Source organism: Streptomyces tamarix (assembly GCF_032423885.1).
In the GTDB taxonomy this organism is placed as follows: domain Bacteria; phylum Actinomycetota; class Actinomycetes; order Streptomycetales; family Streptomycetaceae; genus Streptomyces; species Streptomyces tamarix.
In genome coordinates, this window is record NZ_JAWCTQ010000016.1 from 1 (window position 1) to 54340 (window position 54340).

The 54340-nt window shown below is 35.2% G+C and carries 84 protein-coding genes and 1 tRNA gene; 31 read left to right on the top strand and 54 right to left on the bottom strand.

From position 1 onward, the window contains the following. The first annotated feature begins 271 nt into the window (after positions 1–271). From RND61_RS14630 to RND61_RS14665, 8 genes are all read left to right on the top strand, one after another. On the top strand, positions 272–577 hold the full coding sequence (locus RND61_RS14630) for a hypothetical protein (RefSeq protein ID WP_315878372.1): 306 nt from the start codon (positions 272–274) through the stop codon (positions 575–577). Between the two features lie 63 nt (positions 578–640). Next, positions 641–1297, top strand: coding sequence for a hypothetical protein (locus RND61_RS14635; protein ID WP_315878373.1), 657 nt, complete (start codon positions 641–643; stop codon positions 1295–1297). A gap of 105 nt (positions 1298–1402) precedes the next feature. Beyond that, complete coding sequence (locus RND61_RS14640; RefSeq protein ID WP_315878374.1) at positions 1403–1903, top strand: hypothetical protein; 501 nt, start codon at positions 1403–1405, stop codon at positions 1901–1903. After that, positions 1903–2178: a hypothetical protein gene (locus RND61_RS14645; protein WP_315878375.1), complete on the top strand. Its 276-nt coding sequence runs from the start codon at positions 1903–1905 to the stop codon at positions 2176–2178. The genes RND61_RS14640 and RND61_RS14645 overlap by 1 nt, the downstream gene beginning before the upstream one ends. 4 nt (positions 2179–2182) lie before the next feature. Continuing rightward, positions 2183–2464 carry a hypothetical protein gene (locus tag RND61_RS14650; RefSeq protein ID WP_315878376.1) on the top strand — a complete coding sequence of 94 codons (282 nt, stop codon included), beginning with the start codon at positions 2183–2185 and terminating at the stop codon, positions 2462–2464. Position 2465: 1 nt separating this feature from the next. Then, positions 2466–2609: a hypothetical protein gene (locus RND61_RS14655; protein WP_315878377.1), complete on the top strand. Its 144-nt coding sequence runs from the start codon at positions 2466–2468 to the stop codon at positions 2607–2609. Then, on the top strand, positions 2596–2841 hold the full coding sequence (locus tag RND61_RS14660; RefSeq protein ID WP_315878378.1) for a hypothetical protein: 246 nt from the start codon (positions 2596–2598) through the stop codon (positions 2839–2841). The genes RND61_RS14655 and RND61_RS14660 overlap by 14 nt, the downstream gene beginning before the upstream one ends. A gap of 6 nt (positions 2842–2847) precedes the next feature. Continuing rightward, positions 2848–3033, top strand: coding sequence for a hypothetical protein (locus RND61_RS14665; protein ID WP_315878379.1), 186 nt, complete (start codon positions 2848–2850; stop codon positions 3031–3033). 571 nt (positions 3034–3604) lie between these two features. Here RND61_RS14665 and RND61_RS14670 read toward each other — a convergent pair. Continuing rightward, the gene (locus RND61_RS14670; RefSeq protein WP_315878380.1) at positions 3605–3946 is read right to left on the bottom strand and encodes a hypothetical protein; all 342 of its coding nucleotides are present in this window, start codon (positions 3944–3946) and stop codon (positions 3605–3607) included. 322 nt (positions 3947–4268) lie between these two features. Between RND61_RS14670 and RND61_RS14675 the strand changes: the two genes are divergently transcribed. The 9 genes from RND61_RS14675 (at position 4269) to RND61_RS14715 (ending at position 8030) form a co-directional block, all read left to right on the top strand. Further along, positions 4269–4583: a hypothetical protein gene (locus tag RND61_RS14675; protein WP_315878381.1), complete on the top strand. Its 315-nt coding sequence runs from the start codon at positions 4269–4271 to the stop codon at positions 4581–4583. Between the two features lie 350 nt (positions 4584–4933). Continuing rightward, positions 4934–5131 (top strand): hypothetical protein, encoded by a 198-nt coding sequence (locus RND61_RS14680; RefSeq protein ID WP_315878382.1) that lies wholly within the window; start codon positions 4934–4936, stop codon positions 5129–5131. Then, positions 5097–5399, top strand: a complete 303-nt coding sequence (locus RND61_RS14685) for a hypothetical protein (protein WP_315878383.1) — start codon at positions 5097–5099, stop codon at positions 5397–5399. The genes RND61_RS14680 and RND61_RS14685 overlap by 35 nt, the downstream gene beginning before the upstream one ends. A gap of 467 nt (positions 5400–5866) precedes the next feature. Beyond that, entirely contained in the window at positions 5867–6226 is a 360-nt protein-coding gene (locus RND61_RS14690; RefSeq protein WP_315878384.1) for a hypothetical protein, read from the top strand. A 45-nt stretch (positions 6227–6271) separates the two neighbouring features. Further along, positions 6272–6544: a hypothetical protein gene (locus tag RND61_RS14695; protein WP_315878385.1), complete on the top strand. Its 273-nt coding sequence runs from the start codon at positions 6272–6274 to the stop codon at positions 6542–6544. Between the two features lie 40 nt (positions 6545–6584). Beyond that, positions 6585–7124, top strand: a complete 540-nt coding sequence (locus RND61_RS14700; RefSeq protein WP_315878386.1) for a hypothetical protein — start codon at positions 6585–6587, stop codon at positions 7122–7124. A gap of 64 nt (positions 7125–7188) precedes the next feature. Continuing rightward, a complete protein-coding gene (locus RND61_RS14705; RefSeq protein WP_315878387.1) occupies positions 7189–7437 on the top strand; it encodes a hypothetical protein in 249 nt (82 codons plus the stop codon). Between the two features lie 14 nt (positions 7438–7451). Then, complete coding sequence (locus RND61_RS14710) at positions 7452–7736, top strand: hypothetical protein (RefSeq protein WP_315878388.1); 285 nt, start codon at positions 7452–7454, stop codon at positions 7734–7736. Between the two features lie 69 nt (positions 7737–7805). After that, complete coding sequence (locus RND61_RS14715; RefSeq protein WP_315878389.1) at positions 7806–8030, top strand: hypothetical protein; 225 nt, start codon at positions 7806–7808, stop codon at positions 8028–8030. Between the two features lie 300 nt (positions 8031–8330). On the opposite strand, the gene RND61_RS14720 is transcribed toward RND61_RS14715, so the two are convergent. The 52 genes from RND61_RS14720 to RND61_RS14975 form a co-directional block, all read right to left on the bottom strand. Then, the gene (locus RND61_RS14720; protein WP_315878390.1) at positions 8331–8642 is read right to left on the bottom strand and encodes a hypothetical protein; all 312 of its coding nucleotides are present in this window, start codon (positions 8640–8642) and stop codon (positions 8331–8333) included. Between the two features lie 5 nt (positions 8643–8647). Further along, the gene (locus tag RND61_RS14725; RefSeq protein WP_315878391.1) at positions 8648–9286 is read right to left on the bottom strand and encodes a hypothetical protein; all 639 of its coding nucleotides are present in this window, start codon (positions 9284–9286) and stop codon (positions 8648–8650) included. Between the two features lie 5 nt (positions 9287–9291). After that, entirely contained in the window at positions 9292–9654 is a 363-nt protein-coding gene (locus RND61_RS14730; protein WP_315878392.1) for a hypothetical protein, read from the bottom strand. Between the two features lie 14 nt (positions 9655–9668). Next, positions 9669–10169, bottom strand: coding sequence for a hypothetical protein (locus tag RND61_RS14735; RefSeq protein ID WP_315878393.1), 501 nt, complete (start codon positions 10167–10169; stop codon positions 9669–9671). A 5-nt stretch (positions 10170–10174) separates the two neighbouring features. Then, positions 10175–10684, bottom strand: a complete 510-nt coding sequence (locus RND61_RS14740; RefSeq protein ID WP_315878394.1) for a hypothetical protein — start codon at positions 10682–10684, stop codon at positions 10175–10177. Beyond that, entirely contained in the window at positions 10674–11273 is a 600-nt protein-coding gene (locus RND61_RS14745) for a hypothetical protein (RefSeq protein ID WP_315878395.1), read from the bottom strand. The genes RND61_RS14740 and RND61_RS14745 overlap by 11 nt, the downstream gene beginning before the upstream one ends. A 66-nt stretch (positions 11274–11339) precedes the next feature. Then, a complete protein-coding gene (locus RND61_RS14750; RefSeq protein ID WP_315878396.1) occupies positions 11340–11693 on the bottom strand; it encodes a hypothetical protein in 354 nt (117 codons plus the stop codon). A gap of 9 nt (positions 11694–11702) precedes the next feature. Then, positions 11703–11957 (bottom strand): hypothetical protein, encoded by a 255-nt coding sequence (locus RND61_RS14755; RefSeq protein WP_315878397.1) that lies wholly within the window; start codon positions 11955–11957, stop codon positions 11703–11705. After that, the gene (locus RND61_RS14760) at positions 11944–12405 is read right to left on the bottom strand and encodes a hypothetical protein (RefSeq protein ID WP_315878398.1); all 462 of its coding nucleotides are present in this window, start codon (positions 12403–12405) and stop codon (positions 11944–11946) included. Before RND61_RS14760 ends, RND61_RS14755 begins: the two co-directional genes overlap by 14 nt. Before the next feature lie 11 nt (positions 12406–12416). Next, a complete protein-coding gene (locus RND61_RS14765) occupies positions 12417–13136 on the bottom strand; it encodes a hypothetical protein (protein ID WP_315878399.1) in 720 nt (239 codons plus the stop codon). Then, positions 13133–13357 (bottom strand): hypothetical protein, encoded by a 225-nt coding sequence (locus RND61_RS14770; RefSeq protein ID WP_315878400.1) that lies wholly within the window; start codon positions 13355–13357, stop codon positions 13133–13135. Before RND61_RS14770 ends, RND61_RS14765 begins: the two co-directional genes overlap by 4 nt. Positions 13358–13723: 366 nt before the next feature. Then, positions 13724–13963, bottom strand: a complete 240-nt coding sequence (locus tag RND61_RS14775) for a hypothetical protein (RefSeq protein ID WP_315878401.1) — start codon at positions 13961–13963, stop codon at positions 13724–13726. Further along, complete coding sequence (locus RND61_RS14780) at positions 13950–14366, bottom strand: hypothetical protein (protein WP_315878402.1); 417 nt, start codon at positions 14364–14366, stop codon at positions 13950–13952. The genes RND61_RS14775 and RND61_RS14780 overlap by 14 nt, the downstream gene beginning before the upstream one ends. Before the next feature lie 5 nt (positions 14367–14371). After that, the gene (locus RND61_RS14785) at positions 14372–14815 is read right to left on the bottom strand and encodes a hypothetical protein (protein ID WP_315878403.1); all 444 of its coding nucleotides are present in this window, start codon (positions 14813–14815) and stop codon (positions 14372–14374) included. 67 nt (positions 14816–14882) lie between these two features. Continuing rightward, entirely contained in the window at positions 14883–15254 is a 372-nt protein-coding gene (locus tag RND61_RS14790) for a hypothetical protein (RefSeq protein ID WP_315878404.1), read from the bottom strand. A gap of 1 nt (position 15255) precedes the next feature. After that, positions 15256–16248, bottom strand: coding sequence for a hypothetical protein (locus tag RND61_RS14795; RefSeq protein ID WP_315878405.1), 993 nt, complete (start codon positions 16246–16248; stop codon positions 15256–15258). 14 nt (positions 16249–16262) lie between these two features. Beyond that, entirely contained in the window at positions 16263–16475 is a 213-nt protein-coding gene (locus RND61_RS14800; RefSeq protein ID WP_315878406.1) for a hypothetical protein, read from the bottom strand. Between the two features lie 174 nt (positions 16476–16649). Beyond that, positions 16650–17792, bottom strand: a complete 1143-nt coding sequence (locus RND61_RS14805) for a nicotinamide-nucleotide adenylyltransferase (RefSeq protein WP_315878407.1) — start codon at positions 17790–17792, stop codon at positions 16650–16652. Continuing rightward, the gene (pnuC, locus tag RND61_RS14810) at positions 17767–18531 is read right to left on the bottom strand and encodes a nicotinamide riboside transporter PnuC (protein ID WP_315878408.1); all 765 of its coding nucleotides are present in this window, start codon (positions 18529–18531) and stop codon (positions 17767–17769) included. The genes RND61_RS14805 and pnuC (RND61_RS14810) overlap by 26 nt, the downstream gene beginning before the upstream one ends. After that, the gene (locus tag RND61_RS14815; protein ID WP_315878409.1) at positions 18521–19153 is read right to left on the bottom strand and encodes an NUDIX hydrolase; all 633 of its coding nucleotides are present in this window, start codon (positions 19151–19153) and stop codon (positions 18521–18523) included. The genes pnuC (RND61_RS14810) and RND61_RS14815 overlap by 11 nt, the downstream gene beginning before the upstream one ends. Then, positions 19150–19506, bottom strand: a complete 357-nt coding sequence (locus RND61_RS14820) for a hypothetical protein (protein ID WP_315878410.1) — start codon at positions 19504–19506, stop codon at positions 19150–19152. Before RND61_RS14820 ends, RND61_RS14815 begins: the two co-directional genes overlap by 4 nt. 174 nt (positions 19507–19680) lie before the next feature. Next, entirely contained in the window at positions 19681–19914 is a 234-nt protein-coding gene (locus RND61_RS14825) for a hypothetical protein (RefSeq protein ID WP_315878411.1), read from the bottom strand. An 11-nt stretch (positions 19915–19925) separates the two neighbouring features. Then, positions 19926–20222 (bottom strand): hypothetical protein, encoded by a 297-nt coding sequence (locus RND61_RS14830; protein ID WP_315878412.1) that lies wholly within the window; start codon positions 20220–20222, stop codon positions 19926–19928. Between the two features lie 9 nt (positions 20223–20231). Continuing rightward, on the bottom strand, positions 20232–20543 hold the full coding sequence (locus RND61_RS14835) for a DUF3850 domain-containing protein (RefSeq protein ID WP_315878413.1): 312 nt from the start codon (positions 20541–20543) through the stop codon (positions 20232–20234). Then, the gene (locus tag RND61_RS14840) at positions 20530–20796 is read right to left on the bottom strand and encodes a DUF6275 family protein (RefSeq protein WP_315878414.1); all 267 of its coding nucleotides are present in this window, start codon (positions 20794–20796) and stop codon (positions 20530–20532) included. The genes RND61_RS14835 and RND61_RS14840 overlap by 14 nt, the downstream gene beginning before the upstream one ends. Positions 20797–20800: 4 nt before the next feature. After that, positions 20801–21007: a hypothetical protein gene (locus RND61_RS14845; protein ID WP_315878415.1), complete on the bottom strand. Its 207-nt coding sequence runs from the start codon at positions 21005–21007 to the stop codon at positions 20801–20803. A 61-nt stretch (positions 21008–21068) separates the two neighbouring features. After that, entirely contained in the window at positions 21069–23330 is a 2262-nt protein-coding gene (locus tag RND61_RS14850) for an RNA ligase (protein WP_315878416.1), read from the bottom strand. Positions 23331–23335: 5 nt separating this feature from the next. After that, positions 23336–23689 (bottom strand): cyclic-phosphate processing receiver domain-containing protein, encoded by a 354-nt coding sequence (locus RND61_RS14855; RefSeq protein ID WP_315878417.1) that lies wholly within the window; start codon positions 23687–23689, stop codon positions 23336–23338. Next, positions 23682–24212, bottom strand: a complete 531-nt coding sequence (locus tag RND61_RS14860) for a hypothetical protein (RefSeq protein ID WP_315878418.1) — start codon at positions 24210–24212, stop codon at positions 23682–23684. The genes RND61_RS14855 and RND61_RS14860 overlap by 8 nt, the downstream gene beginning before the upstream one ends. 28 nt (positions 24213–24240) lie before the next feature. After that, complete coding sequence (locus tag RND61_RS14865) at positions 24241–24363, bottom strand: hypothetical protein (RefSeq protein ID WP_315878419.1); 123 nt, start codon at positions 24361–24363, stop codon at positions 24241–24243. Continuing rightward, a complete protein-coding gene (locus tag RND61_RS14870; RefSeq protein WP_315878420.1) occupies positions 24363–24908 on the bottom strand; it encodes a hypothetical protein in 546 nt (181 codons plus the stop codon). Before RND61_RS14870 ends, RND61_RS14865 begins: the two co-directional genes overlap by 1 nt. Positions 24909–24922: 14 nt before the next feature. Continuing rightward, positions 24923–25576: a hypothetical protein gene (locus tag RND61_RS14875; RefSeq protein ID WP_315878421.1), complete on the bottom strand. Its 654-nt coding sequence runs from the start codon at positions 25574–25576 to the stop codon at positions 24923–24925. Between the two features lie 11 nt (positions 25577–25587). Continuing rightward, positions 25588–27255, bottom strand: coding sequence for a PcfJ domain-containing protein (locus tag RND61_RS14880; protein ID WP_315878422.1), 1668 nt, complete (start codon positions 27253–27255; stop codon positions 25588–25590). A 64-nt stretch (positions 27256–27319) separates the two neighbouring features. Beyond that, positions 27320–28810 (bottom strand): glycosyltransferase, encoded by a 1491-nt coding sequence (locus RND61_RS14885; RefSeq protein ID WP_315878423.1) that lies wholly within the window; start codon positions 28808–28810, stop codon positions 27320–27322. A gap of 67 nt (positions 28811–28877) precedes the next feature. Further along, complete coding sequence (locus RND61_RS14890; RefSeq protein ID WP_315878424.1) at positions 28878–29471, bottom strand: thymidine kinase; 594 nt, start codon at positions 29469–29471, stop codon at positions 28878–28880. 11 nt (positions 29472–29482) lie between these two features. Beyond that, the gene (locus RND61_RS14895) at positions 29483–30067 is read right to left on the bottom strand and encodes a nucleoside 2-deoxyribosyltransferase (protein ID WP_315878425.1); all 585 of its coding nucleotides are present in this window, start codon (positions 30065–30067) and stop codon (positions 29483–29485) included. A 39-nt stretch (positions 30068–30106) separates the two neighbouring features. Next, positions 30107–30700, bottom strand: coding sequence for a nicotinamide riboside transporter PnuC (pnuC, locus tag RND61_RS14900; RefSeq protein ID WP_315878426.1), 594 nt, complete (start codon positions 30698–30700; stop codon positions 30107–30109). A 121-nt stretch (positions 30701–30821) separates the two neighbouring features. Then, positions 30822–31664, bottom strand: a complete 843-nt coding sequence (gene pnuC / locus RND61_RS14905; protein ID WP_315878427.1) for a nicotinamide riboside transporter PnuC — start codon at positions 31662–31664, stop codon at positions 30822–30824. A 98-nt stretch (positions 31665–31762) separates the two neighbouring features. Beyond that, on the bottom strand, positions 31763–32536 hold the full coding sequence (locus RND61_RS14910; RefSeq protein ID WP_315878428.1) for a hypothetical protein: 774 nt from the start codon (positions 32534–32536) through the stop codon (positions 31763–31765). 91 nt (positions 32537–32627) lie between these two features. Further along, positions 32628–33155: a hypothetical protein gene (locus RND61_RS14915; RefSeq protein WP_315878429.1), complete on the bottom strand. Its 528-nt coding sequence runs from the start codon at positions 33153–33155 to the stop codon at positions 32628–32630. A gap of 29 nt (positions 33156–33184) precedes the next feature. Continuing rightward, positions 33185–33257, bottom strand: a tRNA-Arg gene (locus RND61_RS14920). Positions 33258–33268: 11 nt separating this feature from the next. Next, positions 33269–33550 carry a hypothetical protein gene (locus tag RND61_RS14925; protein WP_315878430.1) on the bottom strand — a complete coding sequence of 94 codons (282 nt, stop codon included), beginning with the start codon at positions 33548–33550 and terminating at the stop codon, positions 33269–33271. 55 nt (positions 33551–33605) lie between these two features. Then, positions 33606–33803 (bottom strand): hypothetical protein, encoded by a 198-nt coding sequence (locus RND61_RS14930; protein ID WP_315878431.1) that lies wholly within the window; start codon positions 33801–33803, stop codon positions 33606–33608. 92 nt (positions 33804–33895) lie between these two features. Next, a complete protein-coding gene (locus tag RND61_RS14935; RefSeq protein ID WP_315878432.1) occupies positions 33896–35362 on the bottom strand; it encodes a LysM peptidoglycan-binding domain-containing protein in 1467 nt (488 codons plus the stop codon). A gap of 66 nt (positions 35363–35428) precedes the next feature. Next, on the bottom strand, positions 35429–35617 hold the full coding sequence (locus RND61_RS14940) for a hypothetical protein (protein WP_315878433.1): 189 nt from the start codon (positions 35615–35617) through the stop codon (positions 35429–35431). A 1-nt stretch (position 35618) separates the two neighbouring features. Beyond that, a complete protein-coding gene (locus RND61_RS14945) occupies positions 35619–35828 on the bottom strand; it encodes a hypothetical protein (protein WP_315878434.1) in 210 nt (69 codons plus the stop codon). After that, positions 35829–36326: a phosphatidylglycerophosphatase A family protein gene (locus RND61_RS14950; protein ID WP_315878435.1), complete on the bottom strand. Its 498-nt coding sequence runs from the start codon at positions 36324–36326 to the stop codon at positions 35829–35831. Beyond that, a complete protein-coding gene (locus tag RND61_RS14955; protein ID WP_315878436.1) occupies positions 36308–36862 on the bottom strand; it encodes a hypothetical protein in 555 nt (184 codons plus the stop codon). Before RND61_RS14955 ends, RND61_RS14950 begins: the two co-directional genes overlap by 19 nt. A 49-nt stretch (positions 36863–36911) precedes the next feature. Continuing rightward, positions 36912–37679, bottom strand: coding sequence for a hypothetical protein (locus tag RND61_RS14960; protein WP_315878437.1), 768 nt, complete (start codon positions 37677–37679; stop codon positions 36912–36914). A 74-nt stretch (positions 37680–37753) separates the two neighbouring features. Then, positions 37754–39589: a phage terminase large subunit family protein gene (locus RND61_RS14965; protein ID WP_315878438.1), complete on the bottom strand. Its 1836-nt coding sequence runs from the start codon at positions 39587–39589 to the stop codon at positions 37754–37756. Between the two features lie 133 nt (positions 39590–39722). Next, positions 39723–40148, bottom strand: coding sequence for a hypothetical protein (locus tag RND61_RS14970; RefSeq protein WP_315878439.1), 426 nt, complete (start codon positions 40146–40148; stop codon positions 39723–39725). A gap of 283 nt (positions 40149–40431) precedes the next feature. Next, the gene (locus RND61_RS14975) at positions 40432–40707 is read right to left on the bottom strand and encodes a hypothetical protein (protein WP_315878440.1); all 276 of its coding nucleotides are present in this window, start codon (positions 40705–40707) and stop codon (positions 40432–40434) included. Positions 40708–41301: 594 nt separating this feature from the next. Between RND61_RS14975 and RND61_RS14980 the strand changes: the two genes are divergently transcribed. Together RND61_RS14980 and RND61_RS14985 are read left to right on the top strand one after the other, a co-directional pair. Further along, on the top strand, positions 41302–41691 hold the full coding sequence (locus tag RND61_RS14980) for a hypothetical protein (RefSeq protein WP_315878441.1): 390 nt from the start codon (positions 41302–41304) through the stop codon (positions 41689–41691). A 6-nt stretch (positions 41692–41697) separates the two neighbouring features. Beyond that, positions 41698–41919, top strand: coding sequence for a hypothetical protein (locus tag RND61_RS14985; protein WP_315878442.1), 222 nt, complete (start codon positions 41698–41700; stop codon positions 41917–41919). Positions 41920–41954: 35 nt separating this feature from the next. Here RND61_RS14985 and RND61_RS14990 read toward each other — a convergent pair whose 3' ends face one another. After that, on the bottom strand, positions 41955–42620 hold the full coding sequence (locus tag RND61_RS14990; protein WP_315878443.1) for a LysM peptidoglycan-binding domain-containing protein: 666 nt from the start codon (positions 42618–42620) through the stop codon (positions 41955–41957). Positions 42621–42773: 153 nt separating this feature from the next. Here RND61_RS14990 and RND61_RS14995 point away from each other — a divergent pair, with 153 nt between their 5' ends. From RND61_RS14995 to RND61_RS15050, 12 genes are all read left to right on the top strand, one after another. Beyond that, positions 42774–43148 (top strand): hypothetical protein, encoded by a 375-nt coding sequence (locus tag RND61_RS14995; RefSeq protein ID WP_315878444.1) that lies wholly within the window; start codon positions 42774–42776, stop codon positions 43146–43148. Then, positions 43145–44827, top strand: a complete 1683-nt coding sequence (locus tag RND61_RS15000) for a phage portal protein (RefSeq protein WP_315878445.1) — start codon at positions 43145–43147, stop codon at positions 44825–44827. Before RND61_RS14995 ends, RND61_RS15000 begins: the two co-directional genes overlap by 4 nt. A gap of 68 nt (positions 44828–44895) precedes the next feature. Continuing rightward, positions 44896–45636, top strand: coding sequence for a hypothetical protein (locus RND61_RS15005; protein WP_315878446.1), 741 nt, complete (start codon positions 44896–44898; stop codon positions 45634–45636). Positions 45637–45692: 56 nt separating this feature from the next. Continuing rightward, entirely contained in the window at positions 45693–46580 is an 888-nt protein-coding gene (locus RND61_RS15010; protein ID WP_315878447.1) for a hypothetical protein, read from the top strand. Positions 46581–46788: 208 nt separating this feature from the next. Continuing rightward, on the top strand, positions 46789–48165 hold the full coding sequence (locus RND61_RS15015; protein WP_315878448.1) for a capsid protein: 1377 nt from the start codon (positions 46789–46791) through the stop codon (positions 48163–48165). 147 nt (positions 48166–48312) lie between these two features. After that, a complete protein-coding gene (locus RND61_RS15020; protein ID WP_315878449.1) occupies positions 48313–48570 on the top strand; it encodes a DUF7349 domain-containing protein in 258 nt (85 codons plus the stop codon). Positions 48571–48584: 14 nt separating this feature from the next. Further along, positions 48585–49484, top strand: a complete 900-nt coding sequence (locus RND61_RS15025; protein WP_315878450.1) for a hypothetical protein — start codon at positions 48585–48587, stop codon at positions 49482–49484. Positions 49485–49495: 11 nt separating this feature from the next. Further along, positions 49496–50290 carry a hypothetical protein gene (locus tag RND61_RS15030; RefSeq protein WP_315878451.1) on the top strand — a complete coding sequence of 265 codons (795 nt, stop codon included), beginning with the start codon at positions 49496–49498 and terminating at the stop codon, positions 50288–50290. 71 nt (positions 50291–50361) lie between these two features. Continuing rightward, positions 50362–50934 (top strand): hypothetical protein, encoded by a 573-nt coding sequence (locus RND61_RS15035; protein WP_315878452.1) that lies wholly within the window; start codon positions 50362–50364, stop codon positions 50932–50934. Between the two features lie 10 nt (positions 50935–50944). Further along, positions 50945–51820 carry a hypothetical protein gene (locus RND61_RS15040; protein WP_449343278.1) on the top strand — a complete coding sequence of 292 codons (876 nt, stop codon included), beginning with the start codon at positions 50945–50947 and terminating at the stop codon, positions 51818–51820. Between the two features lie 302 nt (positions 51821–52122). Beyond that, positions 52123–53811, top strand: a complete 1689-nt coding sequence (locus tag RND61_RS15045; protein ID WP_315878454.1) for a hypothetical protein — start codon at positions 52123–52125, stop codon at positions 53809–53811. Positions 53812–53826: 15 nt separating this feature from the next. Beyond that, positions 53827–54255 carry a hypothetical protein gene (locus tag RND61_RS15050; RefSeq protein WP_315878455.1) on the top strand — a complete coding sequence of 143 codons (429 nt, stop codon included), beginning with the start codon at positions 53827–53829 and terminating at the stop codon, positions 54253–54255. The last annotated feature ends 85 nt before the right edge of the window (positions 54256–54340 follow it).

The following is a 54340-nucleotide window of genomic DNA, read 5'->3' on the forward strand; positions in this document are numbered from 1 at the left end:
TACACTGTATGGACGAGTGTGGATACACTAGTGTCAAGATATGTAGGGTATTACTCAATATTTACTAATCGGACATTCTCTCAATGGTACTCATCACAGAAGAAACATTGGGAATTGCACAAAGATGACCCTACTGATATTGATATTTTGGTAGGAAACTTGGAGACAATGTATGAGAGTGGAATGCCTCTCAAAGATTGTAACTTAATTGACCACTATGTAACTGACATGTTTATGCAACGTTATTAAAATCAGGAAAGAGGAAAGCAACATGACACTAAATATTGTAAGGTTAAGTGCAGGGCAATGGAAGACAATGGAGCTTTCGGAAAAGGACTACAAAAAGACTCCCAAGCAATTCAGGTTTAGCCGAGTTGATGGTTATTTCGACCATGTAGACAAAGATTTAGAGAATAGCTTTATGAATAATGAAGGGTATGTGTTCTCTCGTACCCTAAGTGTGGAGGAATTAAAGTCTGGGTATCTTCATGCTCACATTCAATTTTATCAGCTGAGGGTCAATGAAGCCAATTCAGATAAGCAGTACTTCGAAGAGTTATTAGAGAAGTTAGAATAAAGGGTTGACAAGCCCGTACATAAGTGATACAATAAGTACATACATTAGGAAAGAGGAAATAACATGACTACATTAGTACAATTCGACCAAGTAAAGACAAACAACCTGATTCAGGTTAATCGTCTTAAGGGCACATCATACGCTGTAATGGACTTTGAATACGGGGATGACTTCCACATCACAAACTTTAGTATTGTCATCTACTCTAAGAATGGTAAGGTGCTAAAGCGGTTTAATGAATGGGCTTTAGATGGTAGGCAGAGCAAAGCTGCACAAGAGACTACACTTCATAAGACAGGCAAATGGTTAACTCCAAACAGCAAAGGTTACACAGAAGTACTATTCAAGTTCAATAACTTTATCTTAGAAAATGGTATTGGAACCCGCATCCCCTTAATGGGTTGGGGTGTTAGCCGAGATGTTACCTCATATGCTACTGTAATGGCAAACTTTATGTATTCTAAAGCACCATTAAAGGAATCTGATGTTATGAAAATCCCTCTATATGACTTACAAGAAATGCTAAGTAGTGATTTATATGTAACTCCTTTGAGCCTAGAGGTAGCATGTGGATTCTTCAATCTGGAATATCCAGGAGAGCATGTAGGAGCTACTGATGTAGAAGCAATTAGCAAGGTCTACTGGCGACTACAAGAGTTCCTTATTAGCACAGGTCGGACACAGAAGTATGACCTGTACCAATTTTCTGACGAAGAATAATTAGTTTCGTTCCACACTGGGACATTTTGGTACAATAAATTACAAATGCCTTTATATAGGCGTTCTGTAAAATAGGTAAAATGGTTGCTAGGAGGTATACCAATTATGAAACACATGCAAGATACGCCTTTATGGGTGACAACAATTAAATACTGGATTCCAGTGTTGGCAGTCTTCTTAGGAGTTGCTGTCTTTATGACCCTTACAACTCATGGAGATACTGTGAAGCACTCAAAGACTACTAATGTACAGAACATTAAACTTGCTAGTAGCTCTTCAAGTTCAGATAAGCAAGAGTTGCCTCCTTTGGAGACTTCGGTAGAGAACTACATTCGTACTTTCTCTTCAGGGGATGTACGTGCCCTTCGGTACACGTATACAGCAAATGGTAACTCTTTGAACATTACATATACAGATGCTTTGACTACGATTGACCCTGAGGAGCGCCTAAACATTATTGGTAACTTCTTTACTTCTCTAAAGGGACATCCCCACGGAACAGAGATTAAGCTCACTGTATATGTAGATGGTACGGATTCGCCAGTAGCATATATGGACTTTAACAAATATGAAGATTATGTCACAGGACAGAAAGTAGGTTGGTAATGGAAATTAAGAGTCGTTATGTAGATGTACATGTTAAGACACTTAAGAAAGCTAAGAAGTTATCGAAACACTTAGGTAAATCTGGATTCTTCAGGATTAAAGATGAATATTTAGAAGATGTTGATTACAGTGTTCCACACTATTTCAGTGTATGGCGAGATGGAGATGTATTTCTTATGATTGCCCATAGGGATGATGAACCTTCTCTAAAGTACAAGCAAGCGCTAAAGTTGCACAGAGATAGCTTAAATGATATTATGCATGTGGAGGAATAAAGCAATGAAAAGTAATTACGTTGATGTACGTATCAAGACACGTGAAAAAGCAGATAAGTTATTAAAGCACCTAGAAAGTGTTGGCTTTAAGACAGAAGTGGAAGACTATGAATTAGAGGAAGCTTTTGAAGAGAGTAAGAATGTATACCTGACTATCTGGTCAAAAGATGGTACCAGTGATGTCACTATTGAACTGAATCATATTAACGAGGAGCCAACTATGAAATATAGACAAGCACGTAGTTTAATTACTGTTCCAGATGCATTCTGTTATGGGGATGATTAAAATGACAAAGAATGAAGCGAAGTATAAAGCACGAATGTTATCATATAGTGACGAAGACGGATTTGAAACGGTTTATCTATCAGACGTTCTGAAAATTATTGATGAAATACAAGAAAATGTGGAGACAGATGATGACAAAGAATGAAGCTACTATTGCACAAATCAATGATTCATTAAAACGTGCAGGTAATGAGAGTTACGTTGAAATTGAAGATGGTTATATCAATATTGTGGACTACTATGGAGATAGGCATGGTGTTTCTGGTAGCCTATTCAAGACCATGATGCAGTTCTTTGGCTATAAGACTACCAAGGAGCTCTTAGAAGCAGATACAAATATACGTGATGCAATTGTACTATCAAGAAAGGTATTGTAAAGTACTATGGATGAAGAAGAAATCAATAAGCAGTTAGATACACTACAAGAGGGTCAACTAAAGGTATTAGACAGTATGAGCCGTGAGGAACTTGTAAAAGCTCTCCTAGATATGCAACGTGAAAACACTAAGATGGTCATTCAATACACGGAAGAGATTCATACACTCTTAGGATTATTAGGCAAAAAATAGGATAGGATACAGGATAGGATAGGTCGGCAAATATTTGACTTAGGATGCACTTTGTTTTTAGATAGGTTTCTACTGGAAATAGGTTAGGTTACATAGTAGCTTTCTGGGTTCTGGTTAGGACATCCCCGACTGTAGATACTGATACATCCCTTTGGGATAACAATATAATAATAAGATAAAAGTAAACCCACGATAACTAGGTATATGCTAGGAAGCATATTATAGTAGCTGTCTGGGTTTTTAGTTTGCTCTTAATGCAGATACACTAAGGATAGATACAAAGCCTTATAGGAGCTTCTAGGGCTATATAGGACAATAGGATACATAGTAGCTTTCTGGGTTCGCTTCGGGGATGAGCCAAGTCCACAATAAAAGCTACCACATAGGATAAGACAGTTCCTACATAGTAGCTATTCAGGTTCAGATGTATTCAATTAGGGGATGCTAAGTATTGCATAGTAGCTATTCAGGTTTACATAGTAGCTTTCTGGGTATAGTAGCTCTCCATAGTAGCTTTCTGGGTTCGCTTCGGGGAAATGAGGACAAGCCCAAAGGGCTATGCCCCTCCTGCTTATCCCTGGATTGCCGCCAAGATTCGTTCATACATATAAATGTATTCGGGGATGTTGTAGCTTTCGTATGAGTCAGCTCCGGCTTCCTTAATAAACTTAGCGAACATGTTAAGTTCACTGATTCCGATTTCATCAATTTCAGTATCTGTTTTAAACCATGCTACAACTGTAATTGATTCAGGACTTAAAATGTCGCTTGCTTCCCATCCTAGCTGCTCCGCTACGGTTACACCCTTGACAGATTGGATAGCCTTTGAGATGGTTGCTTCCATCCCGTCAGTGCTTAGTACCTTGTTTGTGAGTGTTGCTTGTTCGTTGCCTAGTTCCTTAATTGTAGTCATCTTTGTGACCTCCTCTAATTGATACATTCATTGTACCATGTGCAAAAATAAAATGCAAGCACTTTATAAAACTTTTTTTGCTTCCTTTATATACGCATGTACGCACGCACACGTATAGCACACATTTTAATTATTGTCAATAGGTTTTATATAATCTTTATATTTGATTTAGTTGTTGACATTCTAAAAATAGCGTGGTACAATTGTCTTATCGATTAGGAAGGGAGCACAAGCAGTCGAAAAAGAATTTTAAAAAAGCTGTTGACAACTAAAAACAACAATGGTAAAATTGTATCATACCAATAAGGAAAGAGGAAAAAACATGACCGATTCAAAATATAGCACATTCAAGAGTTTCACAAGCAGAAGCAAAATGAAAGATAATTATTTCTATGATTTCGATGGTACTAATTTATCACGTGAAGAGATTGTTAAAAAAGTCGTTCGATTCACTCCCACTTATGACGGGGATGGAAATGTTAATTTAACGGGTATCGCATTCTCAGTCATAGCAACTTCACATGGTATATATGGAGTTAACGGGGCAATTGTGAAAGCAGTTAACAAGAATGATTTAAGCGCTGTTGCAGTGTTCGCAATTCTGAAGCGTAACACAACGCTGCTAGAATTTGTATAGCATAAGGGGATTTCATCCCCGTACATAGCCCCTAGAGGGCAATAAATGAAAGAGGGTATATAGAATGAGAAGTATAAAAGGTGATAACATGAAAATGTGGAAGGCTTACAGGGTTTACATTAACGGGCGCTTGATGGTTGAAGGATTAGCACCAACCACATTACAAGATGGAACTAACACAAGATTCCAACGATTAAGTGGGATTATCAAAGCACCTAACATATATGGTACGCTATCACACGTAAGCAAGGAAAACAGCAAGTTATCATTATACATGGTACAATAGTATAAGGGGATTTCATCCCCGTACATAGCCCCTAGGGGCAATTAAAATGAAAGAGGTATGATATATGTATGATTTGATTGATTTGAACAATAACAAACGGGTGGCAACCTATGCGAACATTGAGGAAGCACAAACATTTCGGGGGCTAGTTGCCTTTGAGTGGTCGGAGAAGTACCACACCACAGAGAAGCAAGCACTTAATAGATTGAAGCTAGTACCAACTGGATATGAAGAGATTGGGGGCGCTTATGAATTCGATTGATAATCTGATAGCCTTGCTTTATTCTCTAGGTGTAACGGATGTTAACGATGAAAGCATTGCACTACTTACACATGAAAACTTTTATGATGAAGCACAAGAACGAACTTTCTTCAATAACAGTGTTATGCAAACCATCAATACACTTACAGGGCTGCAACTTGATTCGATTGTGATTGAGGACAACTTTATAACCATTGTATTCAAGGATGGAAAAGTTATGCATAAGAATGTGGAGAACTTGAGGAGTAAAAAGTCAAAAGAATTTTAAAAAAGTTGTTGACAACTAAAAACAACAATGATACAATTGTATCAAGGTTAAAGGAGGAGCACAAATGAAAGTATTAAAACGGTTGTTCTGGTTGGTTGTGATTGGCTTACTGATTGTATGGTTTAGAGATTGGGCAATGATACACCCGATTCGGGCGGTTAGCCTTGTAGTGATTGGATTCATAGCAACCCAAACATTTGGAAAAAAGTTTTATAAAAGTTGTTGACAACGATTTGAAAGCGTGGTACAATTGTATCATACCAATAAGGAAAGAGGAAAAAACATGAGTGTAACAAAAAGTAAGTATAGTGTATCAAAGGCAACCAAGGGTAACAAAGTTTACTACCTATCATCAAGAGATGAAGCAAATGGAACGGATATTCGATTAGATATGAAAGGGTATACAGTGGAAGCACTTTAATCTAAGGGCTATAAAGCCCGTACATAGCCCCTAGGGGCAATAAAAAATGAAAGAGGTATATAGGATTATGGCATATTTACAAGTGATGGGAACATTTAAACAACGTGGGGATGAAAGTGTTAAGAACATCCCCAGTATTGCAGAATTTGCACAAAACCATTTTTTGACTAGTATCATTAGGGTTGGAAGTGCTGGAACTGATTGGATTAGTGTTGTGACTTACACTGATAAAGACAATAACACCCGTCAGCAAATGGTAAAGCATGGAACATATGAACTTATGGACTTTACAAGCGATTGGGATTACAACGCTTACAAGAATATGGATAATCAAGTAAGACAATATTTGGGCGCTTATTCAAACGCTTATAAAGTTGGTTCTGGATTCGATAATTACAAGGATTAACACAAGGGGATTTCATCCCCGTACATAGCCCCTAGAGGGCAATAAATGAAAGAGGTGTATAGAATGAAAGTAATGGTTACTAATACATATCATGAGACAAGTGAAATAATTGAGGCGGATTCCATAGCGGAAGCAAAAGCAAGCACTGAAGCGGGGTTACAAGTAACAGCGGATAACCTAGCACCTAATGAGATTGAACCTGATTGGAGGGAGTACTATACAAGCTATGAAGGGGCTTTACAAGCAACCTATGAGAGTATACTTTCACAATTAAAAAGTGAATTTGTTTATAAAGTTGTTGACACTACAAACGATTAGTGTTACAATTAACTTATCAAATAAAGAAAGAGGAAACAACATGAAAATCGATTACATTTATAACCTTTACACACAAAAGGTAAAGCAGTATCTAGATGAGGGGATGACCCTTGCACGTAGTAACGTTTCAATTGGTGGATTGGAAGCACATACCAAGCTAACGGATGGTAAAGCGTTTTATTCTGTACGGATTGAGAATGAATATTTGAACTCAATTACTAGCAATGAGTTTGGAGAGTTTAACAACCGTATCACACTTAAGGTTATCAGATTCACATCCCCTAGTGAAGACTTTGAAGACAACGGGGAAGTATTAGACACGCAAGACTTTTACTACCTAGGCAACCTATTGTATACCACTATGGAAGCCCTACAGCTTAATAAGCAGATTCGGGCAAAACGTATGGAGAGATACGAGGCACAAACAGGGGCAATATATGCCACTACCTTCACAACTGGAGCACTTGATTTGCGTGGATTCAAACGAGGAGAGAATACCATTAAAACATGGATTACTAACACGGGATTGAAGCGCCGTAAAGTCTCAAATTCAAACACAAGAAAAAGTATGACCATCTAACATAAGGGCTATAAAGCCCGTACATAGCCCCTAGGGGCAATTAAAATGAAAGAGGACTAATACAATGACCACAGCAGAAAACACCATCAAGGCGCTTATACAAGCCCTAGACAAGCACACAACGAACTACAACCTAACAGAGGACACTGAAGGTATTTACACGCTTGAGGCTACCTATTCAGAACGGGGCTATTCAGTTGGGACTTTGAAGTTTAAGCTAGAGGATTCTAGAATTATAGAGTTAGATGACGATGAGGAGCCCACCGGATACACGTATAACGTTGATGGATTCGTAGCTTACATATTCAGCTAAAGGAGCATAAGACAATGAGTAAGACAATTACAGTACCATTAACCATGATGGAACAACTAGCACACATGATAACGAAGCCCCTACAATTCGGGGATGATATGACTATTAAGCCCCTTGATGGTGGATTCATTATCATTGATACATACGGGGGATATGAGACCACTGTTAAGCAGTTTGAAGGGGCTTATAGGGTTAGTAATAATGATAGCGCCGGCGCTTATGAATGGAGTAGTGAGGGATTCATTCAAGTGTATCAGGAGGAGGGAGACAACTTCTACAATTTCATTTTCACACTGTAACATAACTGTAATGTCACTGTAGTTTATAGGTGCTATAATAGAATTATCAAATGAAAGAGGTACGAAAGAATGAACACATTAGTTGAAGCAACAAAGAGAGCACTAGATGGAGAAGCCTACGACCTAGCAAGCACAAAGAAGTTTGTTGATAAGGTAGATAGTGATATGTATGTGGATGATATGACACTACCAGAGTTTAACTACTTCACACGGCTTATCGATACTAAAGAAGTGTACACTGTAGCACAGTATAAGTATATTGTTGATAAGGCTATCACGCTAGCAACATTGTAACATAACTGTAACTTGACAAATTGCAACGGAAGTGATACGCTCCCCCGTTGTTTTTGGCTATACCTGGGGGTGTCTGTCCCTGGCGCACCTACTCCCTATCCAGGGACATTTTACACAGCAAAATCTGGAGCAAAATAAATACACATCTTGGAAATGGAACTACCCTACTCTACCTACCCCTACCCCGTTGTTTATAAATGACTAAAAAATGCCCATACAAAAATATGAGCAAACTACCTAAAATATTACATAAAAATTTTTATAATAAAGCCCTTAGGTCATTAAACGCCTAGGGGCTTTTCATTTTCTTGATAGTATATTTAATTCCCCATCAATATAAATATAACCAAGATTGCGAGGGTTAGGTGATAAGAAAATGTTTAGAGTTTCATGCTCTAGAGTAATTAACCCTATTGGAGTATCTTTCTTAACCTGACCGCCTGATATGGAACTATCACCCCAATGCCAATATAACATACCATCATCTGCTTCGATGAAATCACCATAGTCCTTTACGGGCTTATAGCTAATCTCTTGTGGTTCATCTGTAACAGTCTGTAACTTTTCACCTCCTATGAAGAGGTCTAACTGTTTACCTACTTTATACACCATTGTTATTAGCCTACCTTTTCAATACTCCACGCAGGGTTGTCCCACATCTTAATTTCTTCAAGTGGTGCTGTGAAAGCCCCAGATTTGAAGTTAGTCCAGTCTGGTGTGCCTGAATCATTTATCTTCATGTAAACGGTATCATTAGCTAAGTCAACTCGCCATAGTCGATACAGGGGCTCTTTAACCTTAAACTCAACAGAATCATCTCCACCTAAGTAGCGTAGGAGTGCACTAGCGAATTCTTTAGATAAACGGATAGCTAGAGGTGAAAAGTATCCGTCTGAATTGAGAGCTAAATAATCAATTGGGAACGACTTGCTTTTTAATTCCTTAATTAAACTTAACTGTTCTTCTGTTACATAATATGTTTTCATTTTTCCTGCTCCTGTTTGTTGTAACATGAACGCATCATACTCCACTAAATAGTCTTTCTTATTCAGGTAGTCACAGGTGTAGTCAGACCAAAAGGAAATACACTCATCATCATTTATATTTAGACCAAGGTGCCTACCATCCATAGTTATAAACTTTCCTTCATCGTATTCATCAGCTTTACCAGAAGCCCAATGATATCCTTGGTTAAACCAAATATTTAACACTGACTTCCACTGTTCTAAAGTTGTGACATGTACAATTAATTTCATGGTATTTAAACCTCCTCAATTTCCCAATCAGGCGTTGCCCACTTTTTGATTTCATTAAGAGGCAACTCCATAGCAGCTAGTTGGTTTTTAGTGGCTGGTGATGTCACACCATAATTATTTGTAAAGTAGACCTTGCATCCCCAACCATCAACCCCAACTAGGTGATAAAGCTTCTCTTTTACCTTAAAGATAACAGAATCATCCCCACCAAGGTAACGTAAAAGTGCTTTATCTTTATCTTCATTCAGTTTATTAACAAAATTAGTAAGCTTATTAGCGTTATATAGAATTGAGTCGAATGGGTAATCTTTTTGGTAAATTCTATCAATCAGGTCAAACTGTTCTTGTGTTACATAGTATACTTCCATTACTATTCTCCTTATTATTCTGGTGCATCAGTATAGCTATAGATAAACCTTAAACTATCTGGATTATCTAATTCTGATATGAGGTTCTTATAAGTACCATGGTCATAATACATAAAGGCAAAAGACCTTTCATCTAACAGCTCTACTGTCTTATAGTCACTAATAGGTTCATAGCCTACTTTAATTGAAGTTGTGCCTAAAATATAGGGTTTCATCTCTGAGAAATCACTAGGTGTACTTGATTTAGCATAGATAACTCTAAATATGTCTGAAACAGATTCTTTGTTTTCCATGTCCTTAAGTAGTATATCTGACAGTAGTTTAATAACTGAATCCCTACTTTGCTTTAAGGCAATAATCGGATACATTGAGGATAGTTGCGGTAAGCCGATACTTACTGTTAAAGAAACTCCTAATCTCTTTTCTATGTTATCTACAGCTTGTTTTGCAAAGTAATTCGCTGTCTTTTTAGCTGATTCTCCGTAGATTGAGCGCCCTTCTAAATTATATGTCATTATCTTTATCCTTTCCTACTAAACAATCTTCGTAGTTTTGAACGAGCTGTATTCTTTACTTGTGAATGAGTTAAGCCTTGGGTTTGTGAGTAAAAATTATACTTATTCTTTTCTTCTTCTTGAATGTACCCTGAATCTGTTTTACGACCATCGATGTATGATACTAAAGTTTGCATTTCGGACACATATTCCCCATCTCGATAGTCATATTTAGAGTAGGTAGAGTTCACTAGATGAATAGTAAGCCCTTCTGCATGAATAGAAAACTTGTAACCATTTGCTGTTTCGAAACCAATAAAAGCTTTATACCCATAACCAATCCATAAGTGTACCGAGGTGATATGAGGTATTGTAAGTGTGGCTTTAGAAGACTCATCGTAGTTTGTTAGTTTAGTGTGCTGACCTTTATCATTTAACAGACCAAAATCCATGATAGAATCTCTATAATTATTCTGTTCATTGATAAATTCTTTAATAGTGCCATCTATTTTTAACTCTAAAACATTATAGGTCATACCTATCTATCCTTTCTGATGTTTCATGTTGTTCTGACTCTGGAATGGCGATACCCGCCATCATAGAGATAACAAGGCTATAATCACGTAAATAATCTGTGGTATGACCTAAGTATTTCTTTTGTAGCTTCTCTTTTTTATACTGAGGTAATGATGAATATTTACCAGTCATTTTAGTATAATTAGCAGCATCCTTATAGTTAGTATTAGCCCAATATGGAATCCCGTAGTACTCTGTATACATATTACCAGAATTTAGCTTCCTAGTCAAGTAGTTACTACGATAAAATTTACGATATAATAGCCAATTTTCTTTGTAGTCCGGTGACTTAAAGTAGGGTCTATCACCCTCGAACAACCTTTCTAGAAATACGCCGATGGGCACTATCGGAGATACAATCCAGTAAAAAGCTCTACCCATATATTTTAGAGGTTTAACCGTGTCGATTGCATATGAATAATAGTACTTTTGAGAGTCTTTTACGAGATACATTGTGATTGATGTGATGCCTCTACTACCATGATACGTAGCTATTTTAGTAACATTATCCTGTTTTTCATATTCTTTCATGGATTTATATTTAGCCATTGATACTCCTTTCTGCGTGTCATAGATTAATCGTAAGAGTTCCGCTTGTGCTTTTATTCACCATTATTAATCAAAGTAATCATCAGGAACAAATCCCTCAGATAGTTTGCTAACTTTTTGTTTTTGTCCTAAAGGCATAGGGATTGAGTAACCTCTAGTGCTAAATGTATACTCCATCCACTCCCAATGTTCCATAGCTTCTAAGACATCATATTTATCCTTGTAACCATATGCCTTCATAATAGCACGCCAGCGCTTGTTATGACTCCGCTCTAGGATTAAGTTCTTCCAATACTCTTCTCCTTGGTCATACTCATCTAAGCGTTCTATATCCCATTTCCTAACTTGCTTAAAGGCATGTCGCTTCTTCATCTTTCGCTCTGGAAATGGGCTTCCTAATTGACCATCTGTATACTTCATAAACATCTCCTATTCTAAATGTAGTGTTGCAATATGCTCACCAGAGCTAGACTTTGAGAACTTAACATCATAGCCTAATGCTGATAACTCAGCCCTATGCCTAAAGATAAAATTATAAAAATCAAGGAATACTGGACTATATTCACCAACGTCAAATGTCTTAAAGCCTAATTCCTGTGATGATTCTATGCTAGTCGCTAGTTCTTTTTCAATCTCATCGTCTGTTCGGTTAACTGACTTTTTTAATGGTTTAATGTACTTCATGTGTCATATCTCCTACTAGGGATTCAGAATCCTCTAGACTGTCGATAAAATTCTGAGAATTTTGAATCGTAACAGATGTATCATAAGGGTCAATCATGTCAATATCGTTCTTAATCTTACGAATCATTCTCTTAGCAGTCTTAATATCATCTGCTACTTTATTAAGGCGAATATCCTCTTTATAATCAGCCCATTCATACTCACTCTTAAACCCTTGAAGCTCATAGTTGAAGTTTTTAGCATGCATTGGTTTTGTCTTTCTATAATGGAAGGAGATATTACCCCCTATAATATCTGTTGCAGATACTGTTATAACTGTCTTGCCTACCTTTACAACTTTACCTGTATGGTAACTCTCAGTATAACCTGAAATATAGCTAAGAGTATATTTAACGATGAATATACTATCGCCCTCTTTGAATGTTGAATTATCTAGTTTAAACGTCATAAGAATCCTCCTTAACGATTCTTTATATAGATTACTAAGCTATATGGTGCTTTTTTAATTTGCTCTTTGATATCTTCTTCTGAGATAGCTTTCATCTCTTTTTGATTGATGTAGGGTGCTAATTCACTAACCTCATCCCTAGTATAATAGTCAAATGAAGTGTCATAATTATCTTCTAACCAGTCATAAATACCAAGATATTCGTGTATACCACTATACTTTCCAAGTGTTAGCTGTGGTCTATCCTTAACAAAGAAAGCATATTTAGTACCATCTGATATATCTTCTGAGTGGTCTACCCTGTCTCTGGGAACCATTGTTGCAGTGATGTTGTATCCATCAGACCTATCAGAACGATTTATGATAATTTTTTCAACGTCATTAAGATACTTTTTATTTAGAATCGTTTCTGATTTTTCTAGATACTTTTTAGGTACAGTTGGCTTATTTAGTGCATCATAACCAGGTACAGAGAAATAACCTGTAACAACAGTAGGGTTATCGTCTAAAATCATCACAGGATTCTCTGGAGTTCCCTTAGGATAAGTTTCGTACTCACTATGGACAGGATGTCCTAAAACTGTTTCAAACGAGTAAGGGTCAACTGAGTAGTTATCAGGGAAATCTCTACCATTTTTATAATCGGATACATTATTAACCACACCTGTTAGCGCATTGTAGGTAATCCATCTACGTTTACCTAAATCATTATTATAAAAATATTTTGTCATAGACCTTCTTCTTTCATAAATTCCTCTACGTTTACTTGAGAATTGTTGCCATTACTTGCATAGGTAACTTTCTCAGCATATTTAACGAGTAGCCTTTTAACATTATCCCTATCATAATAATTACCCACAGGAATTGTACGTGCTGGTAACTTGCTGACTTTACCATTGACCACCCTATATCCGTTTAATTCCATTACTGGATAAATACCTAAATTTGTCATAGCTCACCTTTCTTATATTCTGACAACATTTTAAATTCTCGATATGCAACTAAGAATGAAATACTGCTTAGTATAAACAAGGAAAATATAATTATTCCTCCAGTACTAAACAATAGGTAGAACATTAATAGGAAGAACATAATTGAGTAGTAGAAATAGATTTTTGCATACTGAGACCAAGCTAAGAATACCTTATAATGTCGTTTGTCTATTTCTGACTGATTTGATTCATTTATATATTCTAATTTTGTCAGATACTTATGAAGGGAGTATCTATAAAACCACCATTTAACAATGGAACCTATTAGCATTCCAGAGAAAAACCCCATAACCGCTGAAATTAGCATAGATATAATTAATTTCATACTATTCCACTTCCTTATAATTATTCGCATAAAATTTTAGAGCATTTAAAATTTCAGCATCTGGTAAAATTCCCGAGTAAGTATCATAGTATCTATTAAGGTAAATTGTTAGAATGGGAGTGTTTTCTACTTGAATTAGTGTGGCGAGTGTAGCTGACCCTGTTAGGTAAACAAGTTGCCTCTTTACCTTTGTAACAAGCTCTAAACGGTCAATATCTTGTTCTGATTCAATTTGTCTCATTAGATTTCTCCTTATACTTTAGCGCAATTTTGTCTAATAATTCGTAAGTAAACTTGATATCTTCAGGAAGTCCTTCGTAATCCTTAATGTCATCCAAGGTTGTCATTCCTTTGTATTCATTAAGATACCCTTCCTCGCCATTGGGTAAAGTCCATAATTCAATCACAAACCCATTATTCAGATACCAAAGGTCTCTAAAACGACTATCATTTTCAAACTTTTCCTCAAGACCATCTAATGACTTAGCTCTTAGTACTTTCATATTAATCCATGTTGAGTCACCCTCACCGAGCACGATATATTTCGCTTTGTTACGAGTTTCTGCAAATACAACCTGGATTTCACTATCAGTTCCAAAATAATCACTAGGGAATTCTACAGTCCATGCTTTTTTACTTTTCATACATGTCACCCTTTCAGTATATAATTATCTGATAATGAACATTCAAAAACGTATTCGTTTTCTTCTACAATACTGCTTACAATGCCATTATCCAATAAAAATGTTAAGTAATCATTGTAGTGAACTCCAGACTTCTTATAGACTAATACTTCTGGGATATCATCTCTTCCTTTATACCCTTTGGCTAAGATATGTTTAATATTAAGGAGAGATATTGTACCATTACATACTGACAGAAAAATATACAATGTCCCATTAATAGCTCTATAGTTGAACTTATAATACTCATGTTTTCCATTCAGAGTAATCGCAACATCGTCACCAGACTTTAAAACATCCAACTCTTCTTGTTGTTCTAAATAACCCTTCATATACTTATCATTGTTAGGGTATCTACGTTTAGTTTTATTGGCTGAATCTGCATATCCTAAATTCTCATAGTCTAACATTAATAGTTCTCCTTTACTTGATAGGTATATCATATCACATACAAAATAAAAAAGCAACCCTTAAGGGCTACTTATTTATCTTCAAATAATAATCATTACCTACTCTCAGCACTTTCTTGCCTTGTATTTCTTGTTCATGGTTTGTTCCATTAATAGAAACGACTTTTTCACCAAAAGCATACGTTTTATATCTAACCCAATATGTGTAGGGCTCATCAGGTACTTTTTCAAACCTAGTTACTTGCTTACCAAATATTACGGTTCCAAACACGAAAATAACCAAAGTTTGTATAAAAGCAATAATAACTAAATCTCCTAAATAGCTAAAACTTCTACTAATAGGCGTTCTATCTCTGTTAATTTCATTTTCTCGCTCAGCTTTTACAGCAACAAAAATCATTATAATACTAGTTACAATTAAAACAGTCCATGTAATCATATTAAATATCCTCGTCAAAGAGCTTTGAGATAATCTGACCTACGTAATCATTAAGGTCTTCTTCTTTGCCACCCTTTGTTTTGTTAAACAGTTCGCTGACAAACCATACCATATAAGTACTGTCAACACCAATTAGTTGTTTACGCAAGACTCTGATATCTGTTAAATCCATTTGATTTAATTGGAAAACCATTTTAAGAATCTGACCAGCATTAATAGTATAACCACGGTCTAAAAACTTACGCATTCTAAAGATTGAGCACAATGGAAATTCGGAGCCAACGTAGACTAGTTCTTTTGTTAGTAATGAAGAAAGAGCCTTTTTATTTAATTCTAGTTTTCTTTCAGAAGGCACTAGGTAATTGGTTGTATGAGCATAATCAAAACGTTTGATAATATCATCAGGTTCTCCTGAGAATCGTGTAATAATTTGGATATTATCTGCCAAGGAGATTGCATTATCAGTAATAAATACTGGTCGATATTTAGGTAATTGTAATTCCTCAATCTGCTCTTCTGTCATCTTTTTTTCTTCAACAATACCAGAACTACGGATAAACATATAAACACCAGACTCGTCAATCGTAATGTACTCTAAGAAGTCATACTGTTCATTAGCTTGCTCAATAGCTTCTTCTTTTGTAATATCTTCTTCATCTTCATCAGCAGAGTCCATAATATCATCAACTTCTTGATTAATGAGTCTCTCCTTATACTTCTGAAGACTAGACTCGTCTCGAATATAGGTCACTGTTGAGTTATGATTATCATTCCAATACTTAGTATAGTAGTCAACGACTTCCACTAGTACACTCTTACTATCAAAATAAATATCTAAATCATTGTACTCTTCACCTTGCAATAAGGATGCAATACTACCACCTGCAATGATTGCATGTTCTCTTACTTCTTCTCGTAAAGATACATCTGTAATACTTTTTAAGTAGTCATTGAACTTACCCATAATAACTGCTTTTGTATGCTTAACTGTCATGATAAAACCTCCTGTTATTTCGTTTCTGCTACAGCCCAACCCGCTACACTAGTATTATTAAATACTGCATCACGGACTACTCCTGTAGCTTTTCCTGTATATGTGAATGTGAATCCAGTTGTTGTTGGACGTAGGTTTGAAATATTGTGGAAAATATATGTTTGACCATTATTTGTAAACACAACAATTTCTTTTTCTGGTACTTCTGTAGTTCCTTTAACTGTCACGGCTATTATCTCCTATTATTCTTGTACTTTTTCTTACGGTCTATCCTTTTAGTTTTATCTAAATGAATATGACCGCCACGCTTATTCTTTAGATGGTTTTGTAGTTCTTCTTGACCCATCTTGCCAAGTCGTTTCTTATTCATAAACACATCATAACATATAGCTTTGTCTTTGTCAAGAAAGTGTTTCGAACTTTACACCTGTATACTTAGTGATTGCCTGTGTGGCTTGAACGTAACGAACGTAGAAACCTTGTGGGTCATCTTCCGTGCTAGGTGAATCTAATAGAACAACCTTATCCATTAAACCAAACTCTTCAAATTGTGCCATTAAGTTATCGTGGAATTCATCCCTGGAATCTTCCCATTCCATAGCTCTAAAACCATCATCAACATACTTAGCTACAGGAGGAACAACTAGAATAAGGTCAAACTCCTGTTTACTAATTGTATCTTGGAAGAAGGGTTCTAGCTTATTAGCATCTTCCTTAGGTAGGTATAGATTAGCATAGGTACGTGTTGTAATAGCATCTGTGTCGAATACAACGATACCATTATTACTTGCTGATTTGATTTCCGCTGAGTTAGCATTATACTGTCCTGCAATGAATTGGAAATAGTCGTTGACTGTTAATTCGTTGTCATCGACATTGGAGTCCTCTTCATAGGTTCGGGCATATTCTTCTGAGAAGGGTGCTCCCATTGAACGGGCTAAACGCCTTACTAATGTGCTCTTCCCTCCTGAAGCAGCGCCCGTGATGAGTACCTTTTTAGTAAAAGCTCTACGGAAGACCCTATCGATATAGTCCCAATACTTAGTAGGATTTTCGCGAATTTCGGTAGCCGAAATATTAATGGTGGAGCGGTCAGCAACGGAGACATTCCATGAAGGTTCATAAATAGATAATTTAGTTTTATATACAGCCTCGCCTACATAAACGTTAATTTCGTGATTAGTCATATCGTCTTGAATGAGAGTGCTCATAACACTTTCTAACTTATTAACCCATCCAGACCAACCATTAGGATAACGAGGGATATCTGTTTCATCTAACATGCCGATATGAATAGTTGGTTCATCATTAAATGTTTCTCTTAGATACCTAAATCTTTTTTCTAGTGGTAATCCAATACCATCTCCACGTTTTTCACCTTTATATCCTGATACCACTACAATTACTTCATCATTTAACATAGCAGCTTTATATATTTGCTGTTTGTGACCTGAGTGTAATGGCGAGAATCCACCAAATACAACACCAATTTTTTTGCTACTACTTGAAATAGGTCGCTTAGTTGTGTTCTGAATTTGTGACATTTCCTAACCCTTCTTTACGATTCCATAGGTAAGCACCATATAGCGCATTTACTAACATTGTGATATTTAATACTAGCATACTTAATGATGCAGGAGATAACGTTTTTGTTTGGTTATACCAAATAATGATAGCAATCACATCTACTGCAATCCATGCAATCCACTGTGTTCGATAACCGTAAGACATTAACATTTGACCGATAATATTTAACGGTAGTAGTGAGGCATCTAACAGTGCTTGATTACCATGGAAGTGAGTTGTTACATACACAAGCACAAGATACAACAGCAGTGAGCCTAGAGTAACTAATGCAGCTTGTTTTGCAGTTAACTTCTTTGCTTCTACTGCATTAGATTGCGCTTTACGAATCTGTGCGCCCCACATATAAATACCCACAAACTGCATAAAGAAGAAGAATCCTTGTGTTGCGATATCTGAAAGTAACCAGTTATGAAGTGAGACGGCAAACCATGCGCCTGCTGATACAAATCCCCAAGCATAGTTTGTAATAAATCCTCGGTCGATTAAAACTAGATTAATTACTGTTGCTACTCCTGTAACAATGCCTAGCCAACCCGTGCCACTAAAGTCTTTTCCAGCGATAAAAGCCCAAAATTGTGCCAGTAACATAATAACTAACAACCATGATTGTCCTTTTGTTAGTGACTTAAAATCTTTTAATTGCTGCTTAGGGCTAAAGCTTGCTTTAAAATCCTCAATAAATTCATTACCCAACATAGAAATCTCCTTCTTCGTCTTCATCTTCTCTATCAACTAGTTCTGCTCGCTCTTGGTCTGATTCTAACATATTTATCTTTTGGGAATCTACAAATTTAGACAATGCGATAAACGTTGGAGCGCTAAATGTCACATTGGCTTCTAGCATCTCCTCTGGGTACTTTGAAAATGCACCAACCATATACTCATCTTTATCTAAATCCTTTTCTTCTGGGATTTTATTTGTGAAATTTCCTCTAACAATATAAACGTATACTAATTCATCAGTGAAACCTTCAGATGAATTGACTGCGGTTACAAATTCAAAATCAAAGTCATCTGTAGTAATATCATATCCCGTTTCTTCCTTAACTTCACGAGATAATGCACTAATAGGCGCTTCCCCATCGTTAATCTTTCCTGCAGGAATAGAATATGTTTCTCGATTAATTCCCGCTCGAAATTCTTTTTCTATATAAATTAGTCCTGTTGGAATATCGTAAAGTAAAACAGCTATGGCATTGTTATACATCTGTACTACTGAGCGCTCAAATGTACCCTGTTCTTTTGATGAATATGTTCTATTCACTAAGTCAAAAATTGGTGTTTTGGCTACTAATTTTTGTTCTAATAATTCTGTCATTTATTATTCTCCATGTTCATAAAAACGTCTATGCCTTCCCAATAACTATCATCAACTTCTCCAGATAAGTATCGAGCGAATAGATAAGCTCTTTCTTCACTGTCTCCCTTGTCTTGGGCTGTATTGAATCCTTGTGTGAACCAATAAAATTTTTTGATAATTTCATAGACATCTTTTCGTCTAAACAGCTCTTGGTTCGGCTCCACAATCACATTATGGGTGACAGGACTGACTGTTGATGCCACTTTACCATCAGTATGAGTAACAGGTTTTACCCCTGCAATACTTTTCTTATTTGTATCCATATTTAATCCAATCACTTTCTGACATTTCATAATCATCAAAAGTCTCATAATTATATTGACCTACATGATTAGCTTTCATAATTTGCCTAATTCTAGGTGTAGAGGGTATATGAGCTAAGAATACTTCTTTATCCATAACCTTTTTGTACTTTTGGTTAGATACACAGCGTTGGCGCTTTAACTTTCTGTTACTGCTAATTTTCATACGCTAGTTACCTCAATTTATAGAATATCTTTGATTTCTTCTTCTTGAGGTATATTGAATTCATCATCTAAGTCACTTATGATATTCTCATAAGTCATTACAACCCCTTCAAATCTTCCCTCTTCTCTATAGCCCCATTTTGACAACGTATCATTATGCATCTCTTTATTATAGGATTCTTCTCGTTTACGGGCTCTTAGTAACTGCCTAACTAGTTTATGTCTATAATCTAGATACCCATTCTTATCCATAAGTTGCCTCCTTAATCTCCATCAACAGTCTCTTTACCATAACTGATTAAAACCTCAATTACCTGTTTCTCTGTTTCTGATAATAATAGACCTCCTGTATTATATAAATTTGCAATCTCTCTCAAAGTATAATCTTCCCCTAATAATTGACGTGTCCCTAATTCAGCTACGGTTGAATATGCTACTGGCTTTTTCCTCCCTGTTACATAATAGACTGCTCCTCGTTGCGTATCGGTAACAAAGTCACTTTTCTTATACTTCAGAGGCTTATCAAATTTGGTTTTTATTTTATTAGTAGGTGAAATCATAAACATATTTTAAAATTGTCCTTTTATGTTTTCTACCTGACTACTAGGTATAATAGACATTACTACATACCCTTCTTTTTGTTCATAGTCAGTAATATACGTAATATCATAAAACATAGTAGGTGCTTCAGATTGACTCACATAATCATGACCGTTAACAGTAGGAGATGCATAACTAGAAAATGTTCCACTATACATTGTTAAGGCAATTACATCACCTACTTTAAACTTTCTATCATTTTTACGAATCTCAAATGTTTTTATGCCTGACCTAACATCATTCCAAAACTTAGAGTCTAGTTTTAATTCATGAATTTTCATTATCAGTCACCTTTACATTAAGCTTCTTGTAATAGTAGTCGTAGTATGTTTCTTTTTTATCACCATTATAGGTAACTTCAATGTAATCTCCGATACTAGGGTCTTCCGCCTGACCTTTGAATGAGACTAATGCTTTATGATTTTGCAATTCCTTAGCATACCAAACTACGAACATCCTACTGGTAGAAACACCAGTTTTCTTGCTAATTTCACTAAACGCTGCGTTTATAAATTCTTCTGTTGTCTTATTCATAAGTCTACTCTCCTTGGGAATCAATATAATCTTGAACTGTGTTACCAGTTGTATGATGGGGATTATCAATCCGTAAGGTTGATAAATCAATTTCGAATGTATCACCTAACCAATCTGTGTAACCTTCTAGTAAATAAGGTATTTCTTCTAAGTCCATCACTTTATTCACATCTACACCACCTAATGATGATAACTCACTAATTTCTTTCATTACTGTTCTCCTTCTTAAGCTATGTGTATATCATATCACATACAAAATAAAAAAGCAACCCTTATAGGTTACTTTCATCTTCTTTATATAATTCTATTGCTAACTCTGGTGAAAAATCGAGAATGTCTCGGCTAGTTGCACGATTAAACCAATCCTGTGCACCGTAATACCATTTGCTATCTTTTCCATATCCTGATTCATAAAACTTTTTAGCACCTTTTTCCTTATAAAGGTCTAATCTTCCACGTAATTCTTTCGCTTTCAGATAGTAAGGTGTCTTTAATTTTAATTGCTTGTTTTTACCTCTAAGAACAAAACCTTCATTATCATATCCGCCAGAATTATTCTTCAAGAAATCATCTAGTTCTTCTTTATTATTAACTACCTTTAGGGGATTGATGTTAAACATATACTCTCCTGTTGGAACAAATTTTCCAGTATAGTTATCTATGACAGCTAAAGGTTTTGCAAAATTTTTCGTGTACTTAATAATGTGTGGGTCTTTTGTAGATATAATTTCTAGCGCTACTGAGCAATGGTCGTGAGTCTTTAAATAACCATATAGTGCATCATATAGAGAACCATTGGTATCCTCTGAATATGGTGTATTTTTAGCTATTTCTATAGGCAAATTATCCTCATCTACATTAGGTATTGATGTCCCTCCAGATTTTGTTACAATTCGGAGCTTTTTAGCTTCAGTATCATAAAAGGCAATTCCCAAAAAACCATTCCATTTCTTGAATACTTTTACGGGGTAAACTAGTGAATCCAGTGTTGAATCTGGTGTTTCACCAATGTTAAAGAACTTAGTGAACCCTCTTCCAATAATATCTTCACCTCTTGTAAAGAACCCACGGGCTTGCAACGACTGAGGAGTCCAACGTTTCCCTCCTGCAGAAAAGAATACTTCTTTAGTAAAGTTGTGAGCTATAATATCAGTCCCCTCAACCTGCTTTTGCCTAACCCCATCATCTTCAATCATTCTTTCAACAAGAGTTGGTGAGTCAATTCTCTCTTCTGAATAGTATGACAGTTCTCCATTAGGTTTAATAATAATGAACCTAAAATCATTATCATCTGTTAAATTGATAGAATAAGAAATATCTTTGGTTATAACTGGCGTATTAAAAGCATTTCTATGTCCGTGTATGTTTGTAGGCAATAGAGTTGGCAGTACATCTTTTTTGGTTTTATCGCTGTTGTACTTGTATGGAGAGGCATACCTTTTATCAACATCAATATCATATGGACTATGTTCTTTCGAAGACAGCCCCATAACAAGCTCTGATTCGTCTGTCATAATGTTTATTGTGTTTACACGTTGAGCCTCAACTCCTGCATGTGTAACAATATACAACTTACCACCGAATTCGAACTTAATAACGTCAACAAGGCGACTCTGAAATGAAGCTAAATCCTTTTTAGTAATTCCCGCTTTCATAAGCTCAGCTAATGTTTTATGACCAAATTGACCTTTTGAGCGACCTTCGGTTATAAACTTTTCAGCATTAAGCTCATGGTTTCCTCTAATAAAGAATATATTATTTGCCTTAAGGGTCATTAAGAACTTAAACGTTTCGGCATTTTTTGTCCCTCTATCTAGATAATCACCTACAAATATATAGGCATCTCCTCGTTCGTGGTCACTAAATACTTTTTTTAAAGAAGATAAGTCGCCATGAACATCCCCGATGACTTTTATCCGATTAAACCTGTTCATATCTTGATATGGTGATTCTGTGTATTTATTCATGTCAACCACACCATCACTAATCAGGTTATAGAACTCTTTTGGCTTAATGACTTGAATGTTATTGAACTTTCTATCTCTTAGTTCTTCATACCTTTTTGTGTAGCGTTCCAGTACATCTCGATTATCTATCTTATCTCCACGAGAATGGTCGTATTCCATTAACTTATCTACAATACCATCAATGTCTGTTATAGATTTATCAGCTTGTTTTGCGACATCCTCCATCATGTCAATAGCTGTGACATGATAATTATACTTCTTTGCTAATTCAAGTTCTTTACCAAAGGCACCCTTATACAGATGGGTAGAGTCCATAATAATAGTTTCACCCTGTGACATTCTGCGCTCTAATATATCATAAATTACTTTCCATGTAAACGCCTCATCTTGGTAATTTATAACTTTTTTTACTTTATATGGGTTATCTTCAATTAACTGTGAAGTGGGATTAGATACGATTTCTCTAATACCATCAGCCTCAACTGTATAATTCTCTAATCCTAAATTTCTAACTAGTGTAGATTTACCTGAAGCAGGCGCTCCAACAAGCATAAATAGATTTCTCATACTAACTATTCCTTTCCGAATTCTTTTAATAATTCTAGTGCACTTAACTCTGAAACTTTAGCATTGGTTAAGCCATGATTATTATAGGAAATGACACTACTAATGATATGATTCCTAGCCACGGAGTTTGCAGTATGGGCGTTTATAACTTCAACGTTCCATCCTTCTTTTGCAAATTCCTTAACAGCCTCATACCCTTCCATTAATCCTAAACCTAAATCATTATCTAATGAAAGTATATGGACTGAAGGTGAATTATCTTTCATATATTTTATTAGTGTCTCAAGATTTACAAATCTGATAAATCCCTTAGGTGTTACTCTATTCTCTAAATCATCATCTAAAAATATATTAACCATTTTCCACCACTGATATTGTTATATCAATATCTTTTTCGCCATCTACCACATAAGGAATAACCTTAAGGTTTCTATTTTTGAAATATGGGTCTGAAGCCATTAATACAATTAAGTCATTACTCGTCATAGTTGACATGACATGACTGATGCCCTTATAAGAAACTTTGTCACTCGTCCAAGAGAGTAACCTACATACACCCATATTATCAAAAGATAGTTCAAACATGAATCCATCATTATTTGGAATGTATTTCTTTACATCTCTAATCACATCGTCAAATATGTTATAGATATTTTTAAGAGAACCATCTGGTGCTTTGAAATAGGCATTATGAATTTCTCTATTATAGAATATATTGTAGAAATATCTCAGTCTATGAACAACGTCAACATTAATCAAACCACTACTATATACCAAGTTAGTATTATTTAGATAATTATTAACTTCATCAAATTGACTACCTGAAAATTCTTCTATATCGCTTGGAATAACACCATTAATGAGAACATAAATAGTTATCATAGATAGCTTATAAAACAAAATAATTTTTTCATTTAGTGTTCTCATTTGTGTCCTCAGTAAATAAGTTTAATTCCATCTGTGTGACTTCTTTTACCTCACCATCTATAATGGCTTCAAACTTTCTTCCATCTACTAATTCCTCGTCACTCATTAAAACGCCTCCTTTTTGTTTCTTAAATTATGTTCCCATTGATACCTATCTTTAGTAGAATACTTCCAACCACTAGAGTGTCTTTTTGAGTGATTATGTGGGTCATGAGATAATTCATAACCATCCCAACCCTCACCAAATCTTAATTGATATGGTACGCCCTGCTCAATACTATTATACCATCTAGCTCTATCCTGCTTAGCTCCCCTTACAGCAGAATCATACTGACTTCTACGACTATGATGTTTATGACTCCTTGTTAATATCTTTCTACGGTACTTTCTATCTTCTCTAGTAGAATAGAACCAAGAAGTCACTTGTTTATAATTCTTTAGTCTAAGCAAAGATTCAATCATGGGAATAGTACATACATTAACAACACCTTTTGAATAAATATAGACTATATAGTAATATTTATTTTCTTCTGGCACATTATTAATGTCTGTTATAATAGAATCCTTGAAGTATTCATATACTACTGATAGGTCTATTCCTGTTATATAGTGACCATAACTAATGCCATATCTAGATACTAATACTTCCATGGAAAACCTCTACATTATTTTACATTTAAAACAGTAAGCTTTGCATCTTCTTTCATAAGAGTTGGGGTAATGAATGCAAAGTCTGAGCTGTATAATAATTCATTAACAGCTTCTTTTGCCTGCTCTTTAGATTCATATGAATCTGCTAATTCGACATCAAAACTTGTGGCAATGCTATCGTACAATCCATCAGCTTCTTGAGAATTTGATACTACAAAACCATAAAAATCTTTTTTATTGAGCAAAGAGCGAACCATGATTACCCATTTACCCTCAGATTTAGAAACTTCATGAATTGTCTGCTCTGTTGTCCCGTTCACCAAAGACTTTACAGTTACTTTCTTAGATTCTACATCCTCGAATCCTTGGTATAGTGCAACTGGTGCAGCATTACCATCAATTACTAGTAAACTATTACTCTTAAACTTAAGACTATCTTCATAAAAATCTCTAACATTTTCATTGTTTACTAGAGCATATTCATCCTTTTCAGGGTCATATCCGAGACCATAATTGTTTAAACTATATGCGCTTCGTTGTAAAATTTTTACCAGTTTTAGATATTCAGTCATTCCTTTAGGTAGTACAATAATTGTACCTTCATTTGAGGGCACAAATGTATAGACATCAAAGCCATTTTCTTTTAGTTCTTTTACATATTGTTTCATGATTATTCTCCTTATAATCTAGCTAAATAACTATTCACTTCAATTTGCTTTTTACTATTTTTATCAGATAATAAACTACTAATATTACTGTGGACTTCTTTTGTATCTAGAAAACTCTTAGAAACTACTTCATATCTATCGATGTCATTTAGTCCGTCAAAACCAATTATATTATCAGGAACATTAATATCATGTTTACTAAATATCCCCTTAAGTACTGATACAATTTTATCACTAATTCTAGAGTTGTAAGTTGCATATGATTGTCTTAACTCTAGTTTACCTTCTGCTTTGCGTTTCAACTCTATTGAGATATAAGACTGGTGCAAACTAAGCTTTTTATCATTCTTATAATCTTCTGGGTTCTTAAGAGATAAAATTAAATCTTCCCCTTTAGCTACATTCTTGATATACCCAGCTAAACAATTTGATTGCGAGGTAGCTTCTTTCTGTATCTCTTTACCAGAGCGTAATAGAACTAATGGGTAGTCTACTAATTTTCCTTCTTCTCTAACCTTGTACACACCTTCCAAGTCTTTAAACTCTTCTGTAATATTTGCAATATCACTATCATGTGCATCTGACGATTTCATAGCCTTAGACGCAATATCATGCGCAACTGATAAGTATTTGGGGTACATTACGAACCCCTTTATGTTTCCAACTAATTGAATGTAGTCCCTATACATAGAGAATGCATTAGACATTGTTTGAATTCCTTGGTGTTGATACACATCAATATAGAGATATTTTATAAGCTTATCAAGATTAATGTTACTGGTATGCAAAGATAATGTTTGACATGCGGATTTAAAGTATTCAATTCCTCTATTTAGGGTTAATTGGTCATATAAATCGTTGAAATCATCAATATACCCATACTCTCTTGAATATTTTTGCATAATATCAATTACTTCTTTTAATGCTCTCGGTGATTTGTACCAATCTTTATGTTGAGTTACTTTATTAACTGAATAATCAAACTCAACATTTCCTTCCTCGCCAAAGTCTTTACTAATATCAGATGTAAAGAAGGAAACTGATTTTAAGTCATCATTTGACATATCAGCTTTTGTAAATCCCATGTACTTTAAGATATTTTTGTAAGTAACTTTTACTCCATGATTTTCCATAACAGTAATGTAATACATAATTCTGTCAACTGCTGTTTCAACATCACCGAAACCACGACCATCAGACATTGAACTAGCAATAGAGAAAACAAGTTCGCTGTGAGGTGTTACAAGGCTTTCTAAAATACCATCTGATATTGTAGTTAGGCTATTGTCATAAAAACCCTTTTTACGATAAACAAATTGCATAAAAACATTACCAATATCTCTTAAATAAATAAGATTATCATCCCCTATCTCACTAATGATTTGCTTATTTCTAAACACACGGTTTAAGTTTTGTGAATTATGTGTTAGGGGTTGCTTTTTGGCATTCCAGATATTATAAGTACCTTCTGGGTAACTTATCCTAAAGAAAGTTATTAATGATTTCTTTCTGCCTGAAGTTTTTGTTTCAACAACACCTGCAAATACTCCTTTTGTAGATTGTGTGATTACTGCTCGCTCTGATACGTTTCCCATATAATCTGAATCATACACAGTGAAGAACTCTTTTGTTTTTAGCTCTTCTAGGTATTTATCCTTATCAAAATCAAATTCTGTCATATTATCTTCCTTTCTGTATACAGATACTATATCATAGATTATCTTTAATGTCAATAGAGTAAAATCAAGCTTTAAAATTACCTCGAATTCTAAATAACTTAAACATCATTAGCACAGAAGTGAATAAAGTCATATAGGTCAGGATTTGGAAACCGCTTGCAATGTAAGGCTTAATAGCAATAATTGCTGAATCTAGGCTAATCACATTAAAGTAAATACCTGAAATAATCAGTAACACAACTACTATGAAAGAGATTAACCCAGAGCTATGACTTTTAGATACCCCACTTTCAGCCGCATACTGCATAGCCCAAGTATCAGAACGTTCAGATTTAGATAATTCTTTCCAAGACTTTAGATGAACATATAAATCAAACCAGATTGAAAATTCGGCTGATATAGTTGTAATTGATAATAAAACATCAATAAATCGATGACGGGGAACTTTTATTGATATGATAGTATTTAAAATTGCACTAAATACTAGAGGAATAGCCCAAATCCAAGACCATTTGAAATCACCTAATGCCACTGATGTGGGTACTAGTATTAAGAGCATTACTCTAATTGCCCCATTCATAAATAAAGTTAACTCTTCTATCCAATTTTTTCTTGCATAGTTTGTTGACACACCTGCCTTAGTTGTGTAGTCAAGCTTTCCAACTGACCATTTCAGTTGCTGAGATACATAAGACTTCATATCTTTCATAGAATCAACATAGCATCTTGCAGATACACTAATGACAGGTTTCCAACCTAGTTCACGTAGCTCTTGTGTTAGTAACAGGTCTTCAGTATCAGTAGTATTATCATAAACACCATTCAACTTAAAATGGTTATATATTTCTCTCAATGCTTGGGGTCTAAATAAGGTACACTGACCGCCGAGAATAGAAGCAGAAAATCCATTTGTCTTTTGTTCTAGAGTCCATGAGGCAAAAGATTTATTCTGTTGGGCTGTAATAAACCTAGCTATAACACCGCCATGTTTACCTTCATTTATTTTATCTTCCCCTTCTACGTCATATGCTAATATTCTACGTTTTGATTCTGGCATAAGCCTTTTATAATTGGCTGAGACACCTCCAATGTTATACTTTGAGTTTAATTCTGAGTATAGAGTAATTAAGCAATCTTTATCTAGATAAACATCAGCATCTATTCCCATAAAAGCTACAATATTATTAGACGTCTTTAAATGCTCCTCTGATAGCTTCTCAGCCCCTTCAGACATATCGCCTAAGAATAATCTATAAAGCTGGTTAAGAGCCCCTGCCTTTCTTTCGTGGTTATCTACAGTATCTAATGCATATATATTTAAGTTATGGGAGTTTTCTTTAATAACCAACTCCGTATCATCTGAACAGTTATCTAGTGCAATAAAAACATCCAGAATACACTCATCTGGTATCTTTAATTTTGATAGGCTATCTAATGTGCTTTTGATTGACTTTTCTTCGTTATGAGCAGGAAGCATAACTGCTATTCGGCTTGATACTGGGTCATTAAAAATTCTATTATTGACAGCATCATTATAAGTAATTTTACGAAACATTATTATATTCCTCTTTCTTTTAGTAAATTCATCATACCACACACAAAATAAAAAAGCAACTCCTATTTTAGGAATTGCTCATGAAATTAGCCCAATGATTGTAACAGGTTCCGATATAACTTTCTTCTCCACCTATTTGAACTGTGTCACCATTATACACAGGTTTACCATCCCGGAGCCTTAAATTGCAAGTTGCTTTTCTATTGCACCCATTAACTGAGCAAGATGTCTTTACCTCTACCAAGGTATCACTATCTTCTATCCAAGCTTGTGTGCCCTCAAAAAGCTTGTTTTGGAACGTCTTTAAAAGACCATAAGCAATTACACTTAAGTTGTGTAAACGGGCGTAAGAAACGATTTTATGAACGATTTCTGGTGATATGAATTGAGCTTCATCTACCATGATTACCTGAGAGCAACCTTTTTCATTAAAGTATTTATCAAGGTAATCTTCAATTTCCATATCATCAGATAAAGTTAGGTCTGCTTCATAGCTTAATCCTATTCGAGATGAGACTGTTTTAACACCATCCCTATCATCGATTGCAGGCTTAATTAGTAAAGGCTTAATGCCTTTATTTAGATAAGTATGATGTGTCATTAATAATTGTGCAGATTTCGATGAATTCATGACACCAAAATTAAAAATAATTTTGCTCATTGTATACCTTTCTAAATTAAACGACCATCATACATATTAGGGTTAATATCTAAGAAATCAAAATTTGTTAACTCTTCCGGTGTTTTAACTGATGCATCTGCTGACATGGAAATCATAAGATTAATAGGGTCTTCGTGAGCATCTCCTTCAAAAACACCTACGACAGGCTTATGAGAGGCTACGGCATATCCAACCTCTACAGCAGTGCCAGTATCTTGGTCTTTTACAGGGAAAAGGGCAACGGTCAAATCTGTATTGTCAATCCCCCTTAAATCAGCCTTATATGTCATACTAGCCCACTCATAATCGGGCTCAAACTTACCATCAACAAATGCATTACCGCCATACTGATGCAAAAGTGGAACGTGCACATGAGAAACAGTAGGGTTTAACAAGAGCGCTTGATAAGCCTTAACTAGTAAATCTGGTTGATATTCTCCCCACCAACCACCAGCCAAATAAATAGTCCTTGCACCGTTTTTCTTAACTGGCTGTGACTGAATGCCAACTAATTGTGAGCCTTCGAGAGTCACCTCATGATTTACATACCTTGAATGTAATGATTCTAGTGCTTTTTGTACTTCTTCTTCTGTCAATTGTTATTCTCCTATTATTTACGTTATACATTAATCATATCACAATACTTTACTATTGTCAACAAACCATTTACCATTAAAAAATGCCGTTGATGCATTGATTGTATATAAAATATATGTTACCGTCATTATAAGTGCAGTGCTATCTCTTGTCTGGTAATAGGTAATTGAGAATAAAATAACTTGAAATATGTTTTGAGCTCCCCAGATAAAAAAAGATTCCTTCAAAACATAAATAGAAGTGGATATACTTGCTACAATTCCAAGTGTTGCAGCTAACACAGAAAATATAGGTCTTGGTGCATTAAGAACAACTGTTTCTAACCAAAACAAAGATATATAAATTACTACAAATTCAAATGGCAATACTACTTTATAGAAAAGACGGTTCTTAATAGAATTTGGTTCTCTATCACTTGAGTACTTTCTATTAAATATGAGAGGCAGATTAAGGAAAACTATAAACAATATGTTCAATACTGTATCTGAATAGTTTCCTAATCGCCAAGATATAAACATATATATTATTGCACTTACTATTCCAACATATCCTGCAGAACTATTTCTGTTTACAATTAATACAACACTAAGAAAACCAAATACAGCGCCTACTAATGATAATATACTATACATACTAATCTTACTAACGAATAATGATAACAATATTAGTATAGATACTCCTACAAAGTATATCCAATAGCTAGACGTAGACCAATTTTTAAATGTTTTCATATTTTACACCTAATAAAAAGCCCTATTGGGCTAATTTTTCTGCTTCATTTTGAGCTACTATTTGTTTTGTCTCCTCTGAATGATGGAACCATTTTGAAGCAAAGACACCAACTAAGTCATTGACAAGGAATAACATATAGGTAAAGAACAATACCCAATTAGCATCTCCTGATAGTGCTGTATGACCCCAAAGAATAACTTGCAAAGCGCCTTGAATTAACCAAAATGCAAATGCTTCACCAAAACGGAAAGTAGTTAAAATTGCTCCAACAGCCCCAGAACCTAGTACTAATGAGTCTGATATAGGTCGTGGTGTGTGAAGTACCTGTGTTTCAAACCAATATGCCAATGCAAACAAACCAATTCCGACAATGGCTAATACAGGATACCAAAATTTCTTACCGTGTTTTTCTCCACGAATATCTGTTTCATGAATAAAACGAATTTTCTTCTCAACATCTTTAGACCAAGCCGGCATAGTAAGAACTGGTAAATCAAGTACTAAAATATAAAATCCTTGTAGAATTGCATCAGCTGGATTTTTAGCTACTAAAGCAGCTATAATGTATAAAATAGCTGATAGAATTCCGCCAACACCATTAACAGGTCTAGAGTTAGTAATTCCGCCAATAGTCCAAATTGAAAGGATAGAGGCAGCATAAGTAACAAACGTTACCCAAGATACAGGGTGTCCCATGAAGAAAGAGATATAAATATTTCCGATAGCTGCAATAACAATTAGCCAATAGGAAATCGGATTCCATCCTTTTGTCTGTTCAATATACCATCGAATTGAGAATAAGTCTCTTAACGATACTGCTTTTTCTTGCGTATTTTGCACGCCTGCATTAGATGTTTGTTGCATCTATACTCCTTTTGATTTAGGTTACGCTTAAGCGCCCTTATCTCCCTTATATGGGGTTCTTATTTATTAAGTAGTTTAATGCTTGCTCAGGCAAATTTCTATTTAACTGCGGTAACTAATATCTTATCTTTTCCTACAATTACTTTAAACTCACTCCAAGACATTAAAGAATTATCAGCATATAACTTATCTAAAATAACATCTTGTATCTTATAAGCTAATCCCTCTTTGTATCCGTGCTCACTTGAATTTTGTTCAGAATGTGTTAACTTATAGTAATCTTCTGTATAAAAGTAATTCTTAAATAATGTATCAATATCTGTACTAGCTAGTGATACGTTAACTGATTCTTTATGAGAATTACGATTGATAATGTGTGCTGTGGCTTGAATAATTTTACGAAGCTTCTTGTCTGCTTCATCAGTGAATCCAGAAAGTTCTTGATAACTGTCTTTAGCAAACCTGATGTTCTTTAGACTATTTGCTTCTGATGACATATGAAGCTTTGAGTCTTTAAATTTAAGGTTGCGAGCTTTTCTCTGATAATGATATACAGTACCAACAAATGAATATCTCTTTCCAAATTTCAGTGCAGATAGAATAGCACTTCTTTGAGATTTACCTACTTTTGGTGTTGGGATTACCAAGTGCTCAATATTTCCGTCAAAATTAGGTGATGTAACATCTTTAATAACCATTCTACCTGTATTAAACACATCATTACTTTTTCCAGTCGATTGATAACTCATTTTTAATTCTACTAATCGACCTTCTATGCGTATCTCCTTACCAATTAAATGAGAAAGTTCTTCTCTAGACTTATCTTTTTGCTTCTCTTCATTATATACTTCAATACGGTTATTATTAGCCATTGCGTTTACCTCTTCCTTAATTTATGTATATATCATAACATAGATATTTACATAAGTCAATAGAAAAAGCTACCCTGTTTGAATAGCTTAATTATTCACCTTTGATTGCTAACCATACTCTCTTAAACAATCCCTTTTTAACATAGGTATCTTTAATTGGAACTTTGTTGTACTCAATTTTTTTATGGTCAGAAGGGTTTTTTCTTTCTAGATAATCACTCTTAGAAAGACCTTCATGATATCGTTTAAAGTTCATTGCAATCGCTGGTGCATTCATCCCAAATTTACTCATAGTTTCTTTTAGACTATGGGTTAGGTAATATTTTGCAACAATAGATTTATCTTTAATTTTAATTGCATTACTATTACCCTGTTCTAACTTTGAGAAATCTTGCTTTGGATTCCCATTGTGATACTCTTTAAAGATATTCGTAATAGATACATATGAGATACCACCAAATTTATGGCTTGTCTCTCTTAGGCTATGTGTTTCGTAATATCGACAGATTTCTAATCGATTAGAGATTTTAGGTCTACCTTTAACAGCACCTGTTTGTAGCTTTTTTGCTATGTTCTCTTTGTTAGTTTGAGATAATACCGATTCTAAACTCTCTACCATTAACTATATTCTCCTTTTTTTATTGGTAATGCACATACTCAGATTCGAACTGAGGCTCATGACTTAGGAAATCATTGTACTATCCAACTATACTATACGTGCAAAATAAAAGCTTATTTATTAAGCTCTGATATAACTTTTGTTGCTTCTTTTTTAGTTAACTTACTTGTATCATCAACTTCTCTGTTAACTAATTCTGATAGCCAATCCAACCCCAAATCTTTGGATTCCATTTCCTTATTAATTCTCCACAATTGTTTTGAAGTAACAGAATTTGCTTGGGCTAATGCTAGTTGACCATCTCGTGCTATTTTATATAAATCATTTAGCATTTTCTCTGAGAAATCATCAGTTGTATATTCAGACAAAACATCTCTTAATTCTTCTGGTGTCAATATATTATCTCCTACTTAAATAAGTCTATCACAAATTAACGGTAATGTCAATACACTATTCCATTACTGAAAATAAGTCATAATTTTCTAACTCATCCGCATGTTCTTGTTTGAATTTAGTTGCTTGTTTAAACGTTAGATACTGTTCATCTGCATATCTACCGCCTCTCGCACCTAGATATTCATCTGTACGTTTATCTTGTATGACAAATTTTCTATTCTTCAGTGATTCGATATCGTTTTTATCCATCATAAACCTTTCTTAGCTTATTTATAATATTAGTATAGCATACAGATGTAAAAAAGTCAATAAAAAATAGCCTCATTTCTGAGACTATCAATTTATTAATATTTCAGAGTTTGTCCTGGGTAGATTAAACTAGAAACACCGTTAACACTTTGTAGATGGCTAACTGTCGTTCCAAGCTTTGATGCAATTAACCATAGGCTATCACCAGAGCGAACTGTATAACTACGATAAGATGTTGTCGAAACATAATTACCTGATACTTTTAGGACTTGACCTACGTAAATGTAATTTGGATTACTAATCCCATTTAATGAGGCTAATGTTGCTGTACTCATACCATATCGTGAAGCAATTGTACTTAGGTTATCGCCAGAGCGAACTGTGTATGTGCTTGCTGTAGCTACTGAAGTTGAACCAGATAGCTTTAGGACTTGACCTACATAAATGTAATTTGGATTACTAATCCCATTTAATGAGGCTAATGCTGAAGTTGTCATGCCGTGACTAGCAGCAATTGTACTTAAGTTGTCACCAGAGCGAACCGTGTACGTTGAAGATGAAACACTAGGAGTAGATGAAACTTTGCTTGCTGAGCTTGCAGTAGCTATAATTTCAACATCGCTCTTGTTAATCCACGACATTATACCACTTAGTAATACCTTATTACCTGAGATTTGAGCAACTGAGTAAGACTTACCTTTTACCCAAGTTGGGATAGCTTCTCCTGATGCCCAATTATTTGCACTAAAGTTAACCTTAACAGTATTTCCTACCTTAATGTCAGCCTTTGCTGTGTTGTTGGCTGTTTGACCAGCATTGGTGGCAGGTGTACTTGTTTCTGGCTTTACGATAACTTTACCTGTATCTGTAGTAGTTGACTTCTTATAACCATTATCAGTGATACCTGTTAGGTCAATGTTACCATCTAGTCCGCCAGCAACATAAGTAGATGTAAACTGGAATACACCAATATTTTTATAACTTGGGAAGTAATTATAATTTGGGTAAGGAGTAACCGCATAATTAGGGTATTCTGCTAACCATAGTTGAACACGATTGGCGATACGGTTAAGGTCTGTGCTACTCTGTAAATAGTTTAGATATCCATATACCATAGGTGTATAACCAGCAGCTTGAATTCTATCAATAGCGTGCATGATTACATCTGTATTTTGATACCCATCTTCAACGTCAAGAGCTACAATAGAACCCTTAGGAGTTTGAATCTTTGGTAAGAAGTAATCTAATACATAATCTGCTGTGGCATTAGAAGTAACATTCTGCCACCAGATATAAGAATGCATTCTTTTACCTTGAGCAATACCTGATGCTACTTGTGTGTTATATGTGTACTGTGTATAAACACCTGCTCCTGCATATCCTCCGATTTGAGCTATGGCAAACTTATCTGTACCATAACCAAACTGACCATTCATTCCTTGATACTTACTCCAGTCAACGCCTTGGTCTCCCTTGGCAGCGAATACAGAAGTACTAGCAAATGGAAGGACTAACAGAATAGTTGCTAAAAACAGCAAAAATCTGCGCTTAATTATTTTCATAATAAAAACTATATTTCCTTTCTTGGCTGTTCGCCTACTAAGGTAATATAGTCTTTAAAGGTGATATTACTTGCTATTAGATATCTTAATTAACAAATCTCTTGATAACACGTAGGCTGTTAATTTCCCACTAATCGCTGCTCTAGCGTAAGCATCATCATCAGAATTTGTTGATAACTTTTCTAGTCGGCTGATAACATCATTCAAAAATTTAATTCCGTCTTCAACAGATGAGACATTTTCTATATCTGCCATATCATATCCTCTCCAAAGAATACTGAGGAAACAAATATCTTTTACGCTTTAACATTACAATGTATTCTGGTACATATTTTGATTTCCAATTCTCTTCTTTTACTAATTCTACTATTGTCCCATTACCTCCGACATGACTTTCATATTCATTATGTAAATAGGCAGTGGGAATAACTTCTACTTTTGTCTTGACTTTATAACTCGGTTTCATTTAGGCATCCTTGTGTGCTAACCTAGCACCAGCTTCAGATGCAATAGCACCAACGATATCATCAGAAAAGGTTGTGACTTCATTATTACGAGTATCTAATTCTTTAATGATACCTTGTTTAATTTTATCAATATACCCAAAATTGGTAACTCCAATCATTCCTGATAAGAATGATATGCCAACTGCTAGTAATTCATCTGTACCAAAAACGCCAATATCATTAGACACAATAGTTTGAAGCGGTTCTGGTAATTTACCTTCATTTGCCATATCATCTAGTGCAAAACCAACCATAGCATTATTTAATACTTCACGTTTATGCATAACTCTGTCTACGCTACTAATCGCCATTCCCATAGTTAAGCCTTCTACATAGGATGATTGGTTGTCAAATGTTATCTTTGCAATATCTTCAATTGATATTCCTCTGCTATTCAAGGATTCAACTACAGAACGATAAGCCAACGTGTCGGGATACTTTATTCTATTTTTGTCCACGTTTCTGTTCCTTCTACCTTTCTAAATTTATCTTGGTTATTTTTTCCATTAGATAAATATAGTAGGGTATTCTGTTCTGTATACTTGTCTAACAGCAAATCTGAGTCCTCTTCCTTATAAACTTCTAAGGTAAATGAATGATTTGTAATTGGTTCTGTTCTTATAGGATTACCTGATAGAGACTCTCGATGTTTGATAAAGAATAATCCATCTAACTCACTAATACTACTCAACTTATCAAAAATAGCATCAGTAATGTCCTCTTCATATCCTGAGACTACCTGTGTCAACAAAGTTATTTCGTTAAAAACTTCATTGTCTTCTGGTAATGCCAACCGAATCGTATAAAATCTTGAGATAACATAGTTATCATTTTTGACTGTTTCTTTACCAGGCTTAATGATTAGTAGTTTCTTTAACTGTAGATGTTCCTTAACGATGTCTACAATCTTTTGTGCCACAGAATCATAATCTTCTTTAGAGGGAATAGTGTCAATTAGTTCTCGTACTACACCTACGTTATTTTTGTTTTCCATTTTTTCTCCTTAATAGTAAGTACTATCATATCACTTATTACTTTATTTGTCAACTAAGTAGTTTATCTATATCATTGAAACTTATTGTAGCTCTGCCATTTTTATCTAAAGTCATATTATACTTAGAAATTAAAGGTGAATTTTTAAAATCCGGAGATAAAGATAATGACTTTTTGCCTTTCTTGGCTCTTCCTAATAGTATCAAGAAACCTCTTGTAAATACATTAAATACATTACTATCTGATGCAACAGATTTAATCATAATGTCACTATTACTTACTTCATAATAAACAATCCCTTTTATTCCCTCGGAGTCAGAAAAAGTCAAGCATTTCATAGAGCTATCTGATAACTGTCCGACCTTACCACTAAGCTTTTTGTATGACTTTACAACAGAAGGGCTTTCTGAATCCTCATCTGAAAACGAGAGTTGAGAAGCCATTACGTGATGAGAACTTGATTGAGAACTAGTAGTCTTTTTATCTTTATCTTTATTCTCATCATTTGGGTCTACATAAACTGTTGTTGTCATCTGTTTACCATTACGCATAACAGTTTTTTTAGTAGCAACAAGACCTGACAAGTTTTTATTACCTCCCTTGTACATCGGAACAAGACTTGGTAATACAATGGCTACATATGCGCCATAGGCATCAAAGCAGCCTGTGTTATCTATGTCCTCTTTATAGATTGTTGTTAACTCAAAATTATTGGCTATAATTTCATTCTCAGAAAACTGTGCCAATCCTTCTTTTAACTTTGTATAACTATCTGTATATTGAGACAGAAGCGTTCTTGTCATTTCATCTTTATCCATTATACTACTAGTATAACATATTTTATATAAATAATCAAACAAAAAAGCACTTTAAGTGCCTTTTAGATAAGTTATTATGACTCAAAGAAATTATTTGGTAGACCATTTCTACTTGTATCTCCAGATATTTCAGTATAAGCGAATGAAGTATCAGTTGTTTTAGAAGAGTACTCTGTTAATCTATTCATACCTACGTTGGCATACACAGAAGATTGGGCATAGTGGTCATCACCTTTACGTGATATAAGTTTTTCCCAGATGCCCTTCTTTTCGTCCTCTACATCCCTAATGACAACATTTCCCCAATGCACTATATAGGTCTGTAACTCTATATCATTCTTTTGCCAGAAGCCTAAGCGACCATTTTTTATCGATTCCATTAACGCCATATTATGTGAAAGTTTATCTAGTTTAACACTTCTGAACTTTTCATCTTGTTCTGACCATGCAGGAGCAACCTCATTACCATTAGTTGCAGATTTATTAGGGTTAAATGTGGCACCATAAACTTTTGTACGACCAAACTCATTAGCCAGCATTTTTATTTTCGTTCCAGAGTAACCTGTGTCTGCCAATATAATATCAGGATTATACTTCTTTAATGACATAACAATACTCTTGACATCAGCAGTTAAATCTTCCCCAGATACAGTCTCTTTAACGTGGAATAGGTTAATCAAATCTCTTTGACCATCCTCCTTTTCTCCCATAACTGAAATCCAGTGATATTTACCCCAATCAATACCTACTGATATGAACTTATAATCTCCTCTACCGTAGGTAATTCTTTCAGGAAGATTCTTACGTCTGTGTGTCATAACATCCTTAGGGAATATAGACAAACTGACATCTTGGTAAGGTTCTCCAAGAACATAGTTATAAAATTCTGCTTTTACCTTAGCGGTTAGTTCCTTCCTTTTTAGCTCATCTGCCGAAATCCACACAGCATTCATTTGAGAAATCATATAACCTGAGGTAGCTTTAGACTCAGGGTTATCAGCTATCCACTTACCATTAAACCATCTATCTAAATGCTTTCCACATTTTTGACAAACAAAATCAAACGTGCCATCTTCTACTTCACGTGCTAATTCGTGATAGCCATCTGGATTAATCATCTTTATGTTACCAGAATTCTCTAAGTTATCTGGGTCATAATCAGCGTATTTCATCTTGTTCCAGTAACCACAATGGGCACACTTATGTTGGTAGTGTTTTTGGTCTGAGTGGAGGAACAGGTCATGAATTCCCCAATTAGGAACTGTAGGTGTTGACCATCTACGAACGACCTTGAAGTTAGATGATGACATAGACTCAATCGCTGATTGTTCAGCAGCTTTTGGAACTCTATCATATTCATCTAGGGAAAGGTAGTCAATATCAACACCTTCAACCGCACCAGACTTAGAAGATGTACGAAAAATCATAAATGAGTTTCTTATCTTCTTTTGTTTAAGAGAATCAATATTAGGGTCTAATATATCATTATAATAACCTTGATGCAAGTTTGGGTCTAATCTAGTTTGAATGAATGACTGTAGCTGAGTTACCGTTGGAAATGTATACAGGCATTTTACTGCATCTGCTGAGTGACTGTCTGCAAACCACAACATTTCCAATACACCCACTTCAGATAGTCCCAGTTGCCTAGCTTTAATAATTACTTTATTCGGATGCTTATCCTCAATGATTTGCTTCTGCCAAGGTCTATGCGCATTAGGGTTGCCTCCCCTGCTAGTTTGAGCGAACGTCATTGGCTGACCTTTAATATGATGGTGAGCTAATCCATAAGCCGCTGGTGATAACATTGTAATTGCATACTTAATCTGTTCTGGGTTAGGCTTATCAACGTTAAATGTTTTCTTAACGATTTCTTGTAGCTGTTTCCCATCTATCTTATCTGTTTCCATTTCTTCTCCTGATATATTTAAGATTTTATTAAACTCTTAATAATTACTTAAACATAATATAAACATTACATACTATATCTATTATAACATAGCAAATCAAAAAAGAGTAGCCTTAATAGGATACTCTTAAAACTTAGTTACTATTTGCTTCTTTTTCATTTTCGCTATTCATCGCATCAGTAACACCATTGATAAGTTCTTCTGTTTCTTCTTGAGATAGACCAGAAATGTCTACCTCGTCTTCTCCCTCTTTTGCATCGGGGACAGCTTTACTAAATGCGCTCATTTCAGAACCTTTTAGTTCTGGAGTAGAATACCCACCAGAACCTGCAGAAGACGTTTGAACCAATGAAGTCATATCTCTAAAGACTACATATATTTTCTGCAAATCTGTTAGGTCATTTATAACCACCGAACCAGATTCTATTTTTTTGTTAAAGTCTCTTAATAGCTTTCCTGTTCCAGTTATAAATTCTTGTGAAACTTCCTCAAGAGATTCCTGATTAAGTTTCTTTTGTCTCTCTAGTCTATCTTTTAGACTTTCTTCTATGTTACTCATGTTCTCTATTTTCTAACCTCTTTAGGTAATTTCTTTGACAAGAATAAACATCTTTACATACATTCACATAAAGTATTCCTTTTGAGCTGTAATGGGTATATGATTTAATAACATCATAACTATTATAATGGTTATATTTAGTTAATTCACATCCACAGACTGCACATATATACTTACCTTTTGCAGAGGAGCCTCTCTTATGTGAAAGACCCTTTTTCAGTCCTAACTTTACATGTGCTCTTCTCTTTGAGAAATTAGGGATTACTTTTCTTGTCATAGATACCTAGTCTTCTTCTATAATTATCGTATTGATTGGATTGGCGATTAGCAGCTTATTAATTCCATCAGGTAATCGTTCACCAGATAAACTTATAACAGCTATTGCTTGTTCAACAACCCATGTGTAACTATTAAATTCATTATTGTAGTATATCGCAGATACAAGTGTAGTTGATATTAGCATTGCCAAATCTTCTCTCATATTATCATAATTATCTAACAATAAGTTTTCAACTTTATAGACATTTAAGAAATACTCACTATTAGCAATTATGTTCAAATATCTATTTTTGATGGTCTTAACCTCTTAACTCGTCTTTTATTATCTTAACTTTTGTCTTTAGATTCTTGACATCAACTTCTAGGTCACTTACTCTTGTACTCAATACTCTGTATGCAGGTTCGTGTATCTTATCATAAATAGTGCTAATTACTAGTGCAATAATTGAACCGCCAATTAAATACCCGAGAGTATTCGTTACCGTGACATCAAAGTGAATATAGATAATCCAAATTAAGAATGCAATTATGAATTCTATAGCGATAATCCATGCTATTTTTAGTAACAATCTTTTACGTTCTGACATTATTTAACCTCTATAAGTGTATGTTCGTTATTTAGTATATCATTACTTAATCTAAGGAAAGGTTATATATTTAACGTTCGTTTAATTCATAAGGATATACCTTATATTACCTAAGTAGGTTGATAGCCTATGTCTTTAGGGTTTTATGAGTATATTTATAACGTGGATATTGCTTCTTGCACCTATTAGTATAACACAAATACGGATGGTTATTCCTCTAATAATACAAATTTTACATAACTTTCTCTAAGGACACATGTTACAATATATGATAGGAGATTTTAATAGTGAGTGATTCTGAAAACTTTAACATCTCTGAATTTGTAGAAATGATTAACAAACAATCTAACACTGAAACTAGTGTGGCAATATCTAGGTTAGACTCTAATTTAAAAAATCTGATAGAAGACGAAAAAAATCTAGAAGAAGAGGTCAAGGAGCTAAAAAAACAGGTTGAGTCATTAGGAAAGCAACTTTCTAACGATGAGTATGAGGAATCTAGACACAAAGAAGTTAGTGAAGAGCGTTTTAAGGCTATGGATAAGGTTATCAATGATATATTAGAGGTATCAGAGAAACACCGAGCATTAATCATTCGTATAGTAGAAGGAGTAGGAATGACGAGTATCGGAACTCTTATTACTTGGCTATTTCAGTTATTATTTGGAGGAAAATAAGGTCGTATGGCTAAAAAAATAGGTAGCGTTTCTGTTTATGTGACAGAAGGCGGTAAAGAGTTAATTTACCCTGCTGAAACAAGAGACATTGTTGATAATGCCGAATCTGATTTATCTGCCAAGATAAACCAAGGAGCATCATTAATAAAGATGAAAGAATCAGAAACTGGAAAAATTGTATATGTTAGTGGTCAAACAATACTTCTTGTTTACCCAAATTACGAATAATAAAAAAGACCTATGTTATTAGGTCTTTTATTTTATCAACGTGTTACTGACCAAGCTGAGAATCCTTGTGCATTATAAACTTGTACTGCCATAGCTACTTGTTCATCTACAGACATGCCGACATATTCCCCATGCCCGAGAAGTTGGAATAGCCCTGTCGCCCCTGAAGATTGATTAACAATTTGTTCATTACCACCAGATTCACGTTGAATGATATATTCCCATGTTGCTACGCTTGTTCCAGTTTTAGATGCAATTTGCCGTGCTGCATATTCAGCACCACTTCCACCTGTAGAAGGTGTTTGAGTTTGACTATAATTTGTATTATTAGAGTAATTTACTGTTGTTGACTGTTGTGTGTTAGTGTTCTTATCTGTCGTTACATCAACATTAGTGTTATTACCTGATACTACATTTTCTGTTGCTGTAGGAATTTTATATTCTCTACCTGCAAAGATTAGGTGTGTATTTTGGTCTATTCCGTTTGCAGCCTCAATATCTTGTACTGAGACACCATAAGTTTTGGCATAGTGGGATACTGTATCTCCCCACGAAGCTTTAACAGTTGTATCTGCACTTACATCCTTCACCCCTACTGTAAGGGCTACTCCAGTTGCCAATGCAACTCCTGCTAACGATGTGATAGTTTTATTAATAACGATAATTTTTGTCCTTTCATGAGACAGATTTGTTCTGAACACTTATTTTTTAATATAAATATATCATAACATAAATATATTTCCATACAATTATCTTGACATATACAAACGATTACTAATATTACACTAGTGTTACTTAAATATACTACAGTGATTATGTTATGATTATACTATATTATATGGGAGGAACATCACGTGATATCAACTATTGTATGGGATAAAGCAAAAAAAGTTGCTGATGCTAAAGGAAAAGGAACTGATTGGGCTTTTATTGCTGACGTTTACCATTATCTTAATGAATGGAATTATCAAGTATACACACATGAAGAGACGGGCGACTATCTCATAATTGGAATAATTAATGATACTAATGTTATAACAGTTGATAAAAACAATGTCCCTGTTGTAAAAGAATTAAGTGATGTTTTGACTGAGAAAAAAGTGTTCTCGACCGAATCATACCTTGAAGATATAAACATCAAGTTACCGATTAGTGTAACAACTGAAGGTATACTGTTCTCTAAAGAACAAACGAATATAAATATACGAGTACCAAAGGAAAAGAAATGAAATTTTTTAATTGGAAAAAGAAGCCTCACTATATAGGAACTGTACAGCCTACAGACGATAACTATGCGGTTGTTATCCAAAAGGCAGAAAGAGATGCAATTAGTGCTAATAGCCTAAAAGCAGAAAGCTTATCAAAATCATATCATAAAAAGGATATTGCTTATGCATCTCAAATAAAAGCATTAGGTAGTCTTGATTTTGGTGAAGGTTATGTACCAAAATATACCAAAACAGATATGAAGAATGACCTGAGAGTTGTTCTTCGTAAAAGCGCCAATAACATTATGATTAATTCAATCATTGTTTTGAGAGGAAATCAAGCTGCTGCTTTCGCAATGCCAGCACGTTTAAAGGATGATGGAATTGGCTTTGAGGTTCATTTAAAGGACAGGTCAGCCACCCCCAATAAGAATGATATAAAACGTATGCACGATATTGAAGATTTTATCTGGAACGCTGGAGATAAGCAAGACCCCTCTTACAACTTCAGAACATGGATTAGACAAACTATTCGTGATACATTTATTTATGACCAGGCAAACTCAGAATTGACTTATAAGGGTGGTTCTGGTTCACAATTGCTAAAATTTAGAGCAATTGATGCAGGCTCTGTTTTCTTTGCAGCAGACCCTAAAACTGGAATGCCTGCTAGTGACAAGACTAATGATACATATTTTGTGCAACTAGAAGACCAAAGAATAGTTAGTGAATTCAAGCAAGATGAATTAACATTTAACTCTATGAATCCCAGAACTGATGTTAGACATTTCAGATATGGACTATCTCCTGTTGAAACCTCTCTTAACGAAATACAGTACTTTGAGATGACTGAAACCTTTAACGCTAAGTACTTCTCACAAGGTGGTACAACCATGGGTGCACTTATGATAAAGGCAGGGGCTGACCAACAAAGTGAGACTTCTCTTGAAGAATTTAGACGAGATATGTCATCTAGGTTCTCAGGGACACAAGGGTCTTGGAAAATACCTGTTTTCTCTGCGGATGATGCTAAATATATAAATATGAACCAGAGTTCAAGAGATATGGAATTCGAGAAATGGTTAAACTTTCTTATAAATGTTATCTCTTCTAACTTTGGTGTAGACCCACAAGAAATAAACTTCCCTAACAGAGGTGGTGCTACTGGTTCTAAAGGTAACTCTCTGCAAGAAGCTTCAAAAAAAGAAGGTGCCCAACTATCACAAGCTAAGGGTCTTGACCCTCTACTATCATTTATAGAAGATATTATAAACACTAACATAATTCCTAAGTTAGATGATAGATATATATTCTCATTTAAAGGTGATAGTATTTCTAGAGATATTCAGTTATTGGAAAAGACGAAGGCGGAAGTCAGTGTTAAAAAGACACTAAACGAAGTTAGACAAGAAGACAACCTACCAGAAATACCTGGTGGGGACATTCCTCTTAACGCTGTAATCGTTCAAAGATTAGGACAAATACAACAACAGAAAATGTTAGAACAGCAACAACAGCAAGCAACTACTGATGATGTTGACAATGCTACTAACAATATGGCTGATACTGGTGCTGAAGTTGCTCAGGGAATGGATGGAACAGAGACGGCTGCTGTTAAGAATGATGTCGTTGGTAAAGACGGTCAAGTAAAAAGTGAAACAAATATGAATGCTGCTAAACAAGGTGGCAAAGACAACTAGTCTAAGACCTGCCTTATTGGTAGGTCTTTTTATTATATTAGATACTGAGAATAATTAAGGATAATGATATGAACAATATGAATAAAACTGATTTTAATTTTTATGTACCACTAGATATGAAAAAGTCTATTAGTGGTGACGAACATGGACGTTACGTTCGTGGATGGGCTTCAACACCAGATGTTGATTTAACTGGTGAATCAATTGACCCAAAAGGAATAGATGCTTCATTATTCTTAGCTAATGGATATATAAATTATGAACACAGAGAAGGAAGCGAATACTGGATTGGTAAACCAACAGCACGTTCTTATGTTGACCCACAACGAGGACTGTTCGTTGAAGCTAAACTATTTGATACACCATATGCGGATGCTATGTGGGAGTTGTCAAAGAGTATAGCTAATGGTGAAGATAACCCTGGCGGAAAAGTTTTAGGTTTCAGTGTTGAAGGAAGTAAACTTAGTGATGGTCATACAATCAAAAAAGCTGTTATCACTAATGTTGCTCTTACAACAGACCCTGCCAACCCTCATGCATTATGGGAGTCTTTTATTAAATCTTTCTCAACTGGAAATGCTATCGGTGGTACTGACCAAGAAGGTGCAGCCGCTTTGAGAGCAGAATCGTTTGCGAAAGATATCAAAAACCTAGCAATGACCTTAAAAAGTTCTTCATTTGATTGGAAAGATGTTGCCAAATCATTAGATAATGATGATGGTTTTGTTTTTGACAATGGCACAGCCGCTTTACTTCTACAAATAAAAGATGGAATTAGTAAAGAAGAAGCATTAAAGAGAATTGGTTAAATTATACTAGAATATTATGTTATATTTATTGTATATTAAAGAAAGGCATAGTGTTTATGACTACGTACAGTCAAATAATTGATAATACAGCTACTGATGAAAATACTCCAGTAGTCACAGACGAAAATATAGAAAGTAACAACATGAATAATCCAAATAACAATGAACCAGAAGTAGAAGCTACTACTGTAGTTGGAACAGATGATGTTCAAGATGCACAAAGTGTAGTAGAAGATAACACCCCTACTCCTGCATCAGAAGCTCCTGCTCCTGTAAGTGAACCTGAAGTTCCAACTCCTAGTTCTGAAGCAGAACCAGTTGCTACTCCTGCATCAGAAGCTCCAACTCCTAGCTCAGAAGCTCCAGCCTCTATTGAACAGCCAAATCCAAGTAGCACACCTACTCCAGTTGAAAATCCTATTGATGATACCTTAAAAAAGTATGATGATTTTTTCCAGGAGCAACGCAAAGAAACTAATAGTCTCCGTGATGGTCTAAAGGAACTAAAAGATATGCTAACTTCATTTACCTCAGAAGCTCCTGCTCCTGTAAGTGAACCTGAAGTTCCTACTCCTAGCTCTGAAGCAGAACCAGTTGCTACTCCTGCATCAGAAGCTCCAACTCCTAGCTCAGAAGCTCCTGTTTCAGAAGTTCCTAATTCAGAAGAGACTCCAACACCTGTTGCTGTGCCTCCTGTTGATGACGTTACTCCTAGCTCTGAAGCAGAACCAGTTGCTACTCCTGCATCAGAAGCTCCAACAATTGAAGATGAATTGAGCAGTTTTGTAAGTCAGTCAAATGATATTTTCATCAGAAATGCTAAGAACTGGAATCCTGCTGAACGTTCTAATTTCCTAAGAGGAATTCACAGAGCTGAAAATAAGAGTATCACTCAAGATAATATTGATGAAATGAATAGTATCTTAACTAAGTATAATTTATAACATAAACTACTTAAATTATATAGTGTGTATATGTTATATTAACTGTGACGAATAAATATATGTTGTTTTTAATCCTGTTTTACATCGTATGATTTATTCCCCATTCTCTCTTACGGGCGAGGTCTGAGTGGTTACGTTTGTCGCCCTTAACTTTGTATATAATTTCGGAAGGAGTGCTAGATATAGTTATCTAGCCATTACGCTACAAATGACAGAATTAAAAATAGATTCATTAGCACCAGCTGCACAACAGTTGCTTAAGTCAATGTCAACTGGTTATGCTATCGGTGGTACTGACCAAGAAGGTGCAGCCGCCCTACGTATTGAAGACCTTGATAATGACATCAAGCGCTTAACTGCGACAAATGCGGACTTTACTATCTTGGGATTGATTAACCGCAAGCGTGTTACATCAACAGCTCATCAGTACCCAATCAAAGACCAAATCGGTGGTTCTATCTTCGAATCATTCGTTAGTGAACCATCACTAGCCCCTATCGAAGACCCACATTTCGCACAAAAAGTTGTTAACATGAAGTATGTCTCACAATCACGTCAGACAACAATGGCTTCATTGATTGTTAATAACATTGCTGACTTGATGGCTCAATTACAAGAAGATGCAACAATGGCTGCTGGTCTTGCAATTGAATATGGTATCTTCTACGGTGATAGTTCTCTATCTGGTGAGTCAGCTACACAAGGTCTACAGTTTGATGGACTTGCTAAGTTGATTGACCCAAAGAACGTATTGGATGCTGGTGGTGAAAGTTTGACTGAAAAGTGGTTGAACAAGGCTGCTGCCATTATTGGTGAAGCAGGTTTCGGTCGCCCAACTCACGCCTTCACAACTGTTTCAGTACAAGCTGACTTTGATAACCAACAGCTAGACCGTCAACGTGCTTTGATTAGTACACCAGAAGGTGTTGCAACTGGTTTCAACGTTCGTGTGTTCAACTCAACACGTGGAGCAATTGCTCTTGAGAACTCAACTATCATGGATGCAGCAGACAAGTTTGTTGCTAAGCCATTGTCAAAGAACTCACCAGCCCCAGCTACAGTAACGGGTGAAGTTGTTGCTAATGCTAATGGTCATTTCCAAGATAAAGATGTTGCAACTCAAAACTACCGTGTTGTTGTATGGTCAAACGCTGGTCGCTCAGCTTCAACAGATGCTTCAGCAGCACTTGACAAAGTTACATCAGCAGTTAAGTTAACAGTAAAGATTCCTTTGATTTCAGCTTCAGCACCTCAATTCGTTGAAGTGTTCCGTCAAGCTGAAGATGGTAACTACTATGCTATCACACGTCAAGGACTATACCAAGCTGAAAACGATGGTACACAGTTGACCTTAAGCATCACTGATGACAACTCACGTATCCCTGGTACTTCAGATGTGTTCGTTGGCTCACTAGAACCTCAAACAACAGAATTGCTAGAATTGCTTCCATTGTCACGTATCGAATTGCCTCAATTCACTAACACAAAAGCCTTCTCAACAATCTGGATGGGTGCATTAGCATTGTATGCTCCAAAGCGTTGGGTACGTATCACAAACGTTGCCAAGGTTCACACAAACGTTTGATATTAAAGTCAGAGAAATCTGGCTTTTTTTATTTGCTATTATATAATAAACCTCTCATAGTACCATTGTCAAGTGTTTTGGTTATATTATACCTTAGTTAAATGTTATACTCAATATGAATCTTAACAAAAAAGGAAACGAAACACGATGACACTAAAAGCAAAAAAGCATTCTAACAAAAAAATCATTACACCATTTGGTGATAAGTATATTAATGATAAAGGCGTTGTAGAAGGATTAACAGAAAGCCAAGAAAAACACTTATCTGTATTAAAAGACCTTGATTACACAGAAACACCAAAGCCTGTTAAAGAAACCAAAGAAGAAACTAAAGAAGTCACTGAGGAAAAGCCTAAACGGACTAGACGAACTAAGAAAACAATCTCAGAAGACGAAAAGAAATAAGGAGGTGATTCTCCATGGTAGGAGATATATTTTCACCATATGATGATGGAAACCCAAAAAGAATTAGCATAAATGATGTTGAAAAATATACATTTGAAAGCTATGGTTTAACATCCGAAATGGTTAAAAAGTACATGTTTGGTATTAGAATCGTAGACCCAGAAACACAAGAAGAACTTGGTGATGATTTCTACGATATATCAATTGCTAAAGCAGTTTCATACCTAGAAAAGGTATTAGATGTTCAAATACTACCAAATATAATAAATGAAACTAAGGATTTCTATCCAAGTGATTACAGTTCTAGTATGTTTCTTAAGCTAAAAAAGAGACCTGTTTTGCAAGTAGAACAACTATCTAGCTCTTATAATGGTCAACCTCTAATGGATTATCCTAGTCAGTTGTGGAAAGTTTCTTCAATTGGAGGAACAATTCAAGTAGTACCCACAATAGGTATGGGTATTATGAACTCAGTTACAGGTCAGTCTGATGCTATGTCTCTTTATGGTGGAACTATGTTAGATAATATGGGTGTTGCCAATTTTGGAATACCTTACATGGGGGCAACTACTGGTCAATCAATACCTCAATTATTTAGGGTTGGTTATGTAGCAGGAATGCTTCCTCAAAGACGATTAGGCGTTGAAGAAGATTGGGAAATGCCAACTGACTTAAAAGTTCTGGTACTAAAAGTTGCAGCTAACGATGTCTTTGAACAGTTTGGTCGTTTGATTATTGGTGCAGGTATTGCTTCTAAAGAGTTTACTATGGATGGTATATCTGAATCTATTAACACAACACAGTCAGCCGAGTATGGTGGTGCTAGTGCAGATATCAAACAACTTGAGTCAGATATAGCTAAAGGAATCAGTGCTCTTAAGGCTAGATACGGAATACGTGTTGGTGTTATTTAAGGAGAACCTAAATGTCAGTTACAGATATTGCTAAAACACATAATACAGCTAACAAAGTAAAAATATCACAGAGCAACACTGATATCTTTATGGCTGACCACGGTATAAGGGTTATATGGGAAAAATCTTTTCTATGTGCTTGTCGTGATTCAAATGGTTCTCCCAGAACTGATTGCCCTATATGTCATGGTCTTGGTTGGGGTTATTTATCTCCAGAAGATACTATGATATTGTTCCAGCAATCAAGTAGTAAATTTAACATGGATAGGTCAACACAAACGTTTTCTGGAACTGCACTTGCTACTGCATATCAAGATAATATGATGTCAGTTAGAGATAGAATAACTCTTAAAGATTCTGAAATGTCAGTATCTGTTTTAGTAAAAGTATTACCTAGACATATAAAAAATGGCATTAACTTAAAATATGATGTCGTCAGAATTCAACTAGCTCAAACAGAAAAAGATGGCGGATTGAGTTTAGATAAATACAAAATTGATTTAGAAAATAATAGATTCTATCCAACAGAAGATATGACAAATTCATATATCTCGTTTAATCTTATTGTTAGAATGAGATATTATGTTATTGATAACTTGAGAAACGGTCGTTACACATATGAAGGTGATGCTAGACTACCAGAACGTTCACAAAGAGATATTAATCTTTTACCGAACTTATATTTGATGAGAAGAGAAGATAATTTTACACCCGATATTATAGATTCTGATATAGCACCAACAATTGAAGAAGACCCAAGAAGTGCTATTAATGAATCTGCATCAGGATTCTTTACTCAGAGGTAATTATGGATATAAGAGTTGAACAACTTAGTCTTCCACTAGAATTTAGAGACCCTGTAGGTGCCTTTAAATCTATGAGAAGTAGCATAGAGAGCACAGCTACTAGTGGTCTTGCAAACACAATATCACAATTATCCTATGTTGACTTAACAGTAAAACCTAATTACATCCAAGTTCGTGATAAGCAAATGGCTCAAAAAGGAGTCACTGACCTAAAACCATATTTTGCTACTAGTCCTAAAAGAAGGGCTAAAAAAAACGGGGGTTGGTATCTTATTATCCCCATAAGAGTTAAGACAAAGGATATGACCAATAGTCAGTATTCAGAGGTTAGAAAAGCATTTTCTAATGCGACTAATAAATCAATATCAACAGCAGCAATTGATGGTTTATTCACTGGCAAGTCGTCTCCAAATACACTAAGTGCACTTTCATACAAACCAAAGTCAGATAATTTATCTAGAATTGGCTCTAAAAATAATGCTAAAAGTACTTATGTAGCTTTTAGAACAGTATCTGACAAGTCATCACCTAGCTCATGGATTATTGGTAGAGGTCAGATTAATAAAGATACTGTCTCAAAGACATTCGAAGCAGATTTAGATAGAGCAGTTAGGTACTACTTGAGGCAACAAGAAAGGAACTAAGAAATAGTCAATGATACCTTCACCAAAAACACACGTAACTAAATCGTTACAGAAAGTGTTAAGTAAAATACTCGATGAGGCTTATATTACTAATGATTTATTAAGTGAGTTAGACTCTGAAAGTAGTCAAGCTTTTATTAATAAATATGTAAGCCAGTATGATAATAATCATCAACGAACAAAAGCAGGTCAGGAAATACCAATACTAGACCAGTTTCCAACTGAGCAATTACCTGATACATACATTGTTGTTGGTTCTGGCTCTGGTAAGGAACAAGATGGTTCAATTGGTTCTATATCAGGAGATAACTATGGGTATAGAAATAAACCTGATATAGTTGAATCAGCCCCTGTAACCATTGATGATTTTAATTCTTCCATTACTATAACAGCAAATAACTTTATTACTGATTTAGAGGATATCGAGGGAATAGCTGTTTCACCAAAACAAATAAGTTTAGATGGAAATTTGATTCATATCGAATTAGACCCTTACCTCCTAGATTCATTTAAAGATTCTAAGTCTGTTAGGATTACTTATGTTCCAGGAGATGACGTTCCTATAGTTGGAGAAACTAATGGTATTGATATGCAAGAAGAAGTTAATATTGTTCTTGTATCAAATAACATGCCTTCACTATATGCATTAGATTCTATTGTAAAAGGGGCGTTCATTCTTCTTAGGAAATCGACAGAAGAAACCAGAACTTACCAATTAGGTAACTTGGAATTTTTGCCAATAAGTACACTTCAAGACGAGAATTTGGGAAATACCCCTACACCTTACTATGCAAGAGAAATCAATGCAACATATACAGTTACGTATACATGGGACAGAGATTTCTTGGAACAAGTTAAAAAAGTTATGAGCAACATAATAGAATAGGAATTAATAATAATAATGGTACAAAAAAAAGAAGCTACAGATGTAGTAGAAAACAAACAAAATGATGAAGTTAAATACGAGGCACCTCAAAAGGTGTCTTACATCCACGTAGACACGTTTTTGAAGAGCGTTAAGTATATATACCCAGATATAAGTTACATGCAAATAGCAGGGTTTAAAGGCTATATGCAAGGTAGACAATATATGACAAGTATGGAAGCATTCAAAAAAGAACTTGACACCTACCTTGGTAAGTAACTTTATCATAAAATGAAAGGAATGCTATTTTATAGCAACACACTATGGCAATAGATAAGTATCCAAAAATCGCTCCTTCACGCCCAGGAACACAAGTTATAATTGATTCTACTGGTTTGGAGGGCTCTGCAACTGATTCTACTAAAGCAATCGTTGTATTCGGTTCTGCTACATCAGGAGAACCAAACCAATTATATAATTTAACATCACTATCTCAAGCTAAAGAGATATTTAAGTCAGGTGATTTAGTTGACTTTGCTGAAATAGCTTGGAGTCCTAGCACTGATACTGTTGGTGCAGGTAACATATATGCAGCCCGTGTTGATAGTGCACAACAAGCCACATTGACTAAAGGAAACTTGACAATCAACTCTGAGGTATGGGGAGCATCAGCAAATAACATCTCATTAACTCTTGAAGATAACACCTTAACTAACTCTAAGAGATTAACTATAGATGATGGTGTTCTGAATGATAGAGAAGTTTATGACAACCTCGGTAACATCTTTACTGTTAGCTATTCAGGAAGTCAAGCCGTTGCAACTATTGCTATTGCATCTGGTGTTCTAACACTATCTGCAGGTGCTGATGCAGAACACGTTGACCCAATTGCTACTTATAAACTAGTTAACTATTCTGATTTGATGACTATCATTTCAGATATAAATAATCATGATGGTTTTGATGCAGAGTTTACTCCATTTGGTGAAAAAGGTGTATCTCCTGTACTTCTAGAAGAACAGTCAGGCGACTTAAAGAGTGAGGGTGACTTTACTGTTAAAGCTGTAGCTGCGGACATTGCATTACAAACTGAGTATTCAGGTCTTGTATCAATTGTTGCTAAGGATAACACCACAGTTGCAAACTTCACAGGTCAACTGTCTGGTGGTTCTAATGGTAGTGTTCCTGCTTCTTGGGCTTCATCATTCCAAATACTAGCCGAACAAGATGCACCATATGCTTATTATGTAGTTGCTCTTTCACCAGATGCAACAGTTCATGCAGAACTTAGTGCATTTGTAACCGAACAAGCTGCTAGTGGTTTCCCTCTAGTGTCTATCGTTGGTGGTAATGCAGGAGAAAGCATTTCAAAGTTGCTTGGTCGTCAACGTGCCCTTTATAGTTCTCGTGTTGCAATGACTGCTATTGAACCAATTGTCACTATGAGTGATGGTCGCTCACTATCAGTTCCTCCATATCTAGCTACTGCATTTATAGCTGGTATTGCTAGTGGAATTCCAGTAGGAGATAAGGTCGAATACAAGCATTTGCGCATTAGCGGATTGGCTCGGTCATTCACATATGACCAACTAAATCAGCTTCATCAAAATGGTGTAATTGTTGCAGAAAAGGTTCGTGGTATATCAAACAATGGTTCATACCGAGTTGTTTCAGATGTAACTACACAAAATACCAAGTCAGACCCTGTTCAATCAGAATTATCTCTAAGAGAAATCACTGACTTCTTAGCCGTTGAGTTGAAAGATATGTTGGATTCAACATTCGTTGGTACAAGAGCAACCGATACATCAGCATCTATTATTAAGGCACACGTTAGCTCATTCTTCCTACAACAGATGAATGCAGGTGTAATCCAAACATATAGTGAAGATAATATATCAGTTGTTATTGAAAATGGTATTGCACGTATAAATGCTATCCTATCTCCTTCACGTGGTATTAACAATATCTACATGACATTGGATTATGAGTCAAGTACGTTGAGTGCCTAAGGAGAATAAAACAAAATGACATCATTAGCAAAGCAAACAGTCCACACAGGAAATACTGTTATCTTCTCAATCGCAGGTAAGCCAGTTGCTCGTGCCCAAAGTCTAAGTGCTACTCGTTCATATGGTACTATTGCCGTTAAAGAACTTGGAAGTATCATGGTTAAGGAACACGTTCAAACAGATTACGATGGTAGATTAACAGTAAGCAAGTTCAGAATGAGAACATCAGATTTGGAAGCAACAGGTTTCGGTTCTTATGGTGAAGATATTCTTAACCAAGGTGTTATCGATATAACTCTTGTTGATTCTGAAACGAAACAAGTTCTAGAAAGTTACTATGGATGCACAATCGCCTCTCAAAACCTAACGGTTAGAGTCGGAGAAGTTGTCGCAGAAGAAGTAGACTTCATGTACCTAAGTGCCAAAAAGAACGATATCGTCTAATAACACTTTATAAAGCCTTAATTGGCTTTTTTTATTGCACTAATTTCTGTTACACTTGATTTAGATTAACTGAAGACAAAGGAAT

What these genes read in the sequence shown, in the direction of transcription:
- RND61_RS14945 (WP_315878434.1), bottom strand. Translation starts at nt 35,828, where the DNA reads ATGAAACCGAGTTATAAAGTCAAGACAAAAGTAGAAGTTATTCCCACT.
- RND61_RS15000 (WP_315878445.1), top strand. Translation starts at nt 43,145, where the DNA reads ATGAAATTTTTTAATTGGAAAAAGAAGCCTCACTATATAGGAACTGTA.
- RND61_RS14655 (WP_315878377.1), top strand. Translation starts at nt 2,466, where the DNA reads ATGACAAAGAATGAAGCGAAGTATAAAGCACGAATGTTATCATATAGT.
- RND61_RS15010 (WP_315878447.1), top strand. Translation starts at nt 45,693, where the DNA reads ATGACTACGTACAGTCAAATAATTGATAATACAGCTACTGATGAAAAT.
- RND61_RS14875 (WP_315878421.1), bottom strand. Translation starts at nt 25,576, where the DNA reads ATGAAACAATATGTAAAAGAACTAAAAGAAAATGGCTTTGATGTCTAT.
- RND61_RS14835 (WP_315878413.1), bottom strand. Translation starts at nt 20,543, where the DNA reads ATGAAAATTCATGAATTAAAACTAGACTCTAAGTTTTGGAATGATGTT.
- RND61_RS15015 (WP_315878448.1), top strand. Translation starts at nt 46,789, where the DNA reads ATGACAGAATTAAAAATAGATTCATTAGCACCAGCTGCACAACAGTTG.
- RND61_RS14740 (WP_315878394.1), bottom strand. Translation starts at nt 10,684, where the DNA reads ATGACCTATAATGTTTTAGAGTTAAAAATAGATGGCACTATTAAAGAA.
- RND61_RS14750 (WP_315878396.1), bottom strand. Translation starts at nt 11,693, where the DNA reads ATGAAGTATACAGATGGTCAATTAGGAAGCCCATTTCCAGAGCGAAAG.
- RND61_RS14635 (WP_315878373.1), top strand. Translation starts at nt 641, where the DNA reads ATGACTACATTAGTACAATTCGACCAAGTAAAGACAAACAACCTGATT.
- RND61_RS14790 (WP_315878404.1), bottom strand. Translation starts at nt 15,254, where the DNA reads ATGATTACATGGACTGTTTTAATTGTAACTAGTATTATAATGATTTTT.
- RND61_RS14960 (WP_315878437.1), bottom strand. Translation starts at nt 37,679, where the DNA reads ATGGATAAAGATGAAATGACAAGAACGCTTCTGTCTCAATATACAGAT.
- RND61_RS14865 (WP_315878419.1), bottom strand. Translation starts at nt 24,363, where the DNA reads ATGAGTGACGAGGAATTAGTAGATGGAAGAAAGTTTGAAGCCATTATA.
- RND61_RS14735 (WP_315878393.1), bottom strand. Translation starts at nt 10,169, where the DNA reads ATGACATATAATTTAGAAGGGCGCTCAATCTACGGAGAATCAGCTAAA.
- RND61_RS14725 (WP_315878391.1), bottom strand. Translation starts at nt 9,286, where the DNA reads ATGAAATTAATTGTACATGTCACAACTTTAGAACAGTGGAAGTCAGTG.
- RND61_RS14805 (WP_315878407.1), bottom strand. Translation starts at nt 17,792, where the DNA reads ATGTCACAAATTCAGAACACAACTAAGCGACCTATTTCAAGTAGTAGC.
- RND61_RS14880 (WP_315878422.1), bottom strand. Translation starts at nt 27,255, where the DNA reads ATGACAGAATTTGATTTTGATAAGGATAAATACCTAGAAGAGCTAAAA.
- RND61_RS14710 (WP_315878388.1), top strand. Translation starts at nt 7,452, where the DNA reads ATGAGTAAGACAATTACAGTACCATTAACCATGATGGAACAACTAGCA.
- RND61_RS14760 (WP_315878398.1), bottom strand. Translation starts at nt 12,405, where the DNA reads ATGACGTTTAAACTAGATAATTCAACATTCAAAGAGGGCGATAGTATA.
- RND61_RS14970 (WP_315878439.1), bottom strand. Translation starts at nt 40,148, where the DNA reads ATGAGTAACATAGAAGAAAGTCTAAAAGATAGACTAGAGAGACAAAAG.
- RND61_RS14820 (WP_315878410.1), bottom strand. Translation starts at nt 19,506, where the DNA reads ATGAGACTTTTGATGATTATGAAATGTCAGAAAGTGATTGGATTAAAT.
- RND61_RS14695 (WP_315878385.1), top strand. Translation starts at nt 6,272, where the DNA reads ATGAAAGAGGTGTATAGAATGAAAGTAATGGTTACTAATACATATCAT.
- RND61_RS14680 (WP_315878382.1), top strand. Translation starts at nt 4,934, where the DNA reads ATGTATGATTTGATTGATTTGAACAATAACAAACGGGTGGCAACCTAT.
- RND61_RS14640 (WP_315878374.1), top strand. Translation starts at nt 1,403, where the DNA reads ATGAAACACATGCAAGATACGCCTTTATGGGTGACAACAATTAAATAC.
- RND61_RS14860 (WP_315878418.1), bottom strand. Translation starts at nt 24,212, where the DNA reads ATGATAACTATTTATGTTCTCATTAATGGTGTTATTCCAAGCGATATA.
- RND61_RS14670 (WP_315878380.1), bottom strand. Translation starts at nt 3,946, where the DNA reads ATGACTACAATTAAGGAACTAGGCAACGAACAAGCAACACTCACAAAC.
- RND61_RS14685 (WP_315878383.1), top strand. Translation starts at nt 5,097, where the DNA reads ATGAAGAGATTGGGGGCGCTTATGAATTCGATTGATAATCTGATAGCC.
- RND61_RS15005 (WP_315878446.1), top strand. Translation starts at nt 44,896, where the DNA reads ATGAACAATATGAATAAAACTGATTTTAATTTTTATGTACCACTAGAT.
- RND61_RS15020 (WP_315878449.1), top strand. Translation starts at nt 48,313, where the DNA reads ATGACACTAAAAGCAAAAAAGCATTCTAACAAAAAAATCATTACACCA.
- RND61_RS14730 (WP_315878392.1), bottom strand. Translation starts at nt 9,654, where the DNA reads ATGGAAGTATACTATGTAACACAAGAACAGTTTGACCTGATTGATAGA.
- RND61_RS15025 (WP_315878450.1), top strand. Translation starts at nt 48,585, where the DNA reads ATGGTAGGAGATATATTTTCACCATATGATGATGGAAACCCAAAAAGA.
- RND61_RS14985 (WP_315878442.1), top strand. Translation starts at nt 41,698, where the DNA reads ATGGCTAAAAAAATAGGTAGCGTTTCTGTTTATGTGACAGAAGGCGGT.
- RND61_RS14870 (WP_315878420.1), bottom strand. Translation starts at nt 24,908, where the DNA reads ATGGAAGTATTAGTATCTAGATATGGCATTAGTTATGGTCACTATATA.
- RND61_RS15030 (WP_315878451.1), top strand. Translation starts at nt 49,496, where the DNA reads ATGTCAGTTACAGATATTGCTAAAACACATAATACAGCTAACAAAGTA.
- RND61_RS14965 (WP_315878438.1), bottom strand. Translation starts at nt 39,589, where the DNA reads ATGGAAACAGATAAGATAGATGGGAAACAGCTACAAGAAATCGTTAAG.
- RND61_RS14720 (WP_315878390.1), bottom strand. Translation starts at nt 8,642, where the DNA reads ATGGTGTATAAAGTAGGTAAACAGTTAGACCTCTTCATAGGAGGTGAA.
- RND61_RS14675 (WP_315878381.1), top strand. Translation starts at nt 4,269, where the DNA reads ATGACCGATTCAAAATATAGCACATTCAAGAGTTTCACAAGCAGAAGC.
- RND61_RS14650 (WP_315878376.1), top strand. Translation starts at nt 2,183, where the DNA reads ATGAAAAGTAATTACGTTGATGTACGTATCAAGACACGTGAAAAAGCA.
- RND61_RS14955 (WP_315878436.1), bottom strand. Translation starts at nt 36,862, where the DNA reads ATGGAAAACAAAAATAACGTAGGTGTAGTACGAGAACTAATTGACACT.
- RND61_RS14665 (WP_315878379.1), top strand. Translation starts at nt 2,848, where the DNA reads ATGGATGAAGAAGAAATCAATAAGCAGTTAGATACACTACAAGAGGGT.
- RND61_RS14825 (WP_315878411.1), bottom strand. Translation starts at nt 19,914, where the DNA reads ATGGATAAGAATGGGTATCTAGATTATAGACATAAACTAGTTAGGCAG.
- RND61_RS14940 (WP_315878433.1), bottom strand. Translation starts at nt 35,617, where the DNA reads ATGGCAGATATAGAAAATGTCTCATCTGTTGAAGACGGAATTAAATTT.
- RND61_RS14890 (WP_315878424.1), bottom strand. Translation starts at nt 29,471, where the DNA reads ATGAGCAAAATTATTTTTAATTTTGGTGTCATGAATTCATCGAAATCT.
- RND61_RS14850 (WP_315878416.1), bottom strand. Translation starts at nt 23,330, where the DNA reads ATGAGAAATCTATTTATGCTTGTTGGAGCGCCTGCTTCAGGTAAATCT.
- RND61_RS14645 (WP_315878375.1), top strand. Translation starts at nt 1,903, where the DNA reads ATGGAAATTAAGAGTCGTTATGTAGATGTACATGTTAAGACACTTAAG.
- RND61_RS14700 (WP_315878386.1), top strand. Translation starts at nt 6,585, where the DNA reads ATGAAAATCGATTACATTTATAACCTTTACACACAAAAGGTAAAGCAG.
- RND61_RS15050 (WP_315878455.1), top strand. Translation starts at nt 53,827, where the DNA reads ATGACATCATTAGCAAAGCAAACAGTCCACACAGGAAATACTGTTATC.
- RND61_RS15045 (WP_315878454.1), top strand. Translation starts at nt 52,123, where the DNA reads ATGGCAATAGATAAGTATCCAAAAATCGCTCCTTCACGCCCAGGAACA.
- pnuC (WP_315878408.1), bottom strand. Translation starts at nt 18,531, where the DNA reads ATGTTGGGTAATGAATTTATTGAGGATTTTAAAGCAAGCTTTAGCCCT.
- RND61_RS14690 (WP_315878384.1), top strand. Translation starts at nt 5,867, where the DNA reads ATGAAAGAGGTATATAGGATTATGGCATATTTACAAGTGATGGGAACA.
- RND61_RS14840 (WP_315878414.1), bottom strand. Translation starts at nt 20,796, where the DNA reads ATGAATAAGACAACAGAAGAATTTATAAACGCAGCGTTTAGTGAAATT.
- RND61_RS14745 (WP_315878395.1), bottom strand. Translation starts at nt 11,273, where the DNA reads ATGGCTAAATATAAATCCATGAAAGAATATGAAAAACAGGATAATGTT.
- RND61_RS15035 (WP_315878452.1), top strand. Translation starts at nt 50,362, where the DNA reads ATGAGAAGTAGCATAGAGAGCACAGCTACTAGTGGTCTTGCAAACACA.
- RND61_RS14935 (WP_315878432.1), bottom strand. Translation starts at nt 35,362, where the DNA reads ATGAAAATAATTAAGCGCAGATTTTTGCTGTTTTTAGCAACTATTCTG.
- RND61_RS14915 (WP_315878429.1), bottom strand. Translation starts at nt 33,155, where the DNA reads ATGGTAGAGAGTTTAGAATCGGTATTATCTCAAACTAACAAAGAGAAC.
- RND61_RS14755 (WP_315878397.1), bottom strand. Translation starts at nt 11,957, where the DNA reads ATGAAGTACATTAAACCATTAAAAAAGTCAGTTAACCGAACAGACGAT.
- RND61_RS14815 (WP_315878409.1), bottom strand. Translation starts at nt 19,153, where the DNA reads ATGACAGAATTATTAGAACAAAAATTAGTAGCCAAAACACCAATTTTT.
- RND61_RS14785 (WP_315878403.1), bottom strand. Translation starts at nt 14,815, where the DNA reads ATGTTAGACTATGAGAATTTAGGATATGCAGATTCAGCCAATAAAACT.
- RND61_RS14630 (WP_315878372.1), top strand. Translation starts at nt 272, where the DNA reads ATGACACTAAATATTGTAAGGTTAAGTGCAGGGCAATGGAAGACAATG.
- RND61_RS14910 (WP_315878428.1), bottom strand. Translation starts at nt 32,536, where the DNA reads ATGGCTAATAATAACCGTATTGAAGTATATAATGAAGAGAAGCAAAAA.
- RND61_RS14885 (WP_315878423.1), bottom strand. Translation starts at nt 28,810, where the DNA reads ATGTTTCGTAAAATTACTTATAATGATGCTGTCAATAATAGAATTTTT.
- pnuC (WP_315878427.1), bottom strand. Translation starts at nt 31,664, where the DNA reads ATGCAACAAACATCTAATGCAGGCGTGCAAAATACGCAAGAAAAAGCA.
- RND61_RS14765 (WP_315878399.1), bottom strand. Translation starts at nt 13,136, where the DNA reads ATGACAAAATATTTTTATAATAATGATTTAGGTAAACGTAGATGGATT.
- RND61_RS14930 (WP_315878431.1), bottom strand. Translation starts at nt 33,803, where the DNA reads ATGATGGATAAAAACGATATCGAATCACTGAAGAATAGAAAATTTGTC.
- RND61_RS14775 (WP_315878401.1), bottom strand. Translation starts at nt 13,963, where the DNA reads ATGAGACAAATTGAATCAGAACAAGATATTGACCGTTTAGAGCTTGTT.
- pnuC (WP_315878426.1), bottom strand. Translation starts at nt 30,700, where the DNA reads ATGTATAGTATATTATCATTAGTAGGCGCTGTATTTGGTTTTCTTAGT.
- RND61_RS14660 (WP_315878378.1), top strand. Translation starts at nt 2,596, where the DNA reads ATGACAAAGAATGAAGCTACTATTGCACAAATCAATGATTCATTAAAA.
- RND61_RS14715 (WP_315878389.1), top strand. Translation starts at nt 7,806, where the DNA reads ATGAACACATTAGTTGAAGCAACAAAGAGAGCACTAGATGGAGAAGCC.
- RND61_RS14780 (WP_315878402.1), bottom strand. Translation starts at nt 14,366, where the DNA reads ATGAAAAGTAAAAAAGCATGGACTGTAGAATTCCCTAGTGATTATTTT.
- RND61_RS15040 (WP_449343278.1), top strand. Translation starts at nt 50,945, where the DNA reads ATGATACCTTCACCAAAAACACACGTAACTAAATCGTTACAGAAAGTG.
- RND61_RS14830 (WP_315878412.1), bottom strand. Translation starts at nt 20,222, where the DNA reads ATGATTTCACCTACTAATAAAATAAAAACCAAATTTGATAAGCCTCTG.
- RND61_RS14845 (WP_315878415.1), bottom strand. Translation starts at nt 21,007, where the DNA reads ATGAAAGAAATTAGTGAGTTATCATCATTAGGTGGTGTAGATGTGAAT.
- RND61_RS14855 (WP_315878417.1), bottom strand. Translation starts at nt 23,689, where the DNA reads ATGGTTAATATATTTTTAGATGATGATTTAGAGAATAGAGTAACACCT.
- RND61_RS14770 (WP_315878400.1), bottom strand. Translation starts at nt 13,357, where the DNA reads ATGACAAATTTAGGTATTTATCCAGTAATGGAATTAAACGGATATAGG.
- RND61_RS14795 (WP_315878405.1), bottom strand. Translation starts at nt 16,248, where the DNA reads ATGACAGTTAAGCATACAAAAGCAGTTATTATGGGTAAGTTCAATGAC.
- RND61_RS14705 (WP_315878387.1), top strand. Translation starts at nt 7,189, where the DNA reads ATGACCACAGCAGAAAACACCATCAAGGCGCTTATACAAGCCCTAGAC.